Below are 57,671 nucleotides of genomic sequence, written 5' to 3'. Positions count from 1 at the left end.
GTTTACCACCTTGATGCCTTTCATACGGTATCGCCGCGAAGCACCAATCGTTTCCCTTCGTTCGGTCAGCCGCAACGGAGGCTCGGTGGCATCGCGCAAGCTGTTCTTGGTGGCCCAATACATCATCACCATCACATTGATTGTCTGCTCGCTTTTCTTTATCAAGCAATTGAAGTTCATGCTGGATGCCGACCCGGGATTCCGTATCAAAGATGTCATTGCCACCCGTTTCTTTCAAGCCAGACGGACCAATGACTTCAGAGAAGATTGGGAGAAAGAGCGTGAACGTAAGAAACAGCAAAGAGAGGTCATCCAACAACGCTTGGACGCTTCCCCGTTGATTGAAAAGTGGACGTATGGCCCCAGTCCGATCAAAGACAAAATGAGCGGCGGATTCAAATTCAAAGTACCTGATGGAGAGTTCAAAGAGTTTACCCTCACGTTTATTGCACCCTCCTGGCTAAACCTATTCGATATAAAGGTAATAGAAGGAAAAGCAATCGATCCGAAAGAAGAACCGGATTTAGGCTACGATTTATACCTCACCGAATCGGGGAAAAAGCTATTAGGCATCACCGACATCCAATCGACCGATGTACAACCGGAAAGACGGCTCTGGTTTTCAAGCGGCACAGATATGGACAGCAATCCTCCATATCGTATCTTGGGGGTTGTCAAAGACTTCACACCGGGCCATTGGGGTAAATTCACTAACCCGCCCATCATTATTCCTCACAGAAGTGATCCCGAAGAGTCGCTTCTGGTAATACCGGTAGCCGGACGCAAGCAGGAGGTTCTGCATTTTCTGGAAGAGCTGCATAAAGAATTGTTCGGAGGTAGTTTTGAGTATTCGTTCATCGAAGACGAGCACAAGGCCCTATATCAGAAAGACCGGCAACTGACGGTGGTCTATTCCGTCTTTACGTTGATAGCCATCTTGATCTCTTCGTTGGGATTGTTCAGCTTGTCGCTGTTCGACGTGCAGCAACGGTATCGCGAAATAGCCATCCGCAAGGTGAACGGGGCAACCACCGGGGTGATTATGCGGATGCTCCTGCACAAGTATTACCTGCTGCTGGGCATTGCCTTCGTGATTGCTTCGCCCATCTCTTGGCTGGCTATCCACCGGTATTTGGAAGACTTCGTCCATAAGGCACCGATTTCCTGGTGGCTCTTTGCCGTCGCCCTGCTGATAACGGCCGGCATCTCGTTGGTTACCCTTATCTGGCAGATACGGAAGGCGGCACGGACCAATCCGGCAGTAGCCATGAAAGCGGAATAAACTAACTTTACAATTTCAATAATATGAAAATAATATTACTTGCTATACGCTCCCTGATGCGTTTCCGCCTGTACACCGTCATCAATGTTCTCGGTCTGGCATTAAGCCTCGCCTGCGTGATCATTATCAGCCGGTATGTTTATAGTGAAGCGACGACCGATCATTTCAATAAGAATCATGAACGGATGTTTCTGAGTGTACGCCACTGGGGAGACCAGAAACAGAAAGCTGTTCTTTTTACGACAGATAACGCACTTCTAAAGAAAAATTACGTCAACCCGCTGGATATTCCGGAGATAGAACAAAGAACCTCCTTTGTCTCCATCAGTAATACGGAAATTAAGGTAGATGAGAAACTATTCAAGGCACATATTCTCGCTACGGATACGTTCTTCCTTCGAATACTCGATTACCCGCTGATAGCTGGTAATCGCGAACAATTGTTAAGTACTCCTCAGGAAGCCGTCGTCACCCAGCAGTTCGCCCGAAGACTGTTCGGCAAAGAGAATCCGGTGGGCAAAAGCTTTGACTACAACGGAAATATACTAACCATCAAAGGCATTATCGGAGAAACGGAAACACAAAGCTCACTCCACTTCGACGTGCTTATATCCAAAGCACTGCAATGGCGTTGGCCGCCGGTCAACTACTTCAGCATCGCTCTTGCGCATCCCGGTGTCGACAGCAAGCAGATCAACGAGAAGCTAAAGGGAAACTTTCATAAGGCTGGTAGCAAATCTTTCTTCTTCCAGGTCATGCCTCTCGACAAGCTCTATATGGATAAAGCCATCGATAAAGGGCAGGATACATTCCGGCAAGGGAATGCCGACAGTGTGAAGATACTCACCTTCGTGGCCATACTCCTATTAGTCATCGGTGTGTTCAACTTCATCCATATCAGCTCAGTCGTCATCATCAAACGTGGGCGGGAACTGGGTATGAAGAAAGTGTTCGGGGCACGCCCCATGCAACTCTTCATCCAACTATATGCAGAGAATTGGGTACTGACCGCCATTGCGCTCTTCATCGGATGGGTGTTCATCGAAATCACGCAGCCGATACAGGTAAACCAGTTGGATATTATCGCCACAGTCGGTGCAACTTTCAATCTATTATTAACACTTGGGCTGCTGATCGGACTGCCATTACTCATTACGCTATACCCGTTTTTCAACTATAGCTACCGGCAAACCATCCGTTCACTGCAAGGAATCACACCCGGAAAAAACAAGATAGGCAGTCGTTCGCTCTTCCTGGTTGCTCAATACGTGATAACTTGTTGTCTGATTATCTCTTCCTTGTTCTTTATGAAGCAACTCGACTTCATGCTGAATGCCGACTTGGGATACCGCACACAAGATATTATAAAGGCTTGGTTCATACGTCCTACTTCCCAAATGAGCTATGGAGAAGAGGACAAAAAACGTTCGGAAGCCGTGTCTTCCGCCATACGGGATGCCATCCAGGCATCTCCCCTCTTCCAATCATTCTCTTATGGCGAAAGCCCGTATGAGTTGGCAGACGATCCGTTCAGCAGGGTAAAGATGCGCGCTCCCGGAGGCGAATGGCACGAAGTGCTTCAAGTGAAGCTCTACAAAAGTTTCTTTGATGTATATGAGATACCGGTTTCAGCAGACCAGTATCCACAAAGTGAAAAAGAGGTGCTGATGAATGAAACTGCCAGGAAACTATTCAGTCAGCAGGGACAAGCACCCACGGAACTGGAAACAGAGGGGTATGATGGTGTCAATTCATTGCTGATAAAGGGTTTCACTCCGGAATTTCAGGTAGTGCATCTCTCCCAGCATAATCAACCGATCGTTATGACTTTCAAAGATGTACAAAATGAATTGTTCTATCCGGGGAAACTCATGGCATCTATTGTACCCGGACGCAGGCAGGAGGCAATTCAGTTCCTGAAAGAACTTCATGATAAGACGATCGGGGGAGAGTTCGAATATACTTTTGTTGAAGACGAGATCAGTGCCATGTATGAAAAGGACCGGCTGGTTGCCCGGATTTATTCGGTCTTTACGTTAATCTCCATCCTCATATCTTCTATGGGATTATTCAGCCTTTCTCTTTTTGATATTCAGCAGCGATATAAGGAGATAGCGATCCGCAAAGTAAACGGGGCGACGGTAGAAACGATCATAAATCTGTTATTACGAAAATATTACAGATTACTGGGATTGTCTTTCATCATCGCTACACCTCTTTCCTGGCTGGCTATCACGAAATATATGGAGAACTTTGCCAATAAAGCACCGTTATCCTGGTGGATTTTCGCTGTAGCCTTTCTTATCACCGCCTGCATATCTTTGCTCACGCTGATCTGGCAGATACGGAAAGCAGCACGGACAAATCCGGCGATATCTATCAAAACAGAATGACTTAAAAACAGCCCTATCAACACTGTAGTGCTATTCTTCGCCTAAAACGTAATAGAAAACAGCGCCTCCGCCTGGAACTTGCCGTAATCGATCGGCTGTATCAAGCGTACACCGGTAGTCAGAGGGAAGCTCATGCGGAATACATTCCAGTCGAATATCAGGTCGGTACCGAAAGAACTCTGTGTCGTCCAGTCGCGACCCTTGGCAGCCTGGTTACGATTGAGGTCGTAAAACAGGTTGGCACGCAGACGGCGGATATACGCCAGTTGTCCGAGACTGAGGTCGGGAGAAAAGATAGAGAAAGCATAATCCGCTTTCAATGCAATCTGCTGACGGGTCTGATACATGAAATTATATCCGCGAGGTTTATCGATCAGGTGTTTCGGCAAATACAATACTTTATCATCCACACTCTGATACTGATATCCGGCACGCAACATCAATCCGTGATTACGCAGAATACCAGGCCAGTAGGTCGTAAGCCGGGCGGCATACAGACTACCGTAATTTTCCTTGTTGAAAGGCGATTGCAGATATTGCAGACGCAACTGATATCCCCAACGGGGAAGAATATCGCGCAACGCTTTCTTCCGGTAACTGTAGAACAACACCTCCGGCAGGATATATTGGAAATTACTGTATGTACGGCTTTCATATTGCTGATACTTATCAGTGGTAAAAAAGTAAGCCACAGCCGGCTGAATCCCCCGGATATAATGATTACGTGTCAGATTGAAAGGAAGATAAACACGTGCCTCAGCCTCCAATAAAGTCCGCCTTACTGTTTTACCCTGTGCAAATACTTTGCCTTTCTCATCCGTCACCCAGCTAACATCAAACGCTTTTCCACCATAGTCGGCAGCTATGTCGATAACCGGAAACCAGCCCTTATACGTAAACGACAACTTTCCGTGATGCTCTCCCTTACGGTAATACCAACCCGCCTGCATAATAGCCGTATTCAACGTATTCTGTGACAAGACCATAACACCAGGTTTCACGATCGTACTCAAATCGTCCGCACCGGTATTCATTGCTTCCGCCACATCATAATAGAAAGGTGCCCAGCTATGCAGTTTAAACGTATGCAACCCTTTCCGGTAAGGACGCGGAGCAAACTCGACAGGAGCCAGCTCTGCCGAATCGAGATTGAACTGCTCCTGTTCCGTCAGAGAGGTAACCAGCGGAGAATGAAAAGGATCTCCCAAATCCGCCTTTTTCGCTTTCAGGCTATCGACCGGCAATGAACCGATACGGTATCCTTCTGCCTGGTAATCCGAATACAGCAACCGATCCTTTCCGGGAGAGAAAGTCGGGTCGAACGCCCCGAAGCGAGCAGAAGTCAGACGATAGACGGTTGTATCCGGCAGATTCAACGAATAAATATTGTTGGTTCCGTTTGCTCCCGACTCAAAATAGAGTTTGCCGTTATTCCAAAACGGAGCTGTAATGTTGACAGATGTAGTAGCCAACAGTTCACTCCATGCACCGGTTTGTGTATCCAGTTGCAGCAGGCTTATTCCGGTATCAGTAACAGCCACAGCAGTTATCCTTCCGTCATCGCCATAAGTCAGTTCTTTCAGAAAGGCATTATCGGGAACGGTGAAATAACGTTGTTCCTTCCCTGTCTCCAGGTCGACCAGCACCAACTGGTTCTCGCCACTTACCGTAAAACGGGAGACGGCAGCCGTACGACTATCCTTATCGATAGCAGGAGTCAGATAACGCTGACGGGGAGTAAGCGTTATCACCCGTCCGGTCTCCAGGTCATATTGTTTGATAACGGAATAATTCTCATGCGTCCAACGAAGGCCGGGCACGATCTCGGTCCAGTACAACCGTTTGCCAGCCAGGTTCAAGCGGCTGTTGATCGTACCAAGGTAACACAACCGTTTCTCTTTTCCATTCGTCACCGATACCAGCGAATTGATATCCTGTATCCCCGACTTAACGGCAACGATCGTCGAATCGTTCACTGCCTGCGGATAACGGTAAGAAGCATACATCTTCGGTTTCGGGGAAAGGAAAGCAGGAGTCACAGCCGCCGTATCCATTTTTTCCCATTCGTCCCGCAAGAAATCGAATGTTTCATTGTACAATCCGTCGATACTGATCCCTGCATGATGCTTGAAAGCATTACTGAACATAGGTATTGCGAAGAAACGGTCCACATAACGGGTAGTCGTCTTGTCCCATATATCCGCCCCGAAACGATGGCGGGCAAAAGAGGTCAGGTTGTATCCCAATGCATAATAATCGCCGGTATAATCCTTATAAGATCCCAGATACCATTTATCGAACGAATAATTCCTGCCTTCTCCCAACATCTGGGCACGGTAGGGCATACTAAATTCCGGCAACCGCCCTCTTCCCCCATTCGATAGGAAAGTCTCGGTCCCGACAGCATCCCCCTCCAGAAACCAGCTCGGCATAAAGAAAGCGGCTACTCCCGCAGCCTGCTCACCTATCACGTAATACAACGGTTTGAACCAGCCTCTCATCACCTTGCTTGTCTGAAGGACGTGACGCGATTCATGCAGCACCAGGTGTTTATCCCAGCTTACCCCATCCTGTTTGGAAGACGGTGTCGTGATCAGTTCCATACGGCGCGGTGCCCACGACACCAGTCCGTTGGACGACATATTAGCCGGGTGAAGAATCACCGGAAACTTTTTCTGCATACCGACACCTATCGTCTTCTGCAAATGCGGATAAGCATTCTCCAGATAAAGTGCATACTTATAAGCCATCGAATCATTTCCTTGCGGATAGACCAGATTGTAATGAGGCAACCGAACGATGTTCCATTTGAAACGTGCCGGATCAGCACCGTAATCCAGGAATTGTGCCTGCATGTTTAAACTAGTAAACAGACAGAAGATGACCAAACAGGCAAATCTCGATATCAATATTCGCATTATTTATAGAGTTACAGACCACAAAACTATAAAATATAACCAAGTAGCTTCACTTTTTCTACCGCAAAATTCCACCATCGTGCGCAAACGAACGCTATTCGTGCGGATACACACACCACTCCCAATAGCACACCCCGGATAACACTCACACTATTAACACATTATCCTTTTGGCACATCTTTTGTATTTTCAGTTACAATTATAATAAAGTATTCATGCTTAAACACTATGCATTGATTGCAACACGCAATCTTCTAAAATATAAAATCCAATCGATCGTCAGCATCATCGGTCTGGCGATGGGGTTCACCTGTTTTGCCCTGGCCACTCTATGGATCAGGCACGAAATGACCTACGAGAACTTTCACGAGGAAGCAGAACGCATTTTCCTGGTTCGTAACGAAGACAAAAACAGTAATGAGGGTTTGGCCACAGTCACCCCTTCCCCACTGGCAGCCTATCTGCAGGAAACATTTCCCGAAATAGAACAGGCCTGTAACGTGTCGGACAGTAAAATGGAATTCAAATACAAAGGGATCACTTATCTATCTTATCAGATCCAAATGGATTCCGCCTCCATGAAAATATTCCCGATCCGGTTGGTTAGTGGAAATGCCAATTTCCTTGTCAACGGCAGTAAAGAAATAGCCATCACAGAAGAGCTTGCCGAAAAACTATTCGGAAAAGAGAACCCGATAGGGAAAGAACTAAGCATATACGGTCAGGAAAGTCCCATTTGTGCAGTGGTCAAAGCCTGGGAGCCTCATACAAACATGCCTTTTGAAATAGTAAGAGCCAATTATACGATCCCGGTCTGGTACGCCTGCGGATGGACGACTTTTATCAAGCTAAAGAAAGAGACGGACATCAAGGCTTTCCGTAAAAAGATATATGAGCATACTATTGAAAAAGACAACGCCAAACTGGAACATTTCATACTGACCCCGATCATACAGATGCGATACGACCATCCCATCCGGGAAGCGACCATCAAATTCAATCACATCCTGTTGTTTGCCTTATCGGGCGGTCTGGTCATCCTTTGTTCGCTGTTCAATTACCTGACTCTGTTCGTCAGCCGGATACGGATGCGCGGAAAGGAAATAGCCTTACGCAAAGTATGCGGCTCTTCCGATAAACATCTGATGGAGTTATTTTCTATAGAATATGTATTAACGCTATTGACTGCTATATTTATCGGGATGTTATTGATAGAATTGATACTACCCACTTTTCGGGAATTATCCGAAATAAAAACGACGACAAACGGAATCTACCTGGAAGCTATCGGCTATTCCCTTTTCGTAGCATCACTGTCGTTCCTTATTTCTCTGCTTCCTATCCATTATTTTCGCCGCCAATCGCTGAATGCAGCAATAAAAGGAACGGAAAAAGGGAAAGGAAAGAATTATTTCCAGAAATTCTTCCTGGTCTTACAGTTTATTATCAGTATCGGATTCATCTTCTGCACGCTTGTGATGATCAAACAGATACATTACTTATCACATACCGACCGTATAGTGGAACGGGGAGGAAGAGCCTCCATCACATTCAGTACCCAGTCGTCCGAAGCCAGCCTGCGGGAAGAACTAAAACAAATACCCATGATAACCGAAGTGCTTTCGGGTAATCACAACTCTTTTATACCTCAAAACGGAGCAAGCTATATTACGGTGAAAGAGTGGGATGATAAGCCTGCATCTGCCGATGAAGTACTTTTGGAGACGATTGCCAGCGGCGAAAGAATATGTAATTATTATAATCTGAAGCTACTGAAAGGCACTATGTTAAGGGATGACGACCGGAAAGAGAAAGTGATGATCAACGAAACGGCCGCCCGTCTGTTTGGCTGGGCAGATCCGATCGGAAAATCTTTCCTCAAAAGCGACTCTACCCGGGCACAGATTATCGGGGTAATACGCGATTTCTGTAAAGATTCGCCTACTATCCCCGTGAAACCGATGGTATTTACAGTACAAGAACTATTCTGGTCTATTAACTCCGGAGGCAATCTCCTTTTCATTTTCCGTGACGGACAATGGAAAGAATGCAAACAACGGATCGAGGCATTGATCAGGGAGAAATATCCGGATTTTACATTCTACAGATTATATAACACAGAAGAAGAGTTCAACAAATTCCTGCAATCGGAAAATGCTCTGATCAAATTACTCGACTTCGTTTCCATTGTCTGTATCCTTATCTCAGTTTTCGGGATATTCTCACTAGTCACTCTTAACTGCGAACAACGCCGGAAAGAGATCGCCATCCGTAAAGTGAACGGTGCAACAGTCGGAACCATCATCCATCTGTTCTTCAGAGAATATTTATTGCTACTTTGCGTAGCTGCAGCCATCGCATTCCCAGTCAGCTATCTGATCATGAAATCATGGCTGGAAAACTATGTTATACAAACAACTATTTCCTTCTGGATCTACCTGATAATTATTTATATCTCTTGTCATGATCACAGTCACTTGCATATATTGGCGAATATGGAAGGCTGCAAGTAAAAATCCGGCAGAAGTTATTAAATTTGAATAATACAATATATATGAATATGATACAACACCATATCAAGCTGGCCATACGTAACCTACTGAAATATAAGACGCAATCACTAATCAGTATCATCGGGTTAGCGGTTGGTGTCTGCTGTTTCGCCATCTGTTCCTATACGTTAAGAGTTGACTTAAACTGGAATCACAGCATCAAAGAGGTAGAAAGAATATGCATCGTTTTTACAGAAACAGAGAAAAGTACCCAGACAAGTTATTCACCTTTTGCCTCCGCTATGCTCGCAAAGGAGTATCCTGAAATAGAATCGGCTACCGCTTACAGCCAAGTACAACCCTACACGGAGAAGTTATGCGAAATCAGAAAGACGGATGGTACAGCCAATTATTTCAAAGAGTTGTTTGTCTTTGCCGACCATCATTTTCTTGACTTTTTCAATATACGGCTAATCAATGGAACCCCCAATGAAATAGATCAGACGCCCGATGCTATCCTAGTTACAGAGAAGACCGCCAATAGATTATTCGGAACAACGGATGTCATTGGTAAAACCTTCACCGATATTAATGATTTTGACGATACCCAAAAAGTATTTACCATCCGGGGAGTGATCGAAAACTTTCCAAAGCAAAGTGATCTGGAAAGATACAGCGGTATCGAACTGAATACAACAAATGAAGCAATCTGTTCTCCCGATAGATATATCTATTACGACGGGTTCAATTCATTCGTAAAAATCAAACCGGGTATAAATATCGACAAGCTAAACGAAAAGCTTAAAAAAAGCACGTTGAAATATCCTAAAAATAAAAATGAAATTGCAGAATCTATTGTTCAGTTAAAACCACTGACGAAGCGTAATACGCTCTACAAAAGAAATTTCTTTTCTGACTCAGGAACTATTTTCTTTATTATCGGACTGCTGGTACTACTGACAGCTCTCTTTAATTATGTACTGTTCATCATCGGACGGATGATGAACAGGATCAAGGAATGCGGCATCCGTCAAGTGAACGGAGCGACAAAGTGTTCTATATTCTATCTGCTTTTCATTGAAGCTTCCATCGCCTTTCTAATAGCCTGTACTTGTAGCTTCGCTATTGCAGAACTGGTCATTCCACATATTAACAGTCTTAATCCTGATTTTTCAATAGACAATAGTTACGTAGTACAACTTCTTACCCAATACAGCATTATCGGTTTGGGTGGTATTGCGCTTCTGTGTCTGATCGTTATTCATAATCTGGGTAAGATATCCCTTATACAAAGTCTGTTCAGTAATCAGATCATACGCCGCCATAGTGTTTTACGGAATATATTCATATCCATACAACTCGTTATCTGCTTCCTGTTCCTGGGAACGACCTGGTTTATCAAACAACAAAGCGATCTGATTGAATACCGACTAACGAACGGACTGAGTGAAACCGACAAAACCTCAACATTCGACGTATCCCTCAACGGAGATAAGCTTACTCCCCACCGTCCGGAAATACTACAAAAATTACAGCAAGACCCAAAAGTCGAAATCGTTTGTCGTAACGGAATGGGATTTTCCGGAGCCTGGCAGTTGAGAGAAGGAAGTTTTTCGTGGGAAGGGATCAGTGATGAGGTAGCGAAAAGCACCATGGGCCATATCTATACCGATCCATCTTTCTTTGAACTTGTCAACCAAAAATTACGTGACGGGCGTTTATACAACTCAGAAGAAACAGACAAAGCAGTTATCAACGAATCTTTTGCACGGTTATTCAATCGAAATCCTATCGGCATGCAAATAAATGTGAGATATTGGGGTACGGAAATGAGTAATTTCCAGGTGGTCGGAATCGTTTCAGATTTTATGAATAATCGGTATGAAATGAATACCCGCCCGGTTCTTCCCTGCATTTATATGCCATTCCCTGAAAACAGTATTAACATGAGCTGCTTAATAAAAATCAAGCCTGAATATAGGAAGGAATTTCCGGAGATCATGAAAGCCGAACTATCCAAATATGTCAATCAGGCCACTCCAACTTATATTTTCTCCATGAAAGATGATTCCGGTTTTTATGTGAGTAGAGAACAGAATATATTCAAACTGACAACCATATTTTCCATAATATCTATTATCATCAGCCTACTGGGAATATACGCATCGGTTACTTTATCTACCGACAGAAGGAAAAAGGAAGTAGCCATCCGTAAGATCAATGGAGCGACACCTGCTACAATTGTTCATATGTTTTGCAAAAGCAACCTGTTGCAATTGTTTGTTTCTGCATGCATTGCTTTTCCCATATTGATATTGTTACTAAAATCGTGGTTGGAAAGTTATGCTGAGAGAATCTCCATCGGTATTCTACCTTTTATCCTGATATTCCTGCTTATGGCAGCAATCGTTGCCTTCACGATAATATGGCAGCTTTGGAGAATAGCCCGGATCAACCCGGCAGAAGTTATTAAATCCGAATAAACAGAAATATTATGAATATGCTACGACATTATATCAAACTGGCGATACGCAACCTGATAAAATACAAATCGCAATCCGTTATCAGCATCATCGGACTGGCTATCGGTTTTACCTGTTTTGCCCTGTCTACCTTATGGATACGTTACGAGCAGACTTACGATACCTTTCATGACGGTGCCGATAGAATCTATTTCGTACGACCGGAATCATATATGTACAGCAGCGGTTTGTCGGAAATAAGTCCTTATCCGCTGGCTGGTTTCCTGAAAGCGACATTTCCAGAGGTAGAGGATGCTTGCAATATGCAGGCATGGTACACCTCCTTCAAATATAAAGGGAAAGAATACAAGTCTTTTAAGATAGGAGTCGATTCTGCAACCGTTCAGATGTTCAATATACAGATAGTAAGTGGCAGCAAGGATTTCATGATCCGGGATAACAACCAGGTAGCTATTACCGAACAACTCGCCAGTCGACTGTTCGGAAAAGAGGATCCTATCGGCAAAACACTCGATATCTATGGAGAGAAATCAATATGTGCAGTCGTTAAAGCTTGGGATACGCATAGCAATTTACCATTCGAACTACTCGAATCGAATGGGGCGGATAAGGAATGGAATGTCTCTTCCTGGCAGACATATATCAAACTACGGAAAGGAACGGATATAAAAGCATTTAGAAAAAAACTTCTGGAATATAAAACCAAACCGGACCAGACATTTTCCATCGATAAAATCGTATTGACTCCTATCACTTCTATGCGTTATGACCGCCCCAGCCGGCAGGAAACAGTCAAATATGAACATATTTTCCTCTTCGCTTCTGCCGGAGGATTGGTTATCTTATGTGCATTATTCAATTACCTGACTTTATTCATTACACGGATCCGGATGCGTAGCCGTGAAATAGCCTTACGGAAAGTCTGCGGTTCTTCGGACAGAAATCAGATGGTCTTGTTTGGAGTCGAATATTCGATCACGCTATTGTTGGCTCTATTTATAGGCCTCATCTTGATCGAATTGACTTTACCGACATTCCGGGAACTATCCGATATTAAGCTGGATAACCCGGATATATATCTGAAAGCTATCGAATATGCAGCAGTCGTAGCCGTCTTTTCATTCTTGTTATCATTATATCCGATTTACTATTTCAGGAAAAAGACATTGAATGCCATGTTAAAAGGTTCAACCGGAGGAAGAAATAAAAACATATTCCAGAAGATCAGTATGATTACACAGTTCATAATCAGTATCTGTTTTATATTCTGTGCTGTCATACTGATGAAACAGATTCATTATCTGAACAAGGCCGATTTCGGATTGGAACGGACGAACCGGGCTTTTATCTCCGTATATCCTGTAATAGACGGACTTAAAGAAGAGATAACAAAAATCCCGTTTATCACTGAAATATTCCCTGATAATATATCACCGATCTTTCCCCGTTACGGCCGTTCCTACCGGACAGTTGGGGAATGGGAAGGACGCCAGGATTCTACAGCCTCCGTCAATTTCGAGATGTTTGACTGCAACCAGGCGTATTTCAATTTTTATGGATTACAACTTCTCGAAGGTGCGATCCCTGCCGACGGCGACGATGTACATATATTAATCAATCAGGCCGGAATAAAATCTTTAAACATAGACCATCCCATCGGAAAGACAATAAAAAAGGGAGAAAGCAACTGGGTGATAGCCGGTGTTATTAAAGATTTCTATATTGCACCTCCGACGGTACCATGTAGTCCTATCGTTATGATATTTAAAAAAGAAACAGATTTTAGTTCCAACGGTTCAATCCTGTTCAAATATCAAGAAGGAAGCTGGAACAATTGTAAAGAGAGGTTGGAGACATTGGTCAAAAAATTAAATCCGAACGTCAGAAGTTGCCAGATCTGCAATATGGAAGAAGAATATGAGAAATTCCTTAAATCGGAAAACGCATTGCTGATGATGTTGGATTTCGTCACCCTGGTTTGTGTGTTGATCTCTCTGTTCGGTGTTTTCTCACTCGTCACCCTCGACTGTGAAAAACGCAGGAAGGAAATAGCCATACGCAAAGTGAACGGTGCAGAGACCAGTCATATCATGAAAGCATTCCTACTGAAATATATGTTCTTGTTACTGATAGCCTCTGCCATTGCATTCCCCATCGGTTACCTCATCATGAAACCCTGGATAGAAAGCTATGTCCTTCAAACAAATATCGATTTCTGGATTTATCCGGCAATATGGCTGTCACTGGCTTTACTCATTATCACATGTACCGGCTGGCGCATATGGAATGCGGCTAATCAGAATCCGGCGGAAGTGGTTAAATCTGAATAAGCGGAAATATGAAGATCATCTTATTAGCCATACGAACTCTCCTTCGATTCCGTCTTTATACGGCAATCAATATACTGGGCCTGGCATTCAGCCTGGCCTGTTGTATCCTGATATCCCGCTATATTTACGGAGAAATGACAACCGACCATTTTATACCGGACGTAGACAGAGTCTGCTATACCGTCATGGAAGATGAAGTCTCTCACCAGAAAAGACTTTTCGGCCTGCTGCCGGAATATGGCTATGAGCCTAATCCGCTGGACGATCCGGCCGTGGAAATAGCATCTACCTTGTTTCAACTCTCGACAGACCAAATCACGGTCGGCAACAAGCTATATAATGTATCTTCTCTGGCCACAGACACCAATTATCTGAAGATAGTGCCGGTCCCAATAATAAAAAGTACCGGAAAGAAGCTATTAAGCAATCCGAAAGACGCGGCAATCTCTGAAAACCTGGCGCAGTTATTATTCGGAGAAGAAGACCCGCTGGGCCGGCAAATCACCACCTCAATGGGCGAGATTGTAACTGTTTCAGCCATCCTAGGGCAGCCGGATACCCGCTTCTCCATGCCTTTCGACCTATTGATTTCAAACGAATCAGCCGACTACAGAAAACATATAGCCTCCCAGTCACTACTCAGATTGCATAAAGGCAACTCAGTAGCATCCGTCAATAAGAAATACGGACTTTTCCATAAAATAGGCAACTACCACAACCGCGTGCGTATCAATCTCTATTCGTTGCAAGAGCTCTACTTCGACCGGCAGATTGTTACAAACCATAACCACCGGCTGACAGGAAACTATACACATATACTTATCCTGACCACAATCGACGTATTAATCATGCTGATAGGATTATTCAACTTCATCAATGTTTATACAGTATTAATCCACAAGCGAGCACGTGAGTTTGGAATGAAAAAAGCATTCGGTGCAAACAGTCGGCAGGTAGCCGTTCAGCTATATGCGGAGAATATGTGCATGACTTGCATCGCCTTGTTTCTGGCATGGGTACTTATCGAGATTGGTACAATGATGGCTAATACGTATCTTACCATTCATATCCCTTCGCATGTATTATTTGATACAGGTCTTTCTGTGGGTATCCTGTTCGTATTGCCACTCATTACGGCTATATATCCTTTCTTCCAATATAATTATGCTTCGCCCATCACCTCTCTGAAGATGATTGGAAGATGCGGAGAGTCTACGGTATCCAGAAAGATATTCCTTTGCCTGCAATATATTATAACGCTGGCACTGACCGTTGTATCCATCTATGCTATCCGGCAACTGAATTTCATGCTGAACACAGATCCTGGATACAAAACGAATAATATCATAAAGATTTCATCCCCAGGAAATCCAATCGGCAGCGATATGTCTATGTGGAACAAATACAATCAGATCGCCCATCAGTTGGACAGAGAGATGGACAATAACCCGTCGCTCATCAAGCTTCACAGCTATTCACCCGGTCCAATCAGTCGTGTGGGTCAGACTATTTGGGCACATATCGCTGGAAAGGATTGGCAAAATATAGGAACCAAGGTCAGCAACGAAAACTTCTTCCGCATCCTGGGGATAGAAGCCATTGAGGGACGACTATGGAACAACTCCGACGACGATATGGATCTGTCCATTGTCATCAATGAATCAGCGAAAAAACAACTGGGTATCACCGACATCAACACTACGCCAGTCATTCTGGATCATTTGCTGGTTTACAGTCCACAGACAAAAGAACAGCCGGCTCCCAGATATAAAGTGATTGGTGTTATCAAGGACATCTGTACGCAACATCTGTCTAAAGGATACGAACCGATAATTTACTTTCTATACAATAAAGGGTTCTCACAAGGCATGCTGGTTAGTCTCGTTCCGGAAAAGAAACAGGAAGCAATTGATTTTCTTCAGAAGATATACAGCGAGGCGTGTGGAAACGGACTTTCCTATACATTCTTGAAAGATGAAGTACAGGCTATTTATAAAGAAGACAAGCAGTTAGTTGGTATTGCCTCTTTCTTTGCAGTTATAGCGATATTGATCTCGTCTATGGGGTTGTTCAGTTTATCATTGTTTGATATTCAGCAACGATTCCACGAAATATCCATCCGAAAGATAAACGGAGCAACGGCCGGAGCTATATGGCGGATACTGCTGGTTAAATACGGCCGGTTATATGGCATAGCCTGCCTAATCGGTTTACCTCTGTCGTGGCTAGCCATCACACTATACATGGTCGACTTTGTCTATAAAGTAAGTATAGCCTGGTGGATATTTGCGGCGGCTATACTTCTGACCGGCGGTATTTCATTCCTTACGCTGGTCTGGCAAATACAAAAGGCTGCCCGCACAAACCCAATAGACATCATACGCTCCGAATAACAATAAAACAATGTAGATATGAAACAGTTCTTATATTTACTCGCAGGTCTTTTATTCTTTGCTTCCTGCAATAAGCAGAAAAACAAAGATGGCATACATACTTATAAAGCCAGTACGAAGATTACAGCCAAATTATCCGGCGACGTTGTCTTCGCAGGCAACAGCACATATAATTATTATGACATAGCAATCACCGACGATTACTATGCCTTTCTCGACTATTACAGCGATACAATCCTGCAAGTGAGAAAGAAAAGTGATTTCTCACTACATCAGATCGGGCCCAGAGAGAGAAATACATTCTCTACGGCCTATCCCTCCTTTACCAAATATGATTATGTCAATCATAAAAACAGGATTTCTATCTGGGATAATGAGTCGTATCTGTTGAAGCGCATAGACCTGGATCAAAACCAGACCACTCCTATGATCTCCATAGATTCCATTCCTATGGCAGATTTTGTCTCCTGGAATGCCAACACCAACTGTTGCATCACGTCCAAAGAATTGTACGCCGTATCATTCATTCCTGGCAAACCGCAGGTTTTCTTCTCATCCAACAAGATCACCGGAGAATATGCCGTGCCCGGCTATCCTCCAATCACTGTTCCTATTCCGGAAGGAGTGTTGAAGCAGGCATATAATAGTGATCTGGTTGTCAATGAAGAAAAAGGGGTGATTGTCGCCGCCCTACGCTTCATCGATTGCATCAATTTCTATGATTTGAATTGCGATATGACATCTTCAATCTCCTTCGCCGACTATTATACCATACCAGTTGCCGATATAACAAACACCTATCTGGATGCCGAAAACAGTAAGAAATGCTTCATCGACATCTGCTGTTCGGACAAATACGTCTTCTGCCTGTTTGACGGCACAACAGACTTCACCGGCAACTCTATCATCTACGTATTCGACTGGCAAGGAAAGCAGAAAGCCGTATTGCAGGCTGACCGCAACCTGAGAAAGATTGCAACAGAGAAAGCGGGAGACTACTTGCTGGCTTTGTCTCCCGATGAAGAAGGAGGCAGGAATGTTATTAAATACAATCTAAAAGGTAAACTATAAAACGGAATAAACTTGTTATTAATGCTCATAGCCATGTTGAAACACTACATTGTCATAGCCCTACGAAATTTCATCAAGTACAAATTGCAGTCTATTGTCAGTATTGTCGGGCTGGCAATCGGTTTGGTCTGTTTTGCGTATGGGATCAACTGGCTGAAGTATGAGACTTCCTACGACGGATTTTATCCGCAATCGAAACAAATATACATGGTTTACGGAGTGGATAAGCAGACCGGTAAAAAGTCTGAACATCTCCCGCTGATATTGGCACGCCGGTTAAAACAGGATTTTCCGGAGATAAAAGAGACCACACAGATATACGGACTGTTCGGATCCGACTTCTACTATAACGGAGAACGCTTATCCGAACCTGAAGAAGTATTTATCGATGAATATTTTTTCTCGTTCTTCCCACGGAAAGTGATTTGCGGAAGACAAGACAAAATACTGCAATCCCTTAATGAAATAGCAGTAAACCGCTCCCTGGCTGTCAAACTTTTCGGATCACCGGAAAACGCATTGGATAAAATATTGAGCAACGGCTACAGGAAAAGTCTCAGGATCGTTTCCGTATTGGAAGACACGCCGAAGAACTCCCTGTTGAAAGGGGATATATTCGAACTGGACTATTTTGACCGGGAAGGAGAAAGAAGCCGGTCCGAAGAAGAGCAATGGAGTTATATGAATGTGAAAGTATATCTGTTGCTGGATAAAAACACTCATATCGACAAATTCGAAAAGAAGATCACCGATTATACGACTGTCCATAAATATAATGAAACAATCTCGCTGAAACTGCTCCCTGTCACAGACATCCGGCATACATTCGGCAGTGAACTATCCTTCAACCTGACTTATATTCGTACGTTTGCCATAACAGGACTATTGTTGTTATTATGCGTATTCTTCAATTTTATCAACTTGCAAATCAACCGGACTTACATTCGAATGCGGGAAATGAAGTTGCGCAGTGCAATCGGAGCCGGCAAACAAGATATGCTCTGTCAGTTATTGCTCGAATATTCATTATTGATATTCATCGCCATCTTACTGGCATGGAGTCTGATGGAGATAACATCACCATTATTCAGGCTCGTTTTTGACACGTCGATAGAGGGTAAGGAGCTGTATGCCGATATGATAAAGATCGCATTACTCAGCTGGCTGAGCACCCTTTGCATCTCATTACCGCTGTCATTTCGTTTCATCCGCACCTCCCAGTTATTGGTATCCGGAGGTGTCGCCCCTCATCAAAAAGGTTGGTTCCGCAAAATAGCCATGACTATCCAGTTGGGCATTTGTGTATTTTTCCTGATGAGTGCTTTTATCCTGATCCGGCAGACCACACTGATGGGAAATAAGGATTTAGGGTTTGAGAAAGAAGGTCTGATACAGATCACGATGTTAAATGACGACAGAGAAGGCACTGCTCGTGAAATCGCCTCATTACCCATTGTGAAAGAACTGGTACTGGCTAAATTCTTCTCTATCGTGCACGAGCCTTTCACCCAGAATGATGTAGAATGGGAAGGGAAAAGCCCGAATGCCAAAGCGGACTTCCAGATACTGGAAGTCAGTAAGAATTTCCTGCACGCTTTCCGGATACCATTATTGAAAGGCAGGTTACTCGAAGATACAGACCTGGTAAAAGGCAGCAGACGTTTGATGAGTTCCAAAGCATTAATAAACGAAGAGGCAGCACGTATTATGGGATATACCGATCCGATCGGTAAAAAGCTCAGCTTCTGGAACAACCAACAGCAGGATGTGGAAATTGTCGGCGTAGTAAAAGATTTTCAGTCAGCCAGTCTGCGAAAACCGATTCTCCCCGTTATCATTATTTTACACCCTGCCCCATGGAGAAGTTATTGTTATTATGTCAAAGTAAATCCCGGAGATGAGAAAAATGCCATCAAAGCGATCAGGAGCGCATACAAAAAGCATGCTTTTTCTTACGATAAGCAACCGGAGATTACAACAGTAAAAGATGTATTAAAAGATTTAAGCCGTTCGGAAGATGCCAGCTTGCAGTTGTTCTCTTTGCTGGCTATACTTTGTACGCTCATCTCCATCTTCGGACTTTATTCCATATCGTCATCCAATATCGCCCAACGGCGCAAGGAAGTCGCAGTCCGGAAAGTGATGGGAGCTACCTCCCGAACAATCATCCGTATGTTCATACGGGAATACCTGTCGATAGCCATCATTGCCAATCTGATAGCTCTTCCTCTGGCATGGCTGTTCATGCACGGTTGGCTGGAACAATATCCTTACCGGATTAATATCCAGGCATGGATGTATATCACTATCTTGTTGTTTACAATTATCCTGATCATATCCACCGTACTCTATCAGACACTCAAAGCGTCTGAAACGAATCCGGCGGAAGTCATTAAAAGCGAATAAAATCATGCAAAACAAAACACGACACTACTTCAAAGTTACTTTTCGGGAATTAGTCAAATATAAAACCCAGTCGATCGTCAGCATCATCGGGCTGGCAATAGGTTTCACGGCCTTTGTGCTGGGTGGCTATTGGTTATGGTGGGAGACGCATTTCGATAATTTCCATCCGAACGGCGACCGGCTTTATTGCCTGACCACGTCCGGTATCGTAAAAACAGCAACGGGAGCCGATGCCGACCTGGACCAGTTACATGTCAACGACCTGGCTGAGATAAAGAAGCTAGTGCCGGAGATCGAAAAAGTATGTACTTTCAGCGATCTCTTTTATAGCGTAAAGAAAAATAACAGTAGTCAGATGGTATATGGTCTGGCCTGCGATCATACCTTCTTCGACTTCTTCAGAGCCGATTTCATTATCGGGACCTATAAAGGGACTTATCCGGACGGTACATCCGTTATCCTCACCGAGAGCACTGCACAGAGATTTTTCGGAACAACCGATTGCGTCGGTAAAGTGTTCGAACTGAGTGAGCAAACCCGTCCGGTCGTAGCTGGAGTCATTAAAAACTATCCGGATAATTCAGATCTGATATTTCAGTTTCTGCAGATTGACAAAGTACAACCCTTACCCCATGTGAATCGGAATACAACATATGTAAAGCTATCCAAAAGCACAAATATCAATAAAGTCAAAAAAAAGCTTGCCTCTTATAAAAGTCGTGCGGAAGACCCGTGGGGTACAGAACATATCGACCAATGGAAGATCAACTTACGGACATTACCGGAAGTCCATTTATATTGTCACCCGGAACTGGAAAGCCGGATACGCAATATTCATATTTTGGCATTGGCAGGTTTCATGGCTTTCCTCAGTGCATTAATGAATTTGCTGGTCCTCTTTATCGGCCAGCAACAACGTAAACAGACAAAGAACCAAACTTATCGGTGCATCGGCGCATCACCTAAAGATATGTTACAGAAAGGCTGGACAGAGCTATTCTTTCCGATGGCAATAGCTTACCTTTTTGCCTTCTGTCTGATAGAAGTGATATTTCCTTATTATGAAAATTATACCGCATGGAACCATTACGGCATATACGAAGGAGTATCGAGACACATCGACAAGTCTGCTTTATTCTTCAATGCATTTATATCACTTATAGTCAGCACACTCGTATTCTGGTTACTTACATTTCTTCCTATACAGAATGTGGTGTGTAACCGGAAAACAAATCCTATATTCTTTAAACGGGGATTAATTATCGGTCAGGTATTTATCGGTTCCTTATTTTTCATTACTTCGTTGGTCCTTTTCCAACAGTTACATCTCATATTAACCAAAGACAAGGGATTGAATTATGAAAATGTGATCCAGGTCGATATGGGAACAGAGAACGCTTACAGCCAGGATATCAAGGTGCTAATGCCTGAACTGCAAAATCATCCGTATATAACCGATGTTTGCTATACAGCTACAAATGCCAATCTGTTTACCGAACAGGGAGACTGGTACGGTACTTACGTTGACCACTTTGTATTCGATCCTGCCGATCCGGATCCCAAAAGGAAAGATCGTGTGATGATCGTCAGCAAAGAGTTCTTTTCTTTCTTCAAACTGACATTAAAGCAGGGTAATTGGATTGGAGACAACAATCCGAATGATTACATCGTTAACGAAACAGGATTTAAAGAGCTAAAGTATAAAGATTTATTGGAACGACCGATATACAGAAAAGAAGGAGCCAGCAATTTAAAAGTATGTGGAGTCATAGGAGATTATATCTATGCTCCTATGCAATATCCGGTCAGCAAAGTATTCTTTCGCCTGCATACGGATAAAGATTTTGCAAACTACTTACCAGTCCAACATTTCTATGTCCGCTACATCCCTGAACATAAGAAAGAAGTATTGGAACATATATCAAAAGTAACTCAAAAACTAAATACCAGCGGAATGACCAGCCTGAATATGTATACAGAGCTATCCGATCTGGTAGATAAGTTCAACCGTCCCGAAAAAGTGATCTTCAGTGTATTCAGTATCATCGCTATCGTCTGTATCCTGATTTCCACTTTCGGTATTTACTCGCTGGTCAGCCTGTCAGCCCAGCAGCGCAAAAAGGAGATCGCCATCCGTAAAGTAAACGGAGCCACTTTCTCCCATATCCTGCAACTGTTTTTCCGGGAATATCTGGTATTGGTCATTATCAGCAACCTGTTTGCCCTGCCACTGGGATATATCCTGATGAAACGCTGGCTGGAAACCTATGCCAATCACATCAATCTGACGGCAGTACCTTTCATAGCCGTATTATTCATTACTTGTATAATTGTATTGTTATCTATCTTCCGCCAGGTGAAACAAGCAGCACAGGCGAATCCGGCAGAAGCGGTAAAAAGCGAATAAAAAACAGCACATTATATGTTACGACATTACATCATCGTTGCCTTACGCAACTTACTTAAACACAAAGGACAAACACTTATATCCATCATCGGCCTTGCCGTTGGTCTGCTTTGCTTTGCATTATGCACCTATCTGATACGTTATTGGATGAACGAGGATGATGGATTCGCCAACAAAGAACGGATTGCGGAAATCGTATTGGTAAGTGAAAACGAATATCTTATTTCCGGAACCCCCGCTTCTTTAGCAATAGACATCCGCAACAAACAGTTCTCCGGTATCGAACGTATTACCAGAGCCAGCTATAACCGACCAGAAAACCTCTCTTTCGAAGTATCGGAAACAAAAGTTCTCCCTTACAAACTATACGCCATGGAAGCCGACACGAATTTCCTTGCCGTCTTCGAAAGACAATTGGTTGCCGGCAATCCTTCCGTCGTCAGCACACAACCGAACATGCTTTTGCTCAGCCAAACAGCAGCCAAAAGAATCTATGGCGATAAGAATCCGATAGGCAAGAAAGTCATCAGCCAAGATCAGAAAGCATATACTATTGGTGGCATATTCAACGACTTCCCTACCAACAGCAGCATCAGCCCTTTTGAACCTATAGAGGTATTGAAACTCTCCGTCCTCGACGGATTCCTGGAGCAGCGGCTTGAAGGCAGAACCGGATGCCTCACCTATGCCCTCACCTCCCCCGGCTTCAAACCGAATGATTTGGACAAACAATTACTCAACACTGGCATGGAGGTTTTACTTTTCGACAAAGAACCCAACCCGGCCAGAGCCTATCCGCTCGGACAAACGAAATATAAAAATACAGGGAATAAAATCTTCTTCGGCTTTATCTTCCTAATCGGCCTGCTGATCTTCTTATCGGCCTTGCTAAATTATTTCTCTTTCACAACCGGCAACTTCTACAACCGGATCAAGGAGTTCAGCATCCGAAAAGGTATCGGCGAAGAGCGGAAAAGCCTGTTCTTCCTACTTTTCTCTGAAACTCTTTTATCCTTATTATTGACGGCTATATTGGCGTTATGCCTGACGGAATTGTTCGTACCCGGATTCCAATTCAACTTCTTTCGAGTGCATATCAAATTTGACAGCTGGGTATTGGCCAGACAAATCGGTGAATATCTATTGTTCTGCATTGCTCTGTCTGTCCTTATCTGCGCAACCATTAGTGTACGGTTAAATAAAATATCGCTGATAGAAGGGATTCGCTTCTCCCGGCACCGGGTGCGGAATGTCTTATTGGGCATTCAATATTTTATCGCCCTCTTCTTTCTTACCGGGGCGGCAGCTGCCACCTTGCAAACCTGGGCTGGAGAGCAACAGCTATTCAGTTCAGTCAGCGGCGAAGAAAAAGAAAGGATATTTTTCGTCCGCACCGACCACGAGTATCTGGAGTCAACCTACGATGTGCTGCTCTCCAAATGGAAATCCAATAGCATGATAGAAGACGTATTGGAGGTAGATAACAAATTAGCCAACACCCGGATAAATAGTTATACATGGGACGACAACGACCGAGGAACCCCGGGCGGCATTATATATGCATCAGCCAATATCTCCTCTTTCCTTCATCTTCAGCCGATTGTAGGTTCATTGCTATTAGACGAACAAAGCCTGTTGGTCAATGAAACATTCATGAACACACTGCAAGACAATCCGATCAATAAGCTTGTCCGAATAAACAACGACCCCAAAGAATATAAAATCAACGGAGTCACCACCTCTCTGCTCCGTTTCGTCGACGGCTCAGAATATTTCGCATCCCTGGCAATCGGCTTGTTGCAAGGACAAGGGAATTGTTATGTACGTATCCAACCGGACAAAGAGAAAGAGGGAAAGGCGTATCTCGAACAAACTATCAAAGAATTTCTTCCGGAAAGTATTCAGCCGGAAATATATACTTTAAAAGAGGAATGCAAACAGATTCAGACCACCGAGCGTACATTGCGCAACGTATTTTCCTTTTTTGCCATTGTTTGCTTGATTATCACCTTATTGGGTATTTACTCAGCCATCTCGCAGGATACGGAACGCAGACAGAAGGAAGTAGCCATACGCAAAATCAACGGGGCTTCGTTGAGTAACATCCTGGCTTTGTTCACAAAGTTGTATCTAAGGTTACTGCTGATTGCCACCCTCTTCGTCTTCCCTATTATATGGATGGTAACAGACACTATATTGAAGGATTGGATTATCCGGTTCAACTACAACAGTCCTTTCTTTTGGATCGGTATCTTCCTGGTTATAACCTTCTTTACGGCTATTAATATCTTGACAAAAATATTGAGAACGGCACGCATTAATCCGGCAGAAATAATAAAGGCGGAGTAACAGCACTATTTATGCAACATATTCCCCGATTTGGAGGATAAACACGATAAGGCACACACCTGCCTATAAAATGGAAGCCCTCCAGGGAAAGTGCCCGATGAGTGTCGTTCGTTTCCACATACAAGACTTTACTATATTTCCGTTGGCGGATTAATATGCATCAAGATTAGAAAAAGGTGAAACCTTTTTCAGTTGACAAGTGACAGTTGACAGATGGGCTTCGCGCTCGGAGATAGAAATAATTGAACTATCCTGTGTCTATCTGACAGATAACACTTCACCTGTCACGGCTTGTATCTATCTGTATATCTGATTTTTCCAGTGACACGTCTTTGTGAAGGCTAAAAATCACAAATCAAAGTAGGGTCTTTTGAAATGTTAAGACAAGACTTTTAAAATCAAAAGAAGGGAGCTTTATTTTCAAAAGAGCTATCTTTTTTTCGGAAAGACTTAAGTCTTTTCTTCAATGGGTAGGCACTCGTAAAAAAGGAGTAGGCACCCGTTCGTATTGACTCCGGCACTCATTTGAAATAGCTCCGGCAGCCACTGGTAACGACTCCGGCAGCCACAGATATTGACTCCGGCAGCTATTAAAAAAAGACTTACAATACAAAGTGAAGACGATTTGTAGTCGGTGAAACGTCACGTTTCACCACAATCAACTGTTTAACACCCCTATACAATACCGGTGACAGGTGAAGGCTATGGTCGAAATTCTCCCTGTAGGTATGAAAAAGCAGAGATACGATAATAGGAAGATATATGAACTATTTCAATAAGAACCAGGTACGCGGATAACGCAGATTAGGCGGATCAAAACGGATTAAATGATCCGATCCGTTCAAATCCGCTCAATCCGCGTCATCCGCGTACCTGGTTCTTTTATTGCGACAAATAGATTCAAAATCTGACAATAATTGAGCCTCGATCATAGAAATCGGTTAATTATTTTATCTTTGTAGAACCTTTTTAAAACAGGACAGTCATGGATAGAAAAAAGCTACCGATAGGCATCAGCGACTACAAGCGGATGATCAGCGAAGATTATTATTATGTGGATAAGACAGACTTTATCCGTCAGATAGTTGAAGACGGGAGTCTGATCACCCTGTTGCCGCGTCCGCGCCGCTTCGGTAAGACGCTCAACCTTTCTACACTACGTTACTTCTTCGAGAAGACGGAAGGCAATGTGTTCCGTCCGCTGTTTAAAGACAAAAGCATCGAAGGGTGGAAAGATTTTGATAAGTATCAGGGGAAATATCCGGTGATAATGATCACGCTGAAAGATTGCAAAGCAGATACCTTTGAAGGGGTATTGGAGTTGCTGGCTTTTGAATTGCAGTCGGAATTTATACGACACAAATACCTACTCGACAGTCCGCAGATTGAAAAGGCTTATATCTCAGTCTTTGAAGCCATCCGCGAAAGCCGGGCTACGGAAACACAAATGCAAAACTCACTGGGTATGTTGTCGACCATGCTTACCGACTACTGGGGTATGCCCCCGCTGGTCCTGCTCGACGAATACGACACTCCCATACACGTGGCCTTCGACAAAGGCTACTACGACCGGATGATCGGCTTTATGCGCAACTTTATGAGTACGGTGTTCAAAGACAATACGGATATCTTCCGTGGCGTAATCACAGGTATTCTCAGGGTAAGCAAGGAGTCGATATTCAGTGGGCTGAATAATATAGACGTAGATACGATTCTTGAAACTCCGATGTGTACTTCCTTTGGTTTTACGCAGGAGGAAACAGACCGGATACTGGATGATTACTCGCTCGGCAGCTATAAAGAAGAGGTGAAAGAATGGTATAACGGCTACCTGTTCGGTGGAGAAACGGTTTACAACCCCTGGTCGGTATTATCTTATATAAATAAAGGTGGCGTACTAGCCCCCTACTGGGTAAACACCGGTTCCGATGTCTTGCTACGCCATCTGCTGGCCGACGGCCCCGCACAGATACGCGACGGCGTGGAAGCCCTGATACAAGGCGATCCGGTCCGCAGTGTGATTAACGACAAGCTGGCGTTTCCGGATTTATTGGCCAAGCCGGTCAATATCTGGTCGTTTATGTTATTCAGCGGTTACCTGAAAGCCTATGATCCGATACTGACACCGGAAGACTTGACGGAATATACCTTACAGGTACCTAACCGGGAAGTGAAGACTGTGTTTCGTACCATTATTCAAAGTTGGATAGACGGAGGGCCGGTGAAGAACGACCGCCTCGAACGGATGCTGCAAGCCCTGGACGAAAACAATATGCCGATCTTCCAACGGCTGTTGAACGATTTTGTGGTAAATACGCTTTCCTATTATGATACTTCCGGACGCGATCCAGAGAAAGTCTACCAGGCTTTCTTACTGGGAATGCTGGTGAGTACGGGAGCTTATGAGATAAGCAGCAACCGCGAGTCGGGTCTGGGACGTTATGATATCCTGATGCGACCGCGTAATATCCAAAAACGGGGTATCATCATGGAACTCAAGTTGTATGACCCGATGTTCGACAAGTCGGTAGACGACGTGCTGGATTCCGCTCTCCAACAAATCGAAGATAAACAATATGCAGCCACCCTGCATGCCGCAGGTGTCACCGATATCCTCCAAATGGCCATCACCTTCGACGGCAAACGGGTATGGATAAAAACTCGAATATAGAAAGTTTTGAACCTACTTTTGTATATTCATTTGAACAGGATGTATAAATCTTATAATTATCAACTATATGAAGACAAACTTTTTATTCACATTGTTAACCGGACTATTGCTTTTCACAGCCTGTTCGGAAAAGCCGGCCACGACTTATACCATAAACGGTACTATTCCGGATAATTCGCTGGATGGTCAAATGATCTATATCTATAACCGCGATGGCAAGAGCAATATAGATAGTACAAACGTCACAGGAAATACTTTCACCTTCACAGGAAAGATGGACACCCCCGCTTATTGCCAGATCACCGCCAGCCGGGAATATTATGTCAATTTCATTCTTGAGAACGGGACGATCAACCTCGATCTGAGTAAACCGGTATCTCCGTCAGGAAGTCCTTTAAATGATGAATTCGCACGTTTCTTCGCTGCTCAGGATAGCATGTCGGACCTGATCGATTCCAAACGACAGGAGCTCATGAAACAAACGGAGGATAAAGAAGAACGCATGAAGTTACAGAAAGACTTTTTCCAGCAAGAATGGAAACCGGCTTATCTGGCTATACTCGACGGATTCTTCAACAAAAACCTGAATAACCCGATAGGAATCAGGTCCCTGCACCATATGGACGGCTATCTCTCTCCCGACCAGGTAAAGGCTAAAATAACTCAACTGAGCGAGCCGATGCGCAACACTCCCGATATGCAAGATATGATACAGCGCTTCGAAGCTATAGAAAAGACTGCCGAAGGAAAACCCTTCGTCGACTTTACGATCGAAACGGAAGACGGAAGCAAAGTCTCATTATCCGACTATGTAGGAAAAGGCAAATACACGCTGGTCGATTTTTGGGCAAGCTGGTGCGGTCCCTGCCGCGCAGAAACACCCGTTTTGGCAGAAGTTTATAATCAATACAAAGCCAAAGGACTGGAAGTCTTAGGCGTTGCCGTATGGGACGATCAGGAAAATACAAAGAAGGCTATAGAAGAATTGAAAATTACCTGGCCACAAATACTGAATGCCGGTGAAACACCGACCAAACTATACGGTATCAACGGCATACCTCATATCATCCTGTTCGGTCCCGACGGCACAATCGTTGCACGCGACCTGCGTGGCGACGGACTGAAAGCAAAGGTAAAAGAAGTGATCGAAACTAAATAAATCGAAACACGATGCAGTATTTCAACTTCCCGCACATTTCTATATTAGATTATGTACGGGAAGTTGAACTTTTTAGATGAGTAAACAAGTAATTATATTATTATTGATCTGCCTGAGCAATACGGAATATCTATATGCCCAATGGACAGAAAAGGATTCGGTATGGCTTCAGAAAATTCTCTCCGGCAAAGAGAAACTGGAACTCAATCCCGAAGCGCTGAAAGCGATCCAGTCAGGTACACTGATCAATACGGAAGAACCGGCTTCCCATATGATCCTGTCACCGGAACAGTCTCCCGCACAATCCATCCAAAAAGATTTCACCGAGTTCGTCCGTCCGCAAAACGCTGAAGAGCATAACCCAAACCGAAAAGTAGCGTTGAAAGACCTTCCCCCGTCCGTATTCAGGTTATATGGGATGAATAAGCCATTGCCCAAGGTTAAAATGTTAGGTTCTTTCCAGGTATCTCCCGGTATCCGTGCCGAAGCCCGGAAACCGTCAGGCATCTCATTCGACGATCTGCTGCAACAGGTATTTATGCCCAGTGCACGTTACAAACGTAAAAATGCACAACGCTGGAGGACTCAAAAATTTTACAATAGTTATCCATAACGACAGTAGTAGGATATTTTTTTATACTTTTGTTACCTTATTAATAAACATAAGGTCGAATTTATAAATATACAACTTAAAGGATAAAATGGAGAAAATCATTTCGTATCCGCTTTCAGCTATCTACTATCTGTTATTTGGAATAACACTGGGATTCTTTCATATAGTGCAGTGGATTTGCTTCAACCTTTTTGGTTACAAGGCACACAAAAAGAGTGTGGATGTTCTGAGTTTTTTCCTGGTGGCAAATACCTACGTACTGGGAACAAGATACAAAGTAAGCGGATTGGAAAAGCTCCCCGCCGATTCTCCCCTTATAATAGCTTCAAACCACCAAAGCCTCTACGATATTACCTCCATCTGCTGGTTCATGCGCAAGGTACATCCTAAATTCATCAGTAAAATCGAACTCGGCAAAGGCATCCCCAGCATTTCGTACAACCTGAATCATGGTGGCTCCGTGCTTATCGACCGGAAAGACGCGAAACAGGCATTGACAGCGATCCGGATTATGGCTGAATATATTGAAACGAACAAACGCTCGGCGGTAATATTTCCGGAAGGGACGCGAAGCAAAACAGGCAAACCCCGTCCTTTTGCCGAAAACGGACTAAAAATACTCTGCAAATATGCCCCCTCAGCCTATATAGTACCGGTCACCATCAACAACGCATGGAAAGTGACCAAATGGGGATCTTTCCCCTTAGGACTCGGCAATCGCATCGAACTCATCATCCACGACCCCGTTCCTGTGAAAGCAAAACCTTTCGCCGAACTCTTTGCTGAAACGGAGCAAACAGTGACCGGCAGTATTAAATTATAATTTTTTTTGTCTGCCATGCAGTATTTTAAGATTTCGTCCGTTTTATTATAAAGACTATTAATAATAAATCGGATTAGATGCAGCATTTCATTGATATATTGCGTCTTTGGATTAAGATATAAAACGAAAAATAGCAGACAATTATGACTAAATTACAGATATTAGCACTTTTGCTAGCCTCGATTGCCTTATTATTCTTTACCTCCTGCGACAATGACAGTTTTCAGGAGCCGGATGTATATAAGGTAACCCCTGATCTGCGCGCCAGGATCAACCAAGGCATGAAGCAGACTTCCAAATCCGACAGAAAAATATTCAACGCAAAATATGACCGGTTCGTGGAGAAATGCGATGAGTTATCTTATATAAGCAATCCGCACACCTATATGGAAACAGAGGAATATCAGGACTTCAAAGAATTTGTCCTTTCTTCCTCCCCTAACCTGTCGTATCTGGTGATGGATAAATTTCTGAAAGGAGGAATAGGCTTTTTTTCTTACATCATCAATGATATTCTCATGGCTTCAAAACCTGCGATAGCCGACCAGATCTCGGAACAAATAAAAGCAGCAGGAACTTTGGAGGAAAGTTTTTTCGTCTATCCGCAATTGTGCTTGGACATTTGGGTGGATGCATTGGAAAATCAATAAAAAACAGAATACCTCTTTATGAAGAAGAGAGCTGAAAAAATATGGACTCTTTTAGTCTGCATCCTGTTATTCGCCAACGGGATGGTCAGTTGCGACTCTTCCGATCTGGACAAACTTCCGCAAAATGAGAACCCGGAAGTGGCTTTTGTCAATGATGAGGTTCCTCAGAGATTATCCCTTAATAATGCCCGGTTAAAACGGGTCGTGCCCTCTTCTTTCGATTCTGTTTATTCCGGTAAAGTATATGAATATAACAGTGATGGCAAGTTGGCCCGGATTTCCGACTGTATGTATAACGGAACGGAAGTAACCGATACGCTGGAATATAATATATACCAATATGACCAGGAAGACCAGTTGGTGCTTACTTCCAGTTTTACTGCCAATAAGAATGCACCGTCAGGATTTATTAACCTGCAGACACAGGTCTATATCTATTCCAAAGAGGGGAAGCTGGAGAAAAGCATCACTTATTATCCGGCTATTTCCCAATCCGAATATAACCTCTATAAATACAAAAACAATATGCTGGACCGGAAAGAACATTACGGGACTTCCGGAGTACTGGAGAGTTATACGACCTATACCTACGACAAGGTCGGTAAATTGATCCTGGAACGATATTACGTAGCTAATAACCAACTGATCAATTACATTCAACATTCTTTCACCGACGGTTTGAATACACGTTCGGTAACTTTCTCCGCAACCGGAGAAGCTCTCAGGAAAGTAATCAACACCTATGATAGCAATTATAACCTTATCCGCTCAGAGTCGAAGGAACTCGTTTCGTACAGTTCACGGTCTGATTTCACGGCACAATATGAATATGAATAACGCTCAATTTCACGATTCATATTGTGCCATTATGTAACTATCACTTATTCTGTTCCAGCCACCAGTCGATCATCTTACGGGCCAGACTGAGTTTTCGGGGAAGCTCCGGCAGATTCTCTTTCGTAAAGAATGCTCCCTCACTCAGTTCTTCATCCTGAAGACGGATCGTCCCACTGACATAATCGGCTATAAATCCGACCATCAGGTTACTCGGATAAGGCCAGGGCTGATTTCCGAAATAAGAAATATTGGTAATCTCCAGTCCTGTTTCTTCCATAACTTCCCTTCTTACGCATTCCTCCAGCGTCTCCCCCGTTTCCAGAAAACCGGCAACCAGCCCATGAAATGATCCTTTGAAATTGCGGGCATGGACCAACAGGATTGAATCTTCTTTACGTATCAGTACCAATATCGCCGGAGACACAACCGGATATATTTCATATTTACAGGCGGGACATTGCTTGGATATAGCAGTCTGCATGACTGTTTTCGTTCCGCAAGCCGGACAAAAACGGCTGTGCCGATCCCAATAAATCAATTCGTAAGCCTTTCCGGACAGAGTATGTAACCTGCCATCGAGATAATCGTATGAGGCACGCAATCCCATCGGAAGGAAATCGGGCGTCTCTTCCAGCGGAGCTTCTACAACGGCTGTTCGACAGGGTATATCCTGAAACAAACTGACTTCCAATACATTTTCTACCGGAACAGGAGGATGGATACTACAAGGAATTGTATAGGTTTCACCTTCTTTCTTCAGCAGTAACTGGTCGTTGAAGAAAATAAACCAGTACGCAGGTGCATTATTTATATTGCTCATCACTTTTTACTTTTGAACGCACAAATATACAGACTAATATAAGATATGATTCAAAAAAACATCTCTATTTAAAATATTCCTCCACGTCAATCGTCTACAAGAACAGAAGGCATGTCTTACTAAACAGATTTTTTAATTTAATTATGAGGATATTCCATAGACTGTACTATTAACGCAATTATCAAAATGACACTACCCTACCAGGTAATCGGGATTACTATACCAGGTAAATGAAAATACCCGACCGGGTAATATATTTTAACATATCAAAGAAAACGCAAAATTCCAGTTTTGGTTTACATTCTGATATTTTATGCATTACGACTTATTCCCTTGACATTATATGTGCGTTTCCGAACTTGATTCGTGCGGATATGCACGACCTTCAACTATCTAATAGCTTTTATACAACTACATATCAACCATTTACAAATGTGGCACAGCTTTTGTACTCTATATAATAAATTAAAATTCTTATACGCATGATTAAGACAGTAGCATTAGAAAAAATCTTCCGCACAGAAGAAGTGGAAACATGGGCTTTGAATAAGGTGAATATCGAAGTGAAAGAAGGAGAGTTTGTAGCAATTATGGGACCTTCCGGTTGCGGTAAGTCTACGCTACTGAACATTCTAGGATTACTGGATAACCCGAGTTCCGGTGAATATTATCTGAACGGGACAGAAGTTTCTAAATTCACGGAAGCCCAGCGTACCAAGTTACGTAAAGGAATTATCGGATTTGTATTCCAGAGTTTCAACCTGATCGACGAACTGAATGTATACGAGAATATAGAACTCCCGTTGCTTTACATGGGAGTTTCAGCAGCAGAACGCAAACAGAAAGTCAGAGAGGCAATGGAACGTATGGCAATTGTCCATCGCGAGAAACATTTTCCCCAACAGTTGTCCGGGGGTCAGCAGCAACGTGTCGCTATTGCACGTGCCGTCGTTGCCAATCCGAAACTGATCCTTGCCGATGAGCCGACCGGTAACCTGGACAGTAAGAACGGACAGGAAGTCATGAACCTGCTCAACGAGCTGAATAAAGAAGGAACAACCATCGTCATGGTGACGCACAGCCAACACGATGCCGGGTATGCATCACGTGTCATCAATCTGTTTGACGGGCAGGTGGTAACCGAAACCGTTATTTAATCTTTAAAAACAAAGAAAAACCGTGTGCCGATGTATTTTATGTTACATCGGCACATGATGCTTAAACGATATCATATAATATCGGAAGTGGAAAAGTTTCCATATATTAAAATGGGGGCATGCTCTGACAACAAATGTTATTTATCTACGATTTCATCGTAATTATTACGATTTACAGTTTTATATACATATATTTCCGATCAAAAACATTAAACATACTATTTTAAACACAAATTAAATTCTACAGGTATGAAGCAAATCCTATCATTACTCATTGTACTCCTTTATTGTACAACGATACAAGCAAAAGAAAGAGTAGTAGAATTACCGGCATTTGACGCATGGAGTTCCACTTCTATCGAAATTCAAAAGATCGTATTAAGCGACACGGCAACAACAGTCTATATCGACGCTTTTTATCGTCCCCACAACTGGATAAAAATCGCTAAAGACAGCTATCTGCAAGCCGACGGAAAACAATACAAACTTCTGTCGGGTATTGGTATGGAGCCGGATAAAGAAATATGGATGCCGGAATCGGGGACATATTCTTTCCAGATGATCTTCCCACCGCTACCTGAAAATACAACAATTGTCGATTTTACCGAAGGAGAATTCGAAGGAGCATTCAGCATCTGGGGAATCCATTTGGATGGGAAACCGGCTTTTTCACCTCTTGCAGGCAAAAAGAACCCGAAAGAGTCTCCTGTTTTGGAAACTCCGGAACTGAAATCCGGTATCGCCACTCTTAAAGGCCATATCGCAGGCTTCCGCCCGGAAATGAAATTACAGGGATCTACATGGGCTTATAACCCGGTGACCGGTGATGTGGATGAAAATAAAATATCGGTAGACAATAAGGGTGATTTTACATTGGAACTGCCTCTTAACCATATCTCAGTGGTTAATATATCTGCCAATTTCATGCAGGCTCCGGTCTACCTGAAACCGGGAGAAACGACTTCTGTTGAAATAAACTTCCCCGAGATATGCCGTGCACAATCAAAATTACAGAAAGATAAACCGTCATCAGGAGAAAAGTACTATTTCAGCGGTGCTCTGGCAGCATTAAACAATGAAGTATGCAATAGTCCGCTGCGTGGTCTGCCGGTAGGTATCAGTTCGCAGGAAGATTACGATCAAATGTTTAAGGATGTAGCTACCATGAACATCGATCAGTACAAACAATACTGGCTGGACCGTAGAGAGAAAGGCCTGAAAGAACTCGATAAATATCCGCATATCAGCGATGCATACCGTAAGATCCTTGTGCTGAATGCCGATATGGAGACAGCTATGCAATTAATGGGGTATTATGTATTGGAATATGCCTACCGGAGAGCCAACAATATTCCGCGTGACTCGGCAGCCGTTGGATTCGTACAACCGGTTATCACTGCCGAATATTATGACTTTGTTCCGCGCCTGGTTCCTAACGATCCCATCGGATTATATGCTTCTTATTACAGTAACATTATAAGAAGCCTCCAGTATGCAAACATCTCCGGACAGCCTCTTCCGGAAGGAACAAAAGAATTCCCGGACAATACAGCAGATCTTGCCAAATTAATGGGCACAGACAAAGGCATCCTGTTCGACCTGATAGCAGCTCAAAAACTGGCACGTCCTATCCAGGAATTTAAACCGCTCACCGACGAAGAACTGGCTCAGGCGGATGAGATATCTCCTGTCATTAAAAACATACTGACAACGATGAATAACAAGCTCAAGCAGACTATCGAAGAAAACAAAAAGAAATCCGGTTATACAGTCGACCGGGTTAATATCGCCGATATCCCTGCAGAAGAATTATTCAATGCCATTACAACCCCTTACCGTGGAAAAGTTGTATTCGTTGATTTCTGGGCAACGTGGTGCGGCCCTTGTCGTATGGCTATGGAGCAATCAGAGCCTGTAAAGAAAGAATTCGAGGGGAAAGACGTCGTATTCCTCTATCTTGCCGGAGAAAATTCGCCTAAAGGAGCCTGGGAACAGATGATCCCGGATATTAAAGGTGAACACTACCGCGTAACTTCTGATCAATGGGATTTCTGGGGAAAGAAATTCGGTATCAATGGCGTACCTTCTTATATGGTTCTGTCAAAAGACGGAACACCGGTTCATTTCCAGGTAGGTTTTATGGGAGTAGAGAAGATGAAAGAGATGATCGAGGATGAATTGAAAAAATAATATCTATAAAAAAGAGAAGAATGCCTCATTTACATTCTTCTCTTTTTTATTAATTATTTTCCTTCAAATCTTTTATTATATGGTTTACAGCATTTAGTAAGGTTGGCATTCGTTGTTTAATTGTCACAAAAATAATATCAGGATCAACTCCAACATAATGATGAGATATAAAATCTCGCATGCCAATCGCCCCTTTCCATGAAACTTCAGGATATTGATTTAACAACTTATGCTCTGTTTTATTATCCACAGTTTTTAAGTTTTCGCCTATCACTTGCATTAGCATGCATGCTGCATCCATCTTCTCCATCCCACTATCAGACAATAAGAAATCATCAACGGATTCTATGGCAGCCGTACGCTTAATAATCTTTTCCGCAATTTGGCTTACATATTCTAATAGTTCGATTATTTCTTCTTTATGCAAAAATTCCATCCCGTTCAATATTTTTTTGGAATAAGTGACTCATACCTGCTCTTAAACGAACCAAATCCACTTTACATTTACATAGTTGCTCCAATTCATCACGAATATCAACCAAAACAAAAGCATCGGGTACTTTTACCTCTATACAGACATCCAAATCGCTATCGGCCGTTTGTTCATCACGCGCGACAGAACCGAAAATGCCTATTTTAAGAATGCCATATTTATCTGCGGCCTTTTCCTTAAATTGCTTCAGTATTGCCAGATACTCTGTTTTTGTCTTCATAAAAGAATCTTATTTATACAAATATAGAACTTTCATTTCATTCAAGACATATCCTTTTATAAAAAACTCGTAATATTGCATTTCATAAACATAACACACTTAATCGATCATATGAGGAATCTGAAACAATTGGCATTTTTAATCTGCCTGAATGCTTATTGCACACTCTCTGCGCAGGAGACCAAAAAGGCAATGACATTCGACGAAATGGTTAGCTGGAAACGCATTACAGAACAGGCTATATCCCACGACGGGAAATGGGTTGCCTGTAAAATGGAACCCTGGAGGGGGGATGCCAGTATCTTCGTCTACAACGCCAAAGGAGAAATGACAGCCTCTTTTCTTCCGGCAGGTCATGCCGAATTTTCCGCCTCATCCAAATACCTGCTAGTTACAAAAAAGCCGGAACTGGAAAAAGTGGAAGCTCTGAAACTGAAAAAGACAAAAGAAGCAGATATGCCTTCGGACGAATTGATTATCTTCAATCTTCCGGAGAAAAAAGAGACAATCGATTCCCTGAAATCATACAAACTATCAGAAAGTGCTGATTGGATCGCTTACAAACGGAGCAGTAAATCGGATACCGTATTGCATGTCCGTGCGTTGGACGGAAGTAAAGAAATATCGTTCTCCGATGTAAATGAGTTTGGCTTTGCCAGGAAAAGCAATGTCTTGTATTATTCGACTGATTCAACCGTATGTACATATACTCCCGACAAAGGCAGTTCCCTGATTTTCGAGGGGAAAGGTGTTTTCTCTCAAATAACATTCAATGAAACAGGAAGTAAGATTGCTTTTCTTCATTGCCCGGACAAAGATTCCACAAATACATTATATTCACTCTATCTGGCTGAGAACAATGCTCCTGCACGTTTAGTTGCAGACAAAAAGGCGGCTTTCCTTCCTGCCGGTTGGGTGATCAGCGGAAACGGAAATCTGCGTTTTTCTAAAAATTCCGAACGCATTTTCTTCGGTACGGCACCAGCCCCATTGCAAAAAGACACCACCCGACTGGATGATAACTATCCAAACGTACAGATATGGAAATGGGATGAAGATATCCAATATACGCAACAGGTATACAACAAGCAAAAAGACTTGAAAAAAACGTATGCCGCAGTGTATAATATCAACAGCAACAAGTTATTCCAGCTTGCCGATAAAAAAATCCCGAATTTGCTGACTGACGATGAAGGCAATGCTACAATCGCCTTATTGTCAACCAATTTACCCTATGCAACTGAACAAATGTGGGAAGGCAGAAGCCGTTATGACATATACACGATCAATTTGGAAACAGGAGACCGCAAACAGATCAAGGAAGCGGCAAACACGAATATGCGCCTTTCTCCGAAAGGAACTTATGCCTACTGGTACTGTGTGCAAGACAGTTCCTGGTATACGTATTCGATGGAAAACGGAAAAGAATACCGCCTCACCACTCCCGCTACATTTGCAGCATGGGATGAAGACAACGATGTTCCGGACTATCCATCTCCGCACGGCCTTGCCGGATGGACAACCGATGATCGCAATATCTTGCTATATGACCGTTACGATATCTGGAAATTCGATCCTTCGGCACAAGTGCCGGCAGTCAACCTTACCGTCAACGGACGGAAAGAGCAATTGTCTTACCGTTTGATACAATTGGATAAAGAACAAAAATTCATCGATACGAAAAAGCCGCAGTTATTACTGGCTTTCAACGAAAAAACAAAAGGTTCGGGCTATTACCATGTAACCCTTTCAGCACCGGCTGCACCTAAGACATTACTGGCCGGCAACTTTATGCTGAAAACTCCGGTCAAGGCTAAAAATGCAGATGCGGTAATTTACACGTCAGAGACATTCGAACAATATCCGGATGTACGGTTATCCGATCTGAGCTTCAAGAAGTCTGTCCAACTGACACATGGAGGAGAACAACAGGAGCAACTGAACTGGGGTACGGCAGAACTCGTTTCCTGGATTTCACTGGATGGTGTTCCACTGGAAGGCGTTGTCTATAAACCGGCTGATTTCGATCCGGCAAAGAAATATCCGGTAATCGTCAATTTCTACGAACGTAATTCGGAAACGCTTTACGCCTATCATATGCCGGAACCTCATCGTTCCACAATCGATTATCATTTCTATACCAGTAACGGGTACATCATCTTCAATCCGGATGTACGTTATGTAGACGGTTATCCGGGAGAAAGCTGTTTCAACTGTGTTATGCCGGGAATCACGTCATTGATTGCCAAAGGTTATGTTAATGAAAAAGGAATCGGTGCACAGGGACATAGCTGGGGAGGATACCAGGTCGCTTACCTGGCTACCCGCACGAACCTGTTCTCAGCCATAGAGTCAGGTGCTCCCGTTGTGAATATGTTCAGTGCATACGGCGGAATACGCTGGGGATCAGGTCTGAACCGTTCTTTCCAGTATGAACACGGACAGAGTCGTATCGGTGGAACCTTATGGAATGCTCCGCTGCAATATATGGAGAATTCACCTTTGTTTACCATGGATAAGGTAGAAACTCCTATCCTGATCATGCATAATGACAATGATGGCCATGTGCCCTGGTATCAGGGAATCGAATATTTTGTAGCCTTGAAGCGCCTGCAAAAACCGGTTTGGTTGCTGAATTATACCGGTGAAATCCATTGGCCGATGCGATTGGCAAACCGTATCGACTTCCAGAAACGTATGTTCCAGTTCTTCCAGCATTACCTGAACAAGCAGCCGATGCCGCAATGGATGAGCGAAGGTATCCCTGCCGTCGATCAGGAGTTTAAATTAGGATACTAATAAATGCAAGTCTTTTATATTACAAAGATATAATGATTCAGAAATTCTTTATATCTTTGTAATTATAGATATATGAACGAAATGAAAGCAACTGGAAACATATTAAGTATACGGGTAGATATTCCCCAATCGGAATTTTCTATATTTGAGTTTCTAGCCCAAAAGATGGGATGGAAAATTCGTTCTGAAAAGGAAGACACAGAAAAAAAAGAACTGGAAGAAGAAAAAAAACAGTTTTTTGCTAACTCAAAACGATCGATGGCAAAACAGATCGAAAAATATGTCAGTTGATCGGAGGATATACAGAACGAGATGTCGTAAGGATATGTAGTCGCATAAAAAATAGTGCATTTCAAGAAGTTATAGAAAAAATTAAACATACTATATTTTAACTGCACATTTACCCTTCGCTTTTTTGCTTCAAATAACCGAAATATATCATGAGAAAGAACTTTCTGCCGTTCATTATCATACTATTTTTCTCCGCTTGCACAGGCAGAGATACAAACTATTGGTTAGAACAGGCAGAAAGTTATCTGAACATGAAACCGGACAGTACATTGATCTTATTGCATAAGATCAAAAATCCTGATCGCCTCGCCGACTATCCGAAGGCAAAATACAACCTGTATCACACTGTTGCTGAAATACAAAAAGGAAGTAAAAACCGGACAGACTCTCTGATATCGGAAACTATTGATATTTTCATTGCCAATAATGATTCCATCAACACTTCCAAAGCTTGTTTTTGGGCAGGACTTATTAATATGCAGGCAAATGACTATACGCGTGCCGACTCATTTTTTATTCGGGGTATTCCATTTGCTCCCAATGCCTCATTACGAACCCGGTTATATGAATATAGCGGTATTTCTTGCCTGAATAATAATAAACCGGAACAGGCATTGCAACAACATGTACGATCTTTACAAGATACGGCTCTCATTTCAACACCGGAGAAGGCTAGTGTATTGGCAGAGATCGGACAGGCTTACCGATACACCGGACAAACGGACAGTGCTCTTATTTATTACCGGAAAGCGATCGATAAATCCCTGGAAGCCAACTCAAACGAACAAACAGCCTTTTTTTACGAAAAGATAAGTGATATAGAGAAAGAAAAAGGGGATATTAAAAATGCTACCGCCGCCCTGAAATCTGCCATAGAATTTAGCAACAGACGTACGAGCTACCCATACCATATGCTCGCACAGGCACAAATATACATCGCTGCCGGAGAAACAGACTCTGCCGGAATGTATCTGAAAAATGCCATACAAAGCACCAATCCTTACATCGCCACCCGTGCTTATCAGCTACAAGCCAACCTATATGAACAAGGTAATAAAAGCGAACAGACATACTATACCTGGAAAAATTATTCACAAAGCTTCAATAACATCTCCGGTGAAGTCCATTCTGAAATAATGAAACAACGGTATCAGGAAGAACTATTGAAAAATGAGAATAATGAGTTGAAACTCAAAAAGAAACAACAAGACATTTACCTCCTCTCCTTATGCCTGATATTGATCACAGCTTGTACCCTTTGGTATATTATCTATAGCCGTTTACGGAAAAAGAAAATAATCAGTGAACAGCAGCTCAAAGAACAGAAATTGAAAAATCAGGTTGCCCAGCTTGAAAGAGAACGGGAATTGATATCCCTGCGTGAAAGGGCTACAGCTTTACGTGAACAACTGTTCCGTCGTCTTTCTGCTTCTCAAAAGATTCCATCCCTTGCCGGCAAAACAAAAGAGAATACGGAAGACAGTAAATCGAGATTGACTGCAGATGAAATAGATGAACTGATCCAAACCGTCAATGAAATATGGTCGGGTTTTGCCGAACGCCTGAAAACAACTTACCCTCTGCTTAGAACAAAAGATATCGCTTTCTGCTGTTTACTGAAAAGCGGTATCAGCACAAAAGACCTGGCATCCATCTATTATATCACACCTTCCGCGATCAGTCAGAAAAAGGCACGAATGAAACGGGAAAAATTCGGAATGGAAGATGAAGACCGAACACTGGATGAGATTTTGAACGCTTTCTAACAGAAGAGAACAAAAATGTCAATGCCTTTCATCTACGACAAAATAGTAAATACCTATTCATCAGTAAGATAAGACCAGATATAGCTTTTAAAATGTCAACACGCTTTCTCCTCTTTTATCAATATTAAAGGATATATTTGCCCAACATCATTCAAAAAAACAACATTATGGAGAAGTTTGGAAATCTTATTATCGGTTCACTTTGTCTGTTATTAGCCGGATCCTGTCAAAACAGTAATCACACGTCATTCAGCAACGGACTGGATAATTCGCCTGTTGTCGGTACCTTTGTACAAGTCGGAGACGATCAGGTTCTTTCATGCGATCAGAAATTATTGACAGATTCCATACGCTTACCTCTCAGTTTCCTGACAGAGAAGGCAGAAATCATTCATCTGGACAATCGTGATGAAGCATTGGTCAGCGACAGTCGTCTGCTTATTTCCGATAATTACATACTGATATGGAATAAGAAACAGAACCCGTTCAAACTCTTCGACCGGAAAGGCAAATTCCTTACTACAATCGGAGCTTACGGACAAGGTCCCAATGAATATCTGAATGTATATGATGCCCAGCTGGATGAAAAGAACAACCGTATCTACATCCTACCCTGGCAAAGTGCTCAGATATTGGTTTATGACCTGGAAGGTACCCCTTTACCTCCCATCCCTCTTTGCCTGAGAGCACCGAAAGGAACCTTTCACGTGAATACGCAGGAATCTACCGTTGCCGTTGTCTTACTCCCTTTCCCTGGAACACCGGCTGTAGCCTGGACACAGGATTTTCAGGGCAACAGAATCAATTTTATAGAGCCCGGACATCTCCAGGCACCACAGGATTACAGCAATGAAGTGACCACATACAATAATATAGACGGTATTTTCGATGTCAATATCCTTTGCATCATCCCTACACGTGAAGACAGTCTGTACCACTACGATTTCCAAAACAACCGTTTACGCCCCTGCTTCACCCTGAATTTCCATGAGGATCCTATCCCCTGGCATGGTTATGTTGAGCTTCCCAATCATTATATGGGAGATGCCTCTTACCCGGTGCAAGAATCAGCCAACAATTTTGTTTCTTCGCCTCCCAGATATTACCTTGTTGATAAAAAGACCGGAAAAGGAGCTTTCTTCCGTTTGTATAACGACTTTTTGGGTGATATAGAAGTAGACTGGCCCATCTATTCTTTCTGTAACGGTTACTTTTACAAAAACATGGAACCGGCAAATCTGAAAAACATGCTGGAAAAAGCATTAAAATCCAACCGGTTGACGGAAGAGAAGAAACAAGAGCTGACTGTATTGGCAGAATCCCTTCATGAGAACGATAATAACATTGTCATATTGGCAAAATTAAAACATTGATACAAATGAAAAACATCTCATACGGTCTATTCTTCATTTTGTTGATTCTCATCTCCGGTTGTAAACAAAAGGGTGAGGATAATAGCTCTTCGTCTGCAGAAAAGAGTTCGCATCAGCCGACCGGTCCTCAATATACAGCCAACTACGACCGGACAAAACCGACTGAGACAATAGATGTCGAATCAACGATATCGACATCTTCTGAAGTGCGATTAAGCGAAGTGGCTTCCTCTATTGAATATTTCCAGGTTGGTGACGATAAATATCCGGTAACCGATGTGGTTGCCGTCGACGGAGGTTTCATCGCACTGAACAAGCCGAAGTTGTATCTTTACCGACAAGGAAAGAAACGGAAACGGGTAGGGTTAAAGACAAAATACAGCGATTGGAAAGATTCTAATTCCCCCGGGAATAGCCTGTTTTACGACAAAACAACAACCAAGCTATACGTACAATTAAAAAAACTGAATCCGGAAACCGGGTATTCAGACAAGTTCATTGTAGAGCTACCTCCTCTGGACAGCGTGTTAGCCAGGACACATTATTTATATGCGGATTCATTACCCAACCGTTATTTCCTGCAAAACTGGGGAGAAATATTCACGCCGGAAATGTATATCCGAAGGTTCAATTATCCGGGAACCGGTTTCGATTACGGGGTAACCACATTCAATCTTAAAAATGATACTCTTTGTCATTTTTACGCGGGAATCGACTCAATCGGGACAATCAAGGATGATAACTTTTATAACTTTACAGGGCTTTACAGCACATCCTATTTATATGATAACAAGCCGACTTTTTCCGCTACCTATTGCGACACAGTCTACCGTCTGTCGGATCACCGGATGATTACTCCGGTCTATAATATCCATTTAGGGAAATACAAAGCATCAGCCAACTATGTTATCAATAAAGGAGATAAACGAAACAAAGCATGGATAAACGAACTGAGAGAGAACCCGAAAGGCGTATTCCTGAAAGTTCACCGGGAGGGTAAAAGTAATAAATCCGGCTGGCTGGATAATAAAGACAAAGAAAACCGGGATTTCCCATCCGAAGATTATCTGATGGTTTATCTGAAAAATAAACGTCAGACCAAAGCATTACCGTTGACAAGCCAGGGTATAACAAACGATTTGGACGACGGCCTGCCTTTTTGGCCCGACGGACAGACAGACGAGTACATGTACATGATCCGGTCTGCTAAAGACTTGAAACAACAGGTCAAACTGACGGGCTCCCCTAAACAGAACACATTAAAGAATTTCCTCAGTGATCTACCGGACAATCAGAACGTGATGATAGTAGTAAAATAGTAATAATTTAGCATAAGCTTCTTTATTCCCCTCTATTACTATTTTTTCGTAAATATATGATTATTTCGTATTCGAATGATTGCTTTAGAAATAAATAATATATACTTTTGAAGCGATCAATAATAAACGATACCATGAAAAAGCATCTTATCCTCCTCAGTCTCTGCCTGGCATGCATCAACCTGCTATGCTGTTGCAAAGACAACAGTGAGAAAAAACTCCGTCCGGTTACACCGCCTAAATATGAAGGGAAAGTCGACTACTCCGTTGCTCCGATCAGCATAGACCTGGAGGAAGCGATCAATAAGGATAAAGAGCCCCTGAAATTGAGTCAGATTGCTTCTGAAATCGAATATTACATTGTCGGTGACGGAAATTACACGATTACACAAGCTATTGCCATACCGGACAGTAATGCATTCCTCACGTTCAACAATCCTCGCCTTTACTACCGGAAAAAGGGAAAGCCGAGCAAACGCTACGGATTTAAAGCCCTGGCATACAAATGGAACAATGACATGAACGGACATAACCTGTTTTATGATAAGAAAACATCCCGCATGTATTGTGCAATGAGTGGTAAAGATATTGAAACCCGTGGAACCGACAAACCTTATCATCCGCAGATTGTCGAACTGCCTCCACTGGATACGATGCTGACTATCAACAGATACGTTTTTCCGGAAACGATAGAAAAGAAATATACCATCAACTTGCAGAACGACAAGCTGCTGGGCTTCTCTTCCTCCGGATATATGTTAAGCCATTATGAAGCATCGAGCGGTCTCCCAAACTGTCTGTTGACTTTCAGCCTGGAAGGGGAAACACTCGGTAAATTCAAGTTGAAGGAGCCTTCCTCCCTTCCAAGAACGGAAACAGACAATATCCCATTCTTCCAGACCTCCTACTGGAATGAAGCGCAGGACAAGATGACTTTCATGATCCCTTTTTGTGATACGGTCTATCAGTTAAGTGATCCGCAGACAGTTGTCCCGTTATACGATATTCATTTTGGAGAAGCCGGCGTTCTGTCAGACTATGCGGCAGAAACAGGTGTAAAAGACGGGAAAATGTGGTTACGCACATTATATGAAAATCCTAAAGGGTTGTTTATGGGTGTATATCAGAAAAAAGGGCCGAAGTTGGTCAACTGGCTAGGCTGGGAATATGAATATAAACCGACACTGAGCTATCAGGCTGTTTATCTGAAAGAAGAGGGTAAAACGTTTGTACTTCCGCGCAGAGGCCAAGGTTTTGTCGACGACCTGAACGAAGGACTTACTTTTTGGCCGGACGGACAAACGGACGATTGCCTCTATATGATCCGCACCTTGACGGAAATGCGCATGAATGTGGTCCGGACCGGTTCTCCCAAACAACAAAAACTACTGGAGTTACTTGATAACCCTAGAATACAGGAAAATCAGTATGTAATGATTGTCGTAAGGTAATAACAGGCAAAGTTTTGCCATTACAGTGAAAAACCGTCCGGTCAATAAGATAGATTGTACTTCCTCATCTTGTTGTAAAGTGTTTGCCGGCTTATATTCAATTGTTGTGCGCAAAGGGTGAGGTTTCCTTTCTTATCAGCCAGCACTTCACTGATAAACTGCTTCTCCATCTCCTCCAATGTGACCGGATGGGAAGCCGTGACAGACGGATCTTCCAGATAGAAATCATCACTATCCAGCAAAGAAGCATTCGAAAGAAGTACGGCTCGTTCTATGGTTTGCTGCAAGAGAGACAGATCGCCACTGAGGATGACAGCTGATAATTTTCGCAACGCATCGGGAGTGATAGCGGGGAAAGGCTTGGCATATGCCGTTGCATATTTTCGCAAAAGGGAATTGACAAGCAAAGTAACGACGGAATCAGTTTCTTCCGAGAGAAATTCGGATTCCTTTCGAGAGGGATTTTGTTTTCTCTCGGAACGAACTTTCCAGGCAGCAACCAAAGTGGAGAGTAGTTTATCATTATCCCAGGGTTTCACGATAAAATCCGTCGCCCCTTTTTTCAGTGAAGCGACAGCCAGTTCGATATCACCGAAAGCAGTGATCAAGACGACTTCAGGCGGTTCAGGACGCTCACGAATACGGTCCAACCAGAACAACCCTTCTCCTCCACTCTGCTTTCCTGTCCCGAAGTTCATATCCAGTAACACCACATCGACATCATTATCCCGTAGCAAGGCCGGCAATAAAGTCGGCACAGAAGCACAGACAACCGTCTTAAACTCACGCGAAAGAATTACCCGCAACGTTTTAAGCACAGCCTCATTATCGTCTACTACTATAATCTTACCGTTTATCATACCGACAAAGATACATTTAACCTTCAAATATGTAAAAGTTACCGGATAATACTTTTGCCGGCTACGATCCATTGTCAAATATTTAGACAATTTTACCGTGAACTCTGATTATTTCCGTTTATTCCTTGCACCGCAAAAAGAAAGGGAATAGATTTGAAATGCCATTCTGAAAGGAACAGCATGAAATACACAATATAAAATCTATGAAAGCAGTCGCATTAAAACTTGTATTTCGCAGTTGGTGGCGGAATAAGACATTCTCCATCATTTCTATTGCCAGCCTGGCGATAGGCATTGCCTGTACGAACCTGTTAACCGTCTTTACCATTCACGAATACGGCATAGAAAACGGGAATCCCAATAAAGAACGTATCTGGATGCTTAACCAGGATTCGCCGATGGCATCCGGAGAAAAGGTACAGTATGCCGACAAATCTATCCCGCCCATGCTTAAAGAAAAGTACACGGAAGTAGAAAGCATCCTGCAAATGGCAGCAGAATCACCTAAATATATTTCTATCGATCATGTCAAGTATGCACCAATTCACCTTCTATCCGTAGATTCATCCCTACCGGATTTTTTCTCTTACAAAGTGTTGAACGGAAACCTGAAAGAGGCATTAACGCAACCGAATAAGTTAGCCCTCACGGAACAGACAGCCCGAAAACTTTTCGGGAAAACCAATCCGATCGGTAAAATCATTTATTTCAATCTTCCGGATAAAGCCACTAGTACAGAAAGCAGTACAAACAATGAATATGCTTATCAGGTGGCAGCCGTCATAGCCGATAGGGAACAGTCTTTTCTGAATGTGGAAGCTATCACTAAACTATCCGATTCTTTTTATGGTGGCCCCTGTTTGTTACTCATGAACAAAGCCATCGATAGGAAAACTTTTGAAGCCCAATTAAAGAAAGATAAAATTCCTACTTTACAAGGAGATATAGGGAACTATTATCTGCAAACTTTACAGGAAAGCTATTTCCAAACTTCAGAACAACAGACACTACGTTTCATCAATTACCGACAGCCGACATTACTCTATGTGGGGTTAATTTCTGCCATCCTGATCCTATTGATCGCCTGTTTCAATTATATCAATCTCAACTTCTCCCGCCTGCTTCAACAAGTGCGAATGATTCATACGCAAAAACTGATGGGTGCCAGCCGGCAGGAGATCAACCGGCAGCTTTTCCTGGATACGTTCCTGACAGTCATCATTGCCTTCTTTTGTTCCTTACTGATTACACATGACTTGTTGCCGGTATTTAACTCGATAGTGAACAGCCGGTTACACACTTCTTTCTTTTTTAACTGGCAGACATTACCCGTTATTTGCGGCTTTATCCTATTATTGTCCATCGTACCAGCAGCTTATATGGGACGGAAAATATCCGGATTATCCGGTGCAGGCTACCGTGAGTTTTTTACCGGAAATAAGAAAAGAAAGATCGTGACTTCTTTATCCATAGTACAATACGTTATCTCTATCGGACTTATCATCGCTACATTGGCGGTAAACGACCAGCTCCATTTTATCCGCCAGGGAGGCGATAACTACAAGAACCTGATTGAGATAGGCGACTGGATGGAAGACGGTTCGTACATACGTCCTTTTGCCCGCGAGCTGAAAAAACATCCGGAAATAGCCCAGGCATCGATTGCCGGAGGTTCTATCCTAAACAGCTGGATACAACAGGTTGTCCTTACCGATGAAAACGGCAACGAAAAATACACCTCGCAAATCAACTATTTCGGTGAATCCGATTTTCTGGATGCATTGCAACTGAAATTGAAAAGAGGACTTCCTCCCGACAAGGCGGTAGAGAAATATGCACGTCCGGTCTATGTCAACGAAAAATTTGTAGAGCTATTGGTCGCAAAAGGCGAAGACCCCATCGGTAAACCGTTAAATTCCATCGACAAAGATCTCAACAAAAGCTATACCGATACTGACAACCTGCCGGTCTCCACCATTGCCGGTATTGTCGATAATCTATACACCAATACACTCGAACAGGAAGTGAACCCGTTCACCATCCAGATCAACAACAGTCCGGACAATGCCTTCAATTATATCTACATACGCCTCAACGGAAATCAGGAAAAGGCTCTCGCCACCGTACGGGAAGTATGGAACAAGGTAAATCCGGGCCAATATTTCACCTACCGGGATGTGTACAGGACTTTCCTGCAACGGAACGAGAAAACAACCGAACTCTCCCGGCTATTGTTGATGTATTCCGTTATCAGTATCTTTCTGACTTGCTTCGGTCTGTTCGGAATGGCACTCTATGCAACCGAACAGCGCACCAAAGAGATCGGCGTACGGAAAGTGAACGGAGCGACCAGCCCGCAGATCATGCTGTTGCTCAACCGTCAGTTTATCACCTGGATAGGTTCCGCTTTCATCATTGCCATCCCTATCACCTGGTTGCTCTTGAACCGTTGGCTGGAAAATTTTGTCTACCGTACGGATATAAGTCTCGGCATCTATCTGATAAGCGGGCTTTTTGTCCTGTTCATCACACTTCTTACTGTCAGCTGGCACAGTTACAAAGCGGCCTCGGCCAATCCGGTGAAAGTATTAAGAAGTGAATAAACTAAATATCAATCAGAATATGAAAGCAGTTGCATTTAAACTCGTCCTGCGAAGCTGGTGGCGAAACAAGGCCTTCTCCATCATTTCCATCATCAGCCTGGCAATCGGCATTGCCTGTACGAATATGCTGGCTGCTTTTGTCATCCATGAATACAACCTGGAAGCGGATAATCCGAACCGCAGTCATATCTACATGATGGACCAGGACTCTCCCTTGCAACCGGGCGAACGGGTTTGTTTCACTGTCGGCAGCATTCCTGTCGAGATAAAGGAGAAATATCCGGAAGTAATCGACTATCTGCGATTGAATAATATCGGAATGGATTATATAAAGGTAGACAACAACCATTTCGACCCTATCACAATTGTGACAACAGATTCGTCTTTTCCCCATTTCTTCCTTTATAAAGTAGTAACAGGAGATTTGAACGAAGCGCTGACACAACCGAACAAGATTGCGCTGACAGAAGCCTGTGCCAAAAAATACTTTGGCAGCAAGAACCCAATCGGCCAAATAATCACCACAGGCCATAACAGCACGACCACTGTACGCAAAGAAGACGGCACCATTGAAACGGAAACCAACGAAACGAGCTATCAGATTGCAGCCGTCCTCCAATCGCACGACCAGTCTTACCTCAAATTCGAGGCATTAACCGGAAACGGAGGTACAACCAACGGCGGATTATGCCTCCTGATGACCGACCGCCCCATTGACACAGACAAGTTTGCCGAACAGATAAATAAAGACGGACTGCATACGTTTGTCCCAGATGGGAAATACCAGTTTTATACCTTACAGGAAAGCTATTTCCGAAAATACACGCAGGAGGGTTTCACATTCCTCAACAGCCGCCAGAAGACATTGCTTTATGTGGGAATGATTTCAGCCGTTTTAATCCTGCTGATCGCCTGCTTCAATTATATCAATCTCAATTTCTCCCGCCTATTGCAACAGGTGCGAATGATTCATACCGAGAAACTGATGGGTGCGACGAAAAAGGATATCAACCAACAGCTATTCCTCGATACATTCCTGACTGTTATTACGGCCTTCCTCTTATCTCTGTTGATTACGCACGACTTAACTCCGGTATTCAACTCTATCGTCTCCGGAAATATACATACCTCCTTCTTCTTCAACAAGCAGGCTTTTCCGGTTATCATCCTGTTTATCCTCCTCTTATCCATGATTCCGTCCATTTATATAAGCCGGAAGATAAGTAAGTTGTCTGCCTCCGGCTACCGTGAGTTTTTCACTGGAAATAAAAGAAGAAGGATTGTAACCGCTCTTTCCATCGCTCAATATACCGTTTCCATCGGATTGATTATTGCGACATTTACAGTAAACAGCCAGCTTCGTTTTACACAAAAAGGCGGAGAAGGTTATCGCGACTTGATAGAGGTAGGCAACTGGGGAACAGACAATTCCTACTTACCGGCATTTGTGCACGAAATCAAAAAGTTACCCGGAGTAGAAAATGTTACACTCAGCGGCGGTCCTTTACTAAATATGGGACTTACTACCGTGAATGTCAAGAATCCCGACGGCAGCGAAAGCATTTATATGAAAGCGCAGTATATGGGAGGACGTGACTTTCTGAAAACATTCAAAATCAATCTTATAGAGGGAATAGAGCCGGATAGGGCACTCGTACAATACCAAACTCCGGTTTACATTACCCGAAAATATGCAGACCTTCAGGTTCCTCCCGGAGAAAACCCGGTTGGTCAGCTACTAAGCAAATACGACAAGGATAATGAACAATATGGAAGGAGCAGTGATTCTCCCCAACCGGTTATTGCCGGCATTACCGAAAATATATTTGCCAATTCGCTTGAAGAAGATGTTTTCCCCAGCATCATTTACATTGGCCAGGACGACGACAAAAGATATTCTTTTGCAGAAATCAAGGTAGGGAAAGACCGCCAACAGACCATAGCTGCCATCGGAAAGATATGGGAAGAGATGAATCCGGGACAACACTTCACTTACCAGGATGTATTCAAGGAGTTTATGCAACGCAACAGCCGAACAACCGAACTGGCGGAATTAATGATTATGTATTCGCTGATCAGTATCTTCCTGACTTGTTTCGGCCTGTTCGGTATGGCTCTATACGCCACGGAACAACGCAGGAAAGAAATTGGCATACGGAAAGTGAACGGAGCCAGTACGCTAAAGGTCATGTATCTGTTAAACAAACAGTTTGTTGGCTGGATCGGAATAGCTTTCGTTATAGCCGTTCCTATTAGCTGGCTTTTTCTTAATCGCTGGCTGGAAAACTTTGTATATCATACCGATATATCGGTCTTCCATTTTCTATTGAGTGGGATTATCGTCCTATTCATCACGTTATTGACCGTCAGTTGGCATACCTACAAGGCTGCCTCCGGCAATCCGGTGGATTCGCTGAAAGCGGAGTAAGTACTGATGCGTACGAAATAAATTCCGGCACGCAGGTCGATGTTCTGATCACCGGCTACGCGCAGCCCACGCCGCAAATCCACAACAATCTAATTGTAAACAACTTACGCAACACCACCAATCAGAGTGCCTAAATCTCGTTTTAAACGAGCTAAAATTCATTTTAAACGAAGCTAAAGTCCGTTTTAAACGAGTTTTTAGGGAATATTGAAAAAACATCCTCCCTATTATCCGTTCACTTTCTTATAATCAGCCAGGAAAGTAGCCAGACCGCTATCGGTAAGCGGGTGTTTCAACAAACCTTTGATTGCTGACAACGGGCAGGTTGCTACATCGGCTCCTGCCTCGATACACTGGATAATATGCTGTGTACTACGGATGGAAGCAGCAAGAACCTGAGTTTCGTATGCATAATATGAAAACATGTCGACAATACCTTTCACCAGTTCGATACCGTCACTCGATATATCATCCAAACGTCCTACGAACGGTGAAACATAAGTAGCTCCGGCCTTTGCAGCCAAAAGAGCCTGCCCACGGGAAAAGACCAATGTACAATTAGTGCGGATTCCCTCGTCGGAAAAATGTTTGATCGCCTTGATCCCTGCTTCTATGCAAGGTACTTTCACCACAATATGCGGATTCAAAGCTGCAAGTTCTTTGCCTTCTTTGATCATCCCTTCAAAATCGGTCGATATCACTTCAGCGCTCACATCCCCATCCACGATCTCGCAGATCTTCAGATAATGTGCCCGCTGGTTTTCTACCCCCTTTATCCCCTCTTTAGCCATCAGGGACGGATTGGTCGTCACACCATCCAATACACCCAAATCATTCGCTTCCCGAATCTGATCCAGGTTCGCCGTGTCAATAAAAAATTTCATATCTTATGTCTTTTTAATGTCTCTATTAGAATAACATATCCTCTATGATATAGTTTATTTTCAGGCAGTTTATTTGTCAATAAAAAAGGAGTATACTCGTATTCACTGCAGATATAAAAGACACTTTCATGCAAATCTATTTGCATTAGTCCTATAAGAACTCATGTTTTTTTTATAAATACATAACTATTGATAATCAGTTATATATCCGGATATCAGGAAAGATTATTCCAAATATAATCTCATGTTTACATACATAGTTTAACGTAACAAATGGAATATAATGGTATTATTTCATCTCATTTAACCTATTATTTCAAAAATAGACTATATTTGCATTTGCTGAGCTGTAGTTCTTATAGAACTAATATAAAAACAAATATATTCAATAACTATTATCCGGGAACAAATAACCTCCTATGTTAAAATCGGACGAACAGATTTTCGAAAAATTATTCCGGGAATATTATTCTCACTTGTGTAATTACGCAGGCAAATATATTATTGATTCTCAGATACGGGAAGATATTGTTCAGACATTTTTCATCTCCATTTGGGAAAAAAGGAATCTATCCGTCACCGTTGAAACATTCCTGCCGTACGCCTACCGTTCGATAAAAAACAGTTGTATCAATTATTACAAAGCTGAAATCGTTAAAGAGGACTTTTTGGCTACTCTAACAGAAGAGTGGAAAGAACAATTCAGTGAAGAAGATGATTTCATCTATCAAAAAGAAGTACAGCAGGCTTTGCTGAAACTGCCAGACAAATGCCGTGAGATATTTCTACTGAAATGCGTCACTGGTTTGCGATATAAAGAAATTGCAGAAGTTTCGAACATATCGATAAATACGGTTAAATATCATATAGGAGAAGCTTTCCGGATCATGCGCGAAGAGTTGAAACACCTGTCATTTTTATTTTTTCTGATTTTTTTCTGATTTTACCTACCCATTTTTTCTTTCCCGATTGTAAATATATAAAAAGGAAGAAAATGACATCTGAAAAAATATATCAAATAATTCTATCGTCCCTGGCTGATGAGGCCACGGAAGAAGAACGCCGTATCTTCACAGATTGGCTGAATGCCTCTGATGAAAATAAAGCAGAATATGAAAAAATAAAACACTTATACAAAAGATGTTCTTATACTCCAAAAGAAAAAATATTCAATACAGATCAAGCCTGGCAACAAGTCCGGACACAAACGATCAATAAAAAGAAAGTATTTAATATCCCTGTATTGATCCGCTATGCAGCAATGGTTGCAGTTGTTGTATCAATCGGTTTGCTGTTTTTTACCAATCATCCCCAGACACCAGCCATCAGCGAAGTAAATATGGAAGAATTCGACCAACCGACCCTACTTTTAGAAAATGGAGAAAAAATAGCTCTAACGGAAGAATCATTCTCGATGGAAGAAAAACATGTAGTGATTAAAAACGATGCTAAAAACGAACTGGTCTACGAATCGCAGAAGGATACAGGGATAATTACTACAAAAAATAATCATTTGGTTATTCCAAAAGGGAAAACATATCAGTTATTGTTGGCAGACGGCACTCGCATATGGTTAAATTCCGAAACTGAACTAACTTACCCAGTGCGATTTTCTGGTGACAAAAGAGAAGTGACTCTCATCGGAGAAGCTTATTTTCACGTTGCTCCCAACAAAGAAAAACCATTTATCGTACATGCAAATGGAATGGATGTAAGAGTACTGGGTACCTCTTTCAACGTATCCTGCTATTCGTCCGACAACACTTTTACGACAACTCTGATAGAAGGTTCCGTCGCTGTAAAAACTGATAAAAATAAAACAGAAACAATCACTCCGTCTGAACAATTCACATACGATAAAAGAAATGCACAGACTTCTACTCAAATAGTAAATACAGAGCTTTTTACATCATGGATGAACGGAGAATATATATTTAAAGATACAACATTGGAAGAAATTGTCAGAAAGCTCCAGCGTTGGTATGACTTTTCCGTCCGGTATGAAGATGAAAGTCTGAAAAACAACCGTTACTCGCTTACTGCTGATAGAAATACGAATCTTGACCAATTACTGGAAGTGATCAGCTATACTTCTACGGTCAAACTTGAGAGAATAGGCCACATTATTAACATTAAAAGGATAAAGGAGGAAGAGAAAATGAAGTAATAGTACCATGAAAATCAACAGAGGCAGTATGGATCAGATACTACCTCCGCAACAGATCAAAAAACAAAAATCATTTTTAGTTGTAACCTGTTAATTACAAATTTATGGAAAAAAAAGCATCGGAAGACATTTGTCTGGCACAAAAAGTCTTAAAACGATCATTGTTTATTATTTTACTTAACTGCTTCCTGTTAGCAGTTTCATTCAATGCTTTCGCATTTGAATCCGTTTTTATACAAAATTACACCTTGAATCTATCTTTCAAAAATGCAAGGATGGAACAAATTCTGGATGCAATCTCGGAACAATCCGGAATCAAGATTGCTTACAGTACTGCTGAATTAGCCACAAGTAAAAGTGTGTCCGTAAACATCAAAACTTCTGACATAAAAGAAGCATTATTGGCTGTACTTGGTGACGGTTACACATTCAAGCAGATCGACAATTACATTGCTATTGCAAAAAAAACGAAAGAAGAAATGCAATCGGCCATCGCCAGTCAGGCAGATGACAGATCCTGGACAATCCAAGGTCAGGTATTGGAAAATTCAGAACCACCTTTCCCTTTGGCAGGCGTTAATATTTCCATCAAAGGCACTAAACTGGGAACGATCAGTGACCAGAATGGATATTTCTCCGTCAAAGCGAAACGAGGAGATGTACTTATCTTCAATTTCTTAGGATTTAAAGAATATGAATATGTTGTATCACGTGCAATCAGTAACCTGAGTGTCTCTTTAAGTGAAGATGTTGAAACATTAGATGAAATTGTCGTTACCGGTTTCTCAGAAGAAAAGAAATTAAATACCATTTCATCCGTTGCATCCCTGGATATTGATAAAAACCTGTCGACAAAGCCGATCACCTCACTTTCTCAGTCATTACAAGGAGGCATTACAGGTTTGAGTGTTACACAAAGTTCAGGTCTGCCGGGCGCCGATGCGGCAACCATTAAAATTCGCGGTATATCTTCTTTGACTTCAGACAGTGATCCGTTGGTGTTGGTAGATGGTATCCCCATGGATATGAATAATCTGGACCCTAATACGATCGAAAGCGTCACCGTTTTAAAGGACGCGGCGGCGGCAGCCATCTACGGAGCACGTGCTGCAAATGGGGTAATCGTAGTAAAAACAAAACGTGGTACTCCCGGTAAGGTAAATGTTTCCTATAACGGCTATTTCGGTATTCAGAAAGCCACTTATTTACCTGAATTCATCGACGGAGCCGGATACATGGAAATGTTGAATGCAGCCAATATCAATATCGGAGGCGATCCTATTTATTCACAGGAGGATATCGATAATACCCGCAAAGGTGTAGATCCTGTTAAATATCCGAATGTAGACTGGGCCGATTTTCTATTTAAAGACGGTTCCGTACAAAGCCATTCCGTATCTGTATCAGGAGGTAGTAACCTGGCACGTTTCGCTTTAACTGCCAATTACCTGCAAAATGAAGGTTTAATTGAAAAAGCAAAATCCGACCGTATCAATATACGTGCCAATACATCCGTCAGCCTACTCGATAACCTGTCTGTCAACATGGACTTCAACTCATATCGTACTAACCGACAGGAGCCGATGTACCGGGACGGAAATTATACATCTTCCATTATCGGATACATGTATGGAACGCCTCCCAATACGGTAGCTCGTTATCCAATGAAAGAAGGAAGCGATATCGTTTTCTACGGAAACCGCCCGGAACAGCGTAACCCGGCAGCATTAATAGACCGTGGTGGAGAATTCAAAGCTCTTGAAGATAATGTCAGCATCAATATTGCTCCACGCTGGGAAGTCATCCCTAATTTAGTTTTAAAAGGACAATATTCATATCGCGTAAGTAGTGGTGCCACCAACCGCCAACGGGCAGCTTACAACTTCTTCGATTATACTTCCGGAGCTTTACTGGAAACCTGGAGTTCTATCAATTCTGCCAGTAAAGATCGTTCCAGTTATTATTATATAGGTGCTACAGCTGAATATACATTAGAAAAAAACAAACACCGCTTATTTGCCATAGGCGGATACAATCAGGAATTAACAAATGACGGAGACTGGGACCAATGGTCTATGGTGTCTGTATTTGCCAAAGCTAATTATACATTCGACCGAAGGTTTCTGCTGGAAGGAACTGTTCGTCGCGATGGCTCTTCCCGTTTCGGTCCAGGCAACAAATTCGGAATATTCCCTTCCGTGGCTGCAGGATGGAATGTACACGAAGAGAAATTTATGAAAAAAGCCAAATGGTTGAATGAGTTTAAGCTGAGAGCTTCCTACGGTTTATTGGGTAATGAAAATATCGGTTTATACAAATACCAGGCATTGATAAATTCGTCAAACGGAAATGAAACGACTTATGGAAACCCGGATATTACATGGGAAAAAGTGAATATGCTGAATGTAGGAGCTGATATACGAATATTGAAAGATCTCAGTCTGACATTCGATTATTATAATAAGATCACAACAGACCTGATCATTGAACCGCCCATTTCATATATCGGAGGTATTGAAAAAGTACCGATGAACTCAGGTCAATTAAGAAACCGTGGTTGGGAATTAGATCTTAATTACAACAAACAGTTAACTAAAGATTTCGGTTTCAACATTCACGGTGGCTTATCACAAAATAAAAACAAGATCGAAGAACTGCTAGGAGGTCCTTATGACAATAGTAATACTATAAATACCGTTGGCCACGCACTAAATAGTTTTTATGTCTATCCGACATCAGGATTATTACAAGAAAGCGACTTTACCAAAGATGACAATGGTAATTGGATACCTAAAGAAGGAGTAATAATTTATGACGGACAACAGCCGGGAGATATACATTATATAGATACGAACAAAGATGGTAAAATAACGACTGAAGACCGTGTCATTCGTGGGGACGAACAACCTAAACTAAATTATTTCGCGAACCTGACACTCAACTATAAAAAGTGGTCATTAGAAGTCTTATTTCAGGGTGTTTCCGGTGTAGATGCTTATTATTCAGAGCCATATTCATTCGGATTAAGTACTTCTTCCGACGGACAGACACCTCTTGCCGTACAAACGGATTATTGGACACCGGATAATACCGATGCCCGCTATCCCCGTATTGCCCCGAACTCTACTTATGGAAATAATAACCATCGTTCAGATTTCTGGCATTTCGATGCAAGTTACTGCCGCGTAAAATATATTCAGCTAGGATACTTGTTCGATCAAATGGGATTAAAGAAAATTGGCATATCCAACATTCGTGTATATGTCAATGCCCAAAATCCTTTCACTTTTGCGAAAGAGAAGTTGGTAGACCCGGAGAGCCGTGGCCAAAAAAGTTCGTATCCATTGGTTAAAACCTATTCTATGGGAGTTAGTCTGAATTTCTAATAATAAACCTAATAAATAAAAGATCATGAAAATAAATAATAAAATAGCGACATGGGTATTTACTTCGTTGTTACTCCTATTTTGCAGTTGTTCTGATTTTCTGACAAGAGATCATCCTACAGGGGTTACAGACGATGAATTTTGGAAAACCATGAACGAATGTGAGAGTGCATTAGGTCAGTGTAAA

37 protein-coding genes (2 of these 37 only partly in view) are annotated in these 57,671 nt (G+C 42.6%); 30 read left to right on the top strand and 7 right to left on the bottom strand.

Annotation, left to right across the window (positions count from 1 at the left end; translation table 11 throughout):
* Together P3L47_RS08920 and P3L47_RS08915 are read left to right on the top strand one after the other, a co-directional pair.
* Positions 1-1,282, top strand: the 3' portion of a protein-coding gene (locus tag P3L47_RS08920; RefSeq protein WP_277783383.1) for an ABC transporter permease. 1,115 nt of this gene lie to the left of the window's left edge; the window shows 1,282 of its 2,397 coding nt (coding positions 1,116-2,397); its start codon lies beyond the left edge, outside the window; the stop codon is at positions 1,280-1,282.
* Between the two features lie 23 nt (positions 1,283-1,305).
* A complete protein-coding gene (locus P3L47_RS08915) occupies positions 1,306-3,675 on the top strand; it encodes an ABC transporter permease (protein WP_277783382.1) in 2,370 nt (789 codons plus the stop codon).
* Positions 3,676-3,716: 41 nt separating this feature from the next.
* On the opposite strand, the gene P3L47_RS08910 is transcribed toward P3L47_RS08915, so the two are convergent.
* A complete protein-coding gene (locus P3L47_RS08910; RefSeq protein ID WP_345799073.1) occupies positions 3,717-6,587 on the bottom strand; it encodes a hypothetical protein in 2,871 nt (956 codons plus the stop codon).
* Positions 6,588-6,808: 221 nt separating this feature from the next.
* On the opposite strand from P3L47_RS08910, the gene P3L47_RS08905 reads away from it, so the two are divergent.
* The 14 genes from P3L47_RS08905 (at position 6,809) to P3L47_RS08840 (ending at position 31,277) form a co-directional block, all read left to right on the top strand.
* Positions 6,809-9,106: an ABC transporter permease gene (locus tag P3L47_RS08905; protein ID WP_277783380.1), complete on the top strand. Its 2,298-nt coding sequence runs from the start codon at positions 6,809-6,811 to the stop codon at positions 9,104-9,106.
* A gap of 41 nt (positions 9,107-9,147) precedes the next feature.
* Entirely contained in the window at positions 9,148-11,568 is a 2,421-nt protein-coding gene (locus P3L47_RS08900; RefSeq protein WP_277783379.1) for an ABC transporter permease, read from the top strand.
* Between the two features lie 11 nt (positions 11,569-11,579).
* The gene (locus P3L47_RS08895; protein ID WP_199715775.1) at positions 11,580-13,898 is read left to right on the top strand and encodes an ABC transporter permease; all 2,319 of its coding nucleotides are present in this window, start codon (positions 11,580-11,582) and stop codon (positions 13,896-13,898) included.
* Positions 13,899-13,906: 8 nt separating this feature from the next.
* Complete coding sequence (locus P3L47_RS08890; RefSeq protein ID WP_277783378.1) at positions 13,907-16,291, top strand: ABC transporter permease; 2,385 nt, start codon at positions 13,907-13,909, stop codon at positions 16,289-16,291.
* A gap of 18 nt (positions 16,292-16,309) precedes the next feature.
* Positions 16,310-17,362 carry a BF3164 family lipoprotein gene (locus tag P3L47_RS08885; protein ID WP_277783377.1) on the top strand — a complete coding sequence of 351 codons (1,053 nt, stop codon included), beginning with the start codon at positions 16,310-16,312 and terminating at the stop codon, positions 17,360-17,362.
* A 33-nt stretch (positions 17,363-17,395) separates the two neighbouring features.
* Positions 17,396-19,768 carry an ABC transporter permease gene (locus tag P3L47_RS08880; RefSeq protein WP_277783376.1) on the top strand — a complete coding sequence of 791 codons (2,373 nt, stop codon included), beginning with the start codon at positions 17,396-17,398 and terminating at the stop codon, positions 19,766-19,768.
* 4 nt (positions 19,769-19,772) lie between these two features.
* Complete coding sequence (locus P3L47_RS08875) at positions 19,773-22,175, top strand: FtsX-like permease family protein (RefSeq protein ID WP_277783375.1); 2,403 nt, start codon at positions 19,773-19,775, stop codon at positions 22,173-22,175.
* A gap of 15 nt (positions 22,176-22,190) precedes the next feature.
* Entirely contained in the window at positions 22,191-24,524 is a 2,334-nt protein-coding gene (locus P3L47_RS08870) for an ABC transporter permease (RefSeq protein WP_277783374.1), read from the top strand.
* A 985-nt stretch (positions 24,525-25,509) separates the two neighbouring features.
* Complete coding sequence (locus P3L47_RS08865; RefSeq protein ID WP_122363218.1) at positions 25,510-27,195, top strand: AAA family ATPase; 1,686 nt, start codon at positions 25,510-25,512, stop codon at positions 27,193-27,195.
* A 67-nt stretch (positions 27,196-27,262) separates the two neighbouring features.
* Positions 27,263-28,354 carry a TlpA disulfide reductase family protein gene (locus P3L47_RS08860; protein WP_277783373.1) on the top strand — a complete coding sequence of 364 codons (1,092 nt, stop codon included), beginning with the start codon at positions 27,263-27,265 and terminating at the stop codon, positions 28,352-28,354.
* Positions 28,355-28,430: 76 nt separating this feature from the next.
* Positions 28,431-28,967 (top strand): DUF4858 domain-containing protein, encoded by a 537-nt coding sequence (locus P3L47_RS08855; protein ID WP_277783372.1) that lies wholly within the window; start codon positions 28,431-28,433, stop codon positions 28,965-28,967.
* An 88-nt stretch (positions 28,968-29,055) separates the two neighbouring features.
* Entirely contained in the window at positions 29,056-29,790 is a 735-nt protein-coding gene (locus tag P3L47_RS08850; protein ID WP_277783371.1) for a lysophospholipid acyltransferase family protein, read from the top strand.
* 143 nt (positions 29,791-29,933) lie between these two features.
* Positions 29,934-30,440, top strand: a complete 507-nt coding sequence (locus P3L47_RS08845; RefSeq protein ID WP_277783370.1) for a hypothetical protein — start codon at positions 29,934-29,936, stop codon at positions 30,438-30,440.
* Between the two features lie 18 nt (positions 30,441-30,458).
* Complete coding sequence (locus P3L47_RS08840) at positions 30,459-31,277, top strand: hypothetical protein (protein WP_122363213.1); 819 nt, start codon at positions 30,459-30,461, stop codon at positions 31,275-31,277.
* 40 nt (positions 31,278-31,317) lie between these two features.
* Here the strand turns inward: P3L47_RS08840 and nudC are convergent, their stop codons facing one another.
* Positions 31,318-32,097, bottom strand: a complete 780-nt coding sequence (nudC, locus tag P3L47_RS08835; protein ID WP_122363212.1) for an NAD(+) diphosphatase — start codon at positions 32,095-32,097, stop codon at positions 31,318-31,320.
* A gap of 482 nt (positions 32,098-32,579) precedes the next feature.
* Here nudC and P3L47_RS08830 point away from each other — a divergent pair, with 482 nt between their 5' ends.
* The gene (locus tag P3L47_RS08830; RefSeq protein WP_122363208.1) at positions 32,580-33,254 is read left to right on the top strand and encodes an ABC transporter ATP-binding protein; all 675 of its coding nucleotides are present in this window, start codon (positions 32,580-32,582) and stop codon (positions 33,252-33,254) included.
* Positions 33,255-33,503: 249 nt separating this feature from the next.
* The gene (locus P3L47_RS08825) at positions 33,504-35,444 is read left to right on the top strand and encodes a TlpA family protein disulfide reductase (protein WP_277783369.1); all 1,941 of its coding nucleotides are present in this window, start codon (positions 33,504-33,506) and stop codon (positions 35,442-35,444) included.
* A gap of 49 nt (positions 35,445-35,493) precedes the next feature.
* Here the strand turns inward: P3L47_RS08825 and P3L47_RS08820 are convergent, their stop codons facing one another.
* Both P3L47_RS08820 and P3L47_RS08815 read right to left on the bottom strand, forming a co-directional pair.
* The gene (locus P3L47_RS08820; RefSeq protein ID WP_277783368.1) at positions 35,494-35,880 is read right to left on the bottom strand and encodes a HepT-like ribonuclease domain-containing protein; all 387 of its coding nucleotides are present in this window, start codon (positions 35,878-35,880) and stop codon (positions 35,494-35,496) included.
* Positions 35,864-36,157, bottom strand: coding sequence for a nucleotidyltransferase family protein (locus tag P3L47_RS08815; protein WP_277783367.1), 294 nt, complete (start codon positions 36,155-36,157; stop codon positions 35,864-35,866). The genes P3L47_RS08820 and P3L47_RS08815 overlap by 17 nt, the downstream gene beginning before the upstream one ends.
* Before the next feature lie 111 nt (positions 36,158-36,268).
* Between P3L47_RS08815 and P3L47_RS08810 the strand changes: the two genes are divergently transcribed.
* The 6 genes from P3L47_RS08810 to P3L47_RS08785 all read left to right on the top strand — a co-directional run bounded on the left by P3L47_RS08810 (position 36,269) and on the right by P3L47_RS08785 (position 45,156).
* Entirely contained in the window at positions 36,269-38,956 is a 2,688-nt protein-coding gene (locus P3L47_RS08810) for a S9 family peptidase (protein ID WP_277783366.1), read from the top strand.
* Between the two features lie 72 nt (positions 38,957-39,028).
* A complete protein-coding gene (locus tag P3L47_RS08805) occupies positions 39,029-39,247 on the top strand; it encodes a hypothetical protein (RefSeq protein WP_277783365.1) in 219 nt (72 codons plus the stop codon).
* 149 nt (positions 39,248-39,396) lie between these two features.
* Positions 39,397-41,013 carry a tetratricopeptide repeat protein gene (locus P3L47_RS08800; protein WP_277783364.1) on the top strand — a complete coding sequence of 539 codons (1,617 nt, stop codon included), beginning with the start codon at positions 39,397-39,399 and terminating at the stop codon, positions 41,011-41,013.
* A 167-nt stretch (positions 41,014-41,180) separates the two neighbouring features.
* Positions 41,181-42,386 (top strand): 6-bladed beta-propeller, encoded by a 1,206-nt coding sequence (locus P3L47_RS08795; protein ID WP_277783363.1) that lies wholly within the window; start codon positions 41,181-41,183, stop codon positions 42,384-42,386.
* Between the two features lie 5 nt (positions 42,387-42,391).
* Complete coding sequence (locus P3L47_RS08790; protein WP_277783362.1) at positions 42,392-43,705, top strand: DUF4933 domain-containing protein; 1,314 nt, start codon at positions 42,392-42,394, stop codon at positions 43,703-43,705.
* A gap of 134 nt (positions 43,706-43,839) precedes the next feature.
* Positions 43,840-45,156: a DUF4933 domain-containing protein gene (locus P3L47_RS08785; protein ID WP_277783361.1), complete on the top strand. Its 1,317-nt coding sequence runs from the start codon at positions 43,840-43,842 to the stop codon at positions 45,154-45,156.
* Positions 45,157-45,197: 41 nt separating this feature from the next.
* Here the strand turns inward: P3L47_RS08785 and P3L47_RS08780 are convergent, their stop codons facing one another.
* Positions 45,198-46,016 (bottom strand): response regulator, encoded by an 819-nt coding sequence (locus tag P3L47_RS08780; RefSeq protein ID WP_122363275.1) that lies wholly within the window; start codon positions 46,014-46,016, stop codon positions 45,198-45,200.
* 203 nt (positions 46,017-46,219) lie between these two features.
* On the opposite strand from P3L47_RS08780, the gene P3L47_RS08775 reads away from it, so the two are divergent.
* Positions 46,220-48,619, top strand: a complete 2,400-nt coding sequence (locus P3L47_RS08775; RefSeq protein WP_277783360.1) for an ABC transporter permease — start codon at positions 46,220-46,222, stop codon at positions 48,617-48,619.
* Positions 48,620-48,638: 19 nt separating this feature from the next.
* Positions 48,639-51,047, top strand: coding sequence for an ABC transporter permease (locus P3L47_RS08770; RefSeq protein WP_277783359.1), 2,409 nt, complete (start codon positions 48,639-48,641; stop codon positions 51,045-51,047).
* Here P3L47_RS08770 and P3L47_RS08765 read toward each other — a convergent pair.
* Entirely contained in the window at positions 50,999-51,130 is a 132-nt protein-coding gene (locus P3L47_RS08765) for a hypothetical protein (protein ID WP_277783358.1), read from the bottom strand. The genes P3L47_RS08770 and P3L47_RS08765 overlap by 49 nt on opposite strands.
* A 144-nt stretch (positions 51,131-51,274) precedes the next feature.
* Entirely contained in the window at positions 51,275-51,931 is a 657-nt protein-coding gene (fsa, locus tag P3L47_RS08760) for a fructose-6-phosphate aldolase (protein ID WP_122363197.1), read from the bottom strand.
* 419 nt (positions 51,932-52,350) lie between these two features.
* Between fsa and P3L47_RS08755 the strand changes: the two genes are divergently transcribed.
* The 4 genes from P3L47_RS08755 to P3L47_RS08740 form a co-directional block, all read left to right on the top strand.
* Positions 52,351-52,872: an RNA polymerase sigma-70 factor gene (locus tag P3L47_RS08755; RefSeq protein WP_277783357.1), complete on the top strand. Its 522-nt coding sequence runs from the start codon at positions 52,351-52,353 to the stop codon at positions 52,870-52,872.
* 53 nt (positions 52,873-52,925) lie between these two features.
* Complete coding sequence (locus P3L47_RS08750) at positions 52,926-54,098, top strand: FecR family protein (protein ID WP_277783356.1); 1,173 nt, start codon at positions 52,926-52,928, stop codon at positions 54,096-54,098.
* A gap of 275 nt (positions 54,099-54,373) precedes the next feature.
* Positions 54,374-57,484, top strand: coding sequence for a TonB-dependent receptor (locus tag P3L47_RS08745; RefSeq protein WP_233577247.1), 3,111 nt, complete (start codon positions 54,374-54,376; stop codon positions 57,482-57,484).
* Between the two features lie 25 nt (positions 57,485-57,509).
* Positions 57,510-57,671, top strand: partial view of a RagB/SusD family nutrient uptake outer membrane protein gene (locus P3L47_RS08740; RefSeq protein WP_277783355.1) — the 5' end (the start) only. Its footprint extends 1,491 nt past the window's final position; 162 of the gene's 1,653 nt are visible here — the first part of the coding sequence; the start codon lies at positions 57,510-57,512; the stop codon falls past the right edge of the window.

Origin of the sequence: Parabacteroides chongii, from assembly GCF_029581355.1 — a bacterium.
In the GTDB taxonomy this organism is placed as follows: Bacteria; Bacteroidota; Bacteroidia; order Bacteroidales; family Tannerellaceae; genus Parabacteroides; species Parabacteroides chongii.
Note: the sequence above shows the minus strand (reverse complement) of the source record. Positions and strands in the feature narration are given on the sequence as shown.

Coding starts and splice junctions, on each gene's coding strand:
- P3L47_RS08915 (WP_277783382.1), top strand. CDS start 1,306: ATGAAAATAATATTACTTGCTATACGCTCCCTGATGCGTTTCCGCCTG.
- P3L47_RS08905 (WP_277783380.1), top strand. CDS start 6,809: ATGCTTAAACACTATGCATTGATTGCAACACGCAATCTTCTAAAATAT.
- P3L47_RS08900 (WP_277783379.1), top strand. CDS start 9,148: ATGAATATGATACAACACCATATCAAGCTGGCCATACGTAACCTACTG.
- P3L47_RS08895 (WP_199715775.1), top strand. CDS start 11,580: ATGAATATGCTACGACATTATATCAAACTGGCGATACGCAACCTGATA.
- P3L47_RS08890 (WP_277783378.1), top strand. CDS start 13,907: ATGAAGATCATCTTATTAGCCATACGAACTCTCCTTCGATTCCGTCTT.
- P3L47_RS08885 (WP_277783377.1), top strand. CDS start 16,310: ATGAAACAGTTCTTATATTTACTCGCAGGTCTTTTATTCTTTGCTTCC.
- P3L47_RS08880 (WP_277783376.1), top strand. CDS start 17,396: ATGTTGAAACACTACATTGTCATAGCCCTACGAAATTTCATCAAGTAC.
- P3L47_RS08875 (WP_277783375.1), top strand. CDS start 19,773: ATGCAAAACAAAACACGACACTACTTCAAAGTTACTTTTCGGGAATTA.
- P3L47_RS08870 (WP_277783374.1), top strand. CDS start 22,191: ATGTTACGACATTACATCATCGTTGCCTTACGCAACTTACTTAAACAC.
- P3L47_RS08865 (WP_122363218.1), top strand. CDS start 25,510: ATGGATAGAAAAAAGCTACCGATAGGCATCAGCGACTACAAGCGGATG.
- P3L47_RS08860 (WP_277783373.1), top strand. CDS start 27,263: ATGAAGACAAACTTTTTATTCACATTGTTAACCGGACTATTGCTTTTC.
- P3L47_RS08855 (WP_277783372.1), top strand. CDS start 28,431: ATGAGTAAACAAGTAATTATATTATTATTGATCTGCCTGAGCAATACG.
- P3L47_RS08850 (WP_277783371.1), top strand. CDS start 29,056: ATGGAGAAAATCATTTCGTATCCGCTTTCAGCTATCTACTATCTGTTA.
- P3L47_RS08845 (WP_277783370.1), top strand. CDS start 29,934: ATGACTAAATTACAGATATTAGCACTTTTGCTAGCCTCGATTGCCTTA.
- P3L47_RS08840 (WP_122363213.1), top strand. CDS start 30,459: ATGAAGAAGAGAGCTGAAAAAATATGGACTCTTTTAGTCTGCATCCTG.
- nudC (WP_122363212.1), bottom strand. CDS start 32,097: ATGAGCAATATAAATAATGCACCTGCGTACTGGTTTATTTTCTTCAAC.
- P3L47_RS08830 (WP_122363208.1), top strand. CDS start 32,580: ATGATTAAGACAGTAGCATTAGAAAAAATCTTCCGCACAGAAGAAGTG.
- P3L47_RS08825 (WP_277783369.1), top strand. CDS start 33,504: ATGAAGCAAATCCTATCATTACTCATTGTACTCCTTTATTGTACAACG.
- P3L47_RS08820 (WP_277783368.1), bottom strand. CDS start 35,880: ATGGAATTTTTGCATAAAGAAGAAATAATCGAACTATTAGAATATGTA.
- P3L47_RS08815 (WP_277783367.1), bottom strand. CDS start 36,157: ATGAAGACAAAAACAGAGTATCTGGCAATACTGAAGCAATTTAAGGAA.
- P3L47_RS08810 (WP_277783366.1), top strand. CDS start 36,269: ATGAGGAATCTGAAACAATTGGCATTTTTAATCTGCCTGAATGCTTAT.
- P3L47_RS08805 (WP_277783365.1), top strand. CDS start 39,029: ATGAACGAAATGAAAGCAACTGGAAACATATTAAGTATACGGGTAGAT.
- P3L47_RS08800 (WP_277783364.1), top strand. CDS start 39,397: ATGAGAAAGAACTTTCTGCCGTTCATTATCATACTATTTTTCTCCGCT.
- P3L47_RS08795 (WP_277783363.1), top strand. CDS start 41,181: ATGGAGAAGTTTGGAAATCTTATTATCGGTTCACTTTGTCTGTTATTA.
- P3L47_RS08790 (WP_277783362.1), top strand. CDS start 42,392: ATGAAAAACATCTCATACGGTCTATTCTTCATTTTGTTGATTCTCATC.
- P3L47_RS08785 (WP_277783361.1), top strand. CDS start 43,840: ATGAAAAAGCATCTTATCCTCCTCAGTCTCTGCCTGGCATGCATCAAC.
- P3L47_RS08780 (WP_122363275.1), bottom strand. CDS start 46,016: ATGATAAACGGTAAGATTATAGTAGTAGACGATAATGAGGCTGTGCTT.
- P3L47_RS08775 (WP_277783360.1), top strand. CDS start 46,220: ATGAAAGCAGTCGCATTAAAACTTGTATTTCGCAGTTGGTGGCGGAAT.
- P3L47_RS08770 (WP_277783359.1), top strand. CDS start 48,639: ATGAAAGCAGTTGCATTTAAACTCGTCCTGCGAAGCTGGTGGCGAAAC.
- fsa (WP_122363197.1), bottom strand. CDS start 51,931: ATGAAATTTTTTATTGACACGGCGAACCTGGATCAGATTCGGGAAGCG.
- P3L47_RS08755 (WP_277783357.1), top strand. CDS start 52,351: ATGTTAAAATCGGACGAACAGATTTTCGAAAAATTATTCCGGGAATAT.
- P3L47_RS08750 (WP_277783356.1), top strand. CDS start 52,926: ATGACATCTGAAAAAATATATCAAATAATTCTATCGTCCCTGGCTGAT.
- P3L47_RS08745 (WP_233577247.1), top strand. CDS start 54,374: ATGGAACAAATTCTGGATGCAATCTCGGAACAATCCGGAATCAAGATT.